The organism is Streptomyces sp. NPDC003379 (assembly GCF_053589195.1).
On sequence record NZ_JBSFRK010000004.1, the window covers coordinates 143,909 to 189,702 of the forward strand.

A 45,794-nucleotide genomic window follows, 5' to 3' on the forward strand; every position below is an offset into this window, starting at 1 on the left:
GGTACGAGCATCAGCGCGCCCGGGATGAACTGCGAGCAGAGCAGCGCCAGCATGAAGGCGCGCTTGATCCGGAAGTCGAAGCGGGCCAGCGCGTAGCCGCCCGCGAGGGCGACGAGCGTGGTCATCACCATGGAGACGACACCGACGAGCAGGCTGTTCTGGAAGAACGTGGCGAAGCTGCGCTCGGTCCACACCTTGTCGAAGTGCTCGAAGGTGACGGGCCACGGCACGAGCGAGGTGGAGCCGGTGGGGCGGACCGCGAAGAGCAGGATCCAGTAGAAGGGGATGAGGGTGAAGAGCAGGTACAGCCCGAGGGGTGTGTAGATCTGCCAGCGGGGCGTCCGCCCGATGGTGGTCTCCCGGGCCTTGGTGGTCTCCCGGGCCTTGCGCGGAGCGGTGAGCGTGGCGGTCATTTGTCCTGGCCCCCGAACTTGCTGAGCCGCAGATAGAGCAGCGAGCAGAAGAGAAGGATCACGAAGGCGATGGCGGTCAGCGCGGACGCGTAGCCGAAGTCGTGCGAGTCCACGGCGATGGACGCGATGCGCAGCGGCAGCGTCGTCGTCTCGCCGGCCGGACCGCCGCCGGTGAGGGTGTAGAGCAGGTCGACGTTGTTGAACTCCCAGACCGCGCGCAGCAGCGTGGAGAGGATGATCGCGTCCTTCAGGTGCGGCAGCGTGATGTGGAAGAACTGCCGCCAGCGGCTCGCGCCGTCCACCTCGGCCGCCTCGTAGAGGTCCTTGGAGACGGACTGGAGGTCGGCGAGGATGAGGATCGCGAAGAAGGGGACGCCGCGCCAGAGTTCGGCGACGACGACGGCGGGGAAGACCGTGCCGGTGTCGGAGAGCCAGGACGTTCCGTACGAGCCGATGCCGACGTCGGCGAGGTAACGCGTGATGCCCGTCTGGGAGTTGAAGATCAGCAGCCAGATGGTCGAGGTGAGGACGCCGGAGACGGCCCACGGCGAGAAGACCAGGGCGCGGGCCATCGCGCGCCCCACGAAGGTCTGGTTGACGAGCAGCGCGAGCGCGAGCCCGAGCAGCAGTTGCAGCACGATCTCGACGGCCACCCACTGGAGGCTGAAGCCGAGGGTGGTCCAGAACTGCGGGTCGTCGGTGAAGGCGGTGACGAAGTTGTCGAGGCCCGCGAAGCCGTTCCGCCACGGCTTGGTGGGGTTGTAGTGCCGCAGGCTGTAGTAGAAGACGCTGACCACCGGATACGCGATGAAGCCGAGCATCAGCAGGGCGGCGGGGGCGATCAGCAGATACGGGAGGCGGCGCGGGGTCGCCCCGACCCGCCGCCGCTTGTGCCGCCTCGCCTTGTCGGGCGGCGGCTGCGCGGTGCTTGGCGGTGGCTTCGCCACGGCTGCGGCCTGGGCCATGACACTTCTCCGATCGTGGATGTGCGGGTGAAGCGCTTTCCGCACGGTGTTCGAGATTTCAGACATAGGGGGGCGGGGCGGGACGGGGCGGGAAGGGTCAGCCCGCGTACGGGTCCGGCACCGTGCCCGGCCTCGCGAGGAACGCGAAGTCGCAGCCCGTGTCGGCCTGCGTGATCTGCTCGCTGTAGAGCGCCCCGTACCCGCGCTCGTACCGGGCGGGCGGCGGCGTCCACTCGCCCCTCCGCCGCTCCAACTCGGCGTCGTTCACTTCGAGTTGGAGCCTGCGCCCCGCGACATCCAGGGTGACGGGATCCCCGTCGCGGACGAGCGCGAGCGGCCCGCCGACATACGACTCGGGTGCGACGTGCAGCACACACGCGCCGTACGACGTACCGCTCATCCGCGCGTCGGAGATCCGCACCATGTCCCGCACGCCCTGCTTGAGCAGGTAGTCGGGGATGGGGAGCATCCCGTACTCGGGCATGCCGGGCCCGCCCTTGGGGCCCGCGCCGCGCAGGACGAGGACGTGGTCGGGCGTGATGCCGAGGGCCGGGTCGTGGATGGTGCGCTGCATCGTGCGGTAGTCGTCGAACACCACGGCGGGCCCGGTGTGCTGGAGCAGCCTCGGCTCGGCGGCGATGTGCTTGATGACGGCGCCGTCCGGGCAGAGGTTGCCGCGCAGGACGGCGACGCCGCCTTCCGCGGCGACCGGGTTGTCGCGGGCGCGGATCACGTCCGCGTCGTGCACCTGAGCCCCGGCGAGCTGCTCGCGCAGGGTGTCGTGGGCGACGGTGGGGCGGTCCAGGTGCAGCAGGTCGGTGATCCGCGACAGGAAACCGGGGAGCCCGCCGGCGAAGTGGAAGTCCTCCATCAGATACCGCTCGCCGCCCGGCCTGACGTTGGCGAGCACGGGAACGGTGCGGGCGATCCGGTCGAAGTCGTCGAGGGTGAGTTTGACCCCGGCGCGCCCGGCCATCGCGATGAGGTGGATGACGGCGTTGGTGGAGCCGCCGAGTCCGAGCACCGTGGTGACGGCGTCCTCGAAGGCGTCGGGGGTGAGGATCCGGGACAGCCTGCGGTCCTCGCGTACGAGGTCGACGATCCGCAGTCCCGACGCCGCCGCCATCCTGTCGTGCCCGGAGTCGACCGCCGGGACGGACGAGGCGCCGGGCACGGTGACGCCGAGCGCCTCCGCCGCCGCGGTGAGCGTCGACGCGGTGCCCATGGTCATGCAGTGGCCCGGCGAGCGCGCGAGGCCGCTCTCCAGTTCGGTCAGCTCGCAGTCGCCGATGAGCCCGGCGCGGTGGTCGTCCCAGTACTTCCACATGTCGGTGCCGGAGCCGAGCCTCTCGCCGCGCCAGTGTCCGGGCAGCATGGGCCCGGCCGGCACGAACACGGCGGGCAGGTCGACGCTGGCGGCGCCCATGAGCAGCGCGGGTGTCGTCTTGTCGCAGCCGCCGAGCAGCACGGCGCCGTCCACCGGGTAGGAGCGGAGCAGCTCCTCGGTCTCCATGGCGAGGAGGTTGCGGTAGAGCATCGGGGTCGGCTTCTGGAAGGTCTCGCTGAGCGTCGAGACCGGGAACTCCAGGGGGAAGCCGCCCGCCTGCCAGACGCCCCGCTTGACGGCCTGGGCGCGGTCGCGCAGGTGGGAGTGGCAGGGGTTGATGTCGGACCAGGTGTTGAGGACCGCGATGACGGGCTTGCCCAGGTGTTCCTCGGGGAGGTAGCCGAGCTGGCGGGTGCGGGCGCGGTGGCTGAAGGACCGCAGCCCCGAGGAGACGCCGTCACCGAACCACTGGCCGCTGCGCAGCTCCCGCCGCGCGCCCTCCGCCGGTCCGCGGCTCATATGGACCACCCCTCGACGATCGCCGCCACCTCGGCGCGCCCCGCGTCGGGCAGGAGACTGCTCGGGGCGCGTACGTCGCGGCGGCACAGGCCGAGCACGGCCAGGGCCTCCTTGACGACCGTGACGTTGTGCGCGGAGCCGTCGGCCGCGCGCAGCTCCTCGAAGCGGCGGATCTGCTCCCACACCTTCATCGCCTCGGGGTGGTCACCGACTCGAAGCGCTTCGATCATGCGCAGGGAGAGGCCCGGCGCGACGTTCACGAGCCCCGAGGTGAAGCCGGTGGCGCCCGCCGAGAAGTACGAGGGCGCGTACGGCTCGGCGAGCCCGGCGACCCACATGAAGCGGTCGAGGCCCGCGTCGCGCGCGAACCCGGCGAAGCGCGCCGCGTCCGGCACCGCGTACTTCACGCCGATGACGTTCGGACAGGCGTCGGCCAGCTCGGCGAGGCGCGCGCCGGGCAGGCCCGCGTCCCGCAGATAGGGGACGACGCCCAGCTCCGGCACCGCCTCGGCGATCGCCCGGTGGTAGGCGACCCATCCGGCGTCGGAGACGTACGGATGGACGGGCTGATGGACCATCACCATGCTCGCCCCGTGCTCCCCGGCGTGCCGGGCGGCGGCGACGGCGGTCGGCACGTCGTGGCCCACACCGGCCAGGACGGTGGCCCGCCCGGCCGCCTCCGCGACAGTCGACTCGACCACGTCACGCCGCTCTTGGGGCGACAGGGCGTAGAACTCGCCGGTGTTGCCGTTCGGCGTCAGGGTCCGCACGCCGCCGTCCAACAGCCGCCGCAGGATCACCCGGTGCGCCGCGCGGTCGATGCCGCCGTCCTCGGTGAAGGGCGTCACAGGGATCGCCACCACGTCGGCGAGTGCGGTGCGCTGCGTCTCGAACACCGCATGCGTCTCGAACGTCACTGAAGTTCCCCTTCCCCGGGAAAGGCACGCCGTACGAACGACTCGATGTGGTCATGCAGGGCCCGCGCCGCCCCGTCCTGGTCACCGGTGAGGGCGAGCCGCAGGATCCGCTCGTGCTCGGTGGCCTCGCGGGCCCACGACGGGTCGGCGGCCCACGCCACGGCGGAGACCAGCGCGGCCTGGTCCCGCACCCCGTCGAGCAGCCGCCCGAGCAGCGGGTTGCCGCAGTCGACGTACAGGGCGCGGTGGAACTCCCGGTTGGCCAGCGAGCGTTCGGCCGCGTCCTCGGCGGCGTCCGCCCGTACGAGGGCGTCGCGCGCGGCTTCGAGCGGGGCGCCTCGCAGCACGGTGCGGCGCAGCGCCTCGGGCTCAAGCAGCAGCCGCACGTCGTAGACCTCGCGCGCCATGGCGGCGTCCACGGTGCGTACGGTGGCGCCCTTGTACTGGCTCATCTCGACGAGTCCGGTGCCCGCGAGCGTCTTCAGGGCCTCCCGTACGGGCGTCTTGGACACGCCGTACTCGCGGGCGAGCTCCGTCTCGATCAGGGGCTGGCCCGGACTCAACGCGCCGGTCAGGATGCGGTGTTTGATCGATTCGAGCACGAACTGCGTGCGCGACGGGATCGGGACCGGGGGCGGCGCCGAGGCCGGGGTCGGGGTCGGGACGGACGTCATGGGCACCCTCAGATCTCACATATCGCGTCTCATATATGACGTACGAAGTACGACGCGTTGAAGCTAAGAGGGTGCCCGGAGTTCGTCAATGCTTCTGACAAAAGAAGCGCGACGGATTCCTCAGCGGTGCCCGAACATCCGGGCGGCGGTCAGCAGTTGCCGGTCGTACCCGAACAGCGCCTGGTTCTCCCACGCGTTGCCGGACGCCGGATCGGCGGGGTCCCAGCCGCTGCCGTCGACCGCGGTCCAGGCCGGCTCCCAGTACACGACGCCGAGCCCGCGGCCGCCGGGGACGGCCTCCACGACGTTCATGACGTCCCGCAGGTTCGCGGCCTGCCCGGCAGGCGTGGCGGGGTAGCCCGCGGCGAGCTGGTCGGTCCTCGCGACGTTGTTCTCCAGGTCGTCGCCGTTGGCCAGCGTGTGCGCGTAGGCGGTCTCGGCGACCAGGACGGGCTTGCGGTAACGGGCCGCCGTGTCATCGAGGTTGACCTGCAGTTCGTTGAGCGGGCCGTGCCAGTAGCCGTAGTAGGACAGGGCGATGATGTCGAAGGGCACGCCGTGGGAGACGGCCCGGTCGAACCACCAGCGCGTGCCCGCGTTGTCGCCGCCCTTGGCGAGGTGCAGGGCGACCTGGGTGCCCGACGAGACGGCCTTGGCGGCCTGGGCGCCGGACTTCAACAGGCCCGCGAGTTGCGGCCAATTGTCGGTGGAGCCCTCGGGCCAGAGCATGCCCGCGTTCAGTTCGTTGCCGATCTGCACCATGTCGGCGGTGGTGCCCTGTGCCTTCAGGGCGCTCAGGACGTCGTACGTATGGTCGTACACGTCCTTTGTCAACTGGCCGTAGCCGTGCGACGCCCAGGCGGCGGGCTTGTACTGCTTGCCGGGGTCGGCCCAGCTGTCGGAGTAGTGGAAGTCGATCAGCAGCTTCATGCCGCGCGCCTTGGCCCGCTCGGCGACGGCGAGGACCTTCGCCTTGCCGTTGTAGCCGTCGGCGGGGTCCACCCACACCTTCAGGCGGGCGTAGTTCATGCCCGCCGCACCCAGGATCGCCAGCGCGTCACCGCTCGCGCCGTCGGCGTAGCGGTACGTCGCCCCGTGCGCCTCGTTCTTGGCGAGCGTCGAGACGTCACCGCCCTTGACCGCGAGCCCCGTCGATCCGGGGGCGAGGGTGACGTCGTCGAAGTTGGCCCACTCCCCCGCGTGCGCGTCACAGACAAGGCGGACGGTGCAGGCTCCGCCGGTGACCCGCACGGACGTGACGAGGCGGATCCACGCGCCGTTCGGCGTCGGCGGCAGGTCGGTGCGCTGCTCGGAGGCGCCGCTCTTGAGGGCGAGGTAGGCGGCGTTCTGCCCGCCGCTGGAGCGGACCCAGGCCGTCAGCGTGTACGTGCCGTCCGCGAGACCCGTGAGGTACTGGTACGTCTCGACCTTGTACGCCGATGACGCCCAGTGGGAGAGGCGCAGACCGCCGCTGCGGCCACCCGCCTCGGTGAAGGCGGCGCCGGTGTCGCCGTACGCGGACCAGCCCGTGAGTCCACCCTCGAATCCCCCGTTGGCCAGGGCGCTCGCGGCTCGGGCGCCCTGAGCGGGCAGAGCCAGGGTGGCGGCGCCCCCGAGAGCGGCGGCCAGAACGGCTCTGCGGGTCGTGGCGGTAGTGGTGGCGGTGGCCGTGGTGCGTGTTCCGTTGTTGCCGTGCATCGTCGATGTCCCTTCGACTTCGCGGTACATGGAAAGGTGTTGTGGCGCGGTAGGTACAGCGGCGCCGTGCGAAGGCCGGGCACGGCGCAGCCGCGTTCCGGCAGGCGGTCCCCCACGGACCACGACCGGAGCCGATACCCGGCCGCCAGTCCCAACGGGTTGCGGCCGGAGCCAATCCCCGGCCGCCAGCCCCGACGGGTTGCAGCCGGAGCCGATGTCCGGCCGACAGCCCGCATGGACCACGACCGGAGCCAATACCCGGCCGCCGCCAGCCCCCACGGACCACGACCGGAGTCGATACCCGGCCGCCAGCCCCCATGGACCACGACCGGAGCCAACCCCCGGACGACAGCCCCAACGGGTGGCGGCCAGAGCCAATACCCGGCCACCAGCCCCCACGGACCACGACCGGAGCCAACCCCCGGACGACAGCCCCAACGGCCTGCGACCGGAAACGAGATGACGTAGCGTCAGTCGTCCAGACGCACGACCCGCACCGCGCCCGCCGGAACGGCCAGGCGGCCCGCGACTCGCTCCCCTCCGAGCAGCTCGCTGCCGGCCCCCGTCAGCGGCACCTTCGCCTCGTCACCGGTGTGGTTGATCGCGAAGAGGTACGTGCCGCTTTCGCCCGCGCGCGTCACCACCTCCACATCGCGCGGGAGTTCGGGCCGCGGTGCGAGCCCGGCGTCCGCGCAGGCGGCGGCGAGGATGGCGTCCAGGTCGTGCGCCGAGAGCCGCGTCGAGACGTACCAGGCGGCGCCTCCGCCGAGCCCGTGCCGGGTGACGGCGGGCTGCCCGGCGGTCAGTCCGTCGGCGTACGTCCACACCGGCTCGGCGCCGCGCGGCACCACGGACTCCGTCCACACATCACCGGTCAGCTCGGCGCCGCCTGGCCCGGTGATCCGCGTCCGCTGCCCCTGGAGCAGCGGCGAGAACTCCTCGACGGTCAGGCCGAGCACGTCCCGCAGGGCACCCGGGTAGGGGCCGGGGTGCACGGCGTCGTGCTCGTCGACGATCCCGGAGAAGTAGGAGACGACGAGCGTGCCGCCGCCCTCGACGTACGCCCGGAGGTTCCGCGCGGTCGCCTCCGTGGCGAGGTACAGCGCGGGCACGACGACAAGGGGATAGGCCGACAAGTCGGCCTCGGGGTGGGCGAAGTCGACGGTGAGGTGACGGTCGTACAGCGCCTCGTAGAAGCTGTCGGCGCGCTCGCGGGCGTCGTGGTCCTCGCTGGGCCGCCACTCCAGGGCCTGCGCCCACCAGGAGTGCCAGTCCCACAGCATGGCGGCGTCGGCGACGGTACGGGTGCCGCGCAGCTCGCCCAGCGCGTCGATGTCGGAGCCGAGCCGCACCACCTCGCGCCACAGCCGCGAGTCCGTGCCCGCGTGCGGCAGCATCGCCGAGTGGAACTTCTCCGCGCCGCGCCGTGACTGCCGCCACTGGAAGAACATGGCCCCGTCCGAGCCGCGCGCGACGTGCGCGAGGGAGTTGCGGGCCATCTCCCCCGGCGCCTTCGCGGGATTGCGGGGCTGCCAGTTGACGCCGCCGGCGGCGTGCTCCATGAGCAGCCAGGGCGCGCCGCCCGCCACGGAGCGCGTCAGGTCGGCGGCCATGGCGAGGTTGACGTGCGTACGGCGGCCGTCGGTGATCAGGTAGTGGTCGTTGGAGACGAGGTCGACCTCGCGGCCCCAGGCCCAGTAGTCGACGGAGTCGCACTGGCTGAGGGCCGTCATGAAGTTGGTGGTGACGGGGGCGCCGGGCGCGAGGCGGTGCAGGATGTCGCGTTCGCGTACGAAGTTCTCGCGCATCGTCGCGTCGGCGAAGCGCCGGTAGTCGAGGGCCTGTGCGGGGTTGCCGACGGTGGGTGTGGCGCGCGGCGGGTTGATCTGCCCGAAGTCGGCGTAGCGCTGGCCCCAGAAGGCGGTGCCCCAGGCTTCGTTGACGGCGTCGACCGTCTTGTACGTGCTCTCCAGCCAGCGGCGGAAATGGGCGGCGCAGTTGTCGCAGTAGCAGGCGGAGACGGGCACCCCGTACTCGTTGTGCACGTGCCACAGGGCGAGGGCGGGATGGTCCGCGTACCGGATGGCGAGGCGGGTGGTGATGTCGGCGGCGGCCTCGCGGTAGGCGGGGCTGCTGTGGCAGATGGCGCCGCGTGAGCCGAACTCGTACCGGACGCCTTCGGCGGTGACGGGCAGCGCGTCGGGGTGTTCGCGGTAGAACCAGGCGGGCGGCGCCACCGTCGGCGTACCGAGGTCGACGCGGATGCCGTGTTCGTGGAGGAGGTCGATCAGGCGGTCGAGCCACCCGAAGTCGTGGGCGCCGGGGGCGGGTTCGAGGAGCGCCCAGGAGAAGATCCCGACGCTCACCATCGTGACGCCCGCCTCGCGCATCAGCCGGACGTCCTCGCGCCAGACGGTTTCCGGCCACTGCTCCGGGTTGTAGTCCCCGCCGAAGGCGAGGCGGGCGAGGCCCTTGGGGGCGTGGTCCGGCATGGATCTCTCCCGGGAAATCGATCATTTGGGAACGTGCACACACACATTCGGCGGCGTCGGCCCAACATAACCGCACGGCAACAACCATTGACAAGTGTCCTGGATGTTTCTCTACTGTGAACGCTCACAGAAGCATGGCAGGCACCCGCAGCAGGCGGGGGCCCAGCTCAGGGGAGAAAGATCCATGCCGCAGAACACGCCACGCCGCTCCGCCGCAGCCCGGACCGCGGTCGCGGCCGCCCTCACCGTCGCGCTCGGCGCCACCACGCTCACCGCCTGCGGATCGTCCGACGACGCCGGGTCCGAGTCGAGCGGCCCGGTCTCACTGACGTACTGGTCGTGGGCGCCCGGCATGGACAAGGTCGCCGACCTCTGGAACAAGGGCCCGGGAAGGAAGGACCGGATCGAGGTCACCGTCAAGAAGCAGGCGTCCGGTGACACCCTGGTCACCAAGATCCTCACCGCCCACAAGGCCCACAAGGCGCCCGACCTCGTGCAGGCCGAGTACCAGGCCCTGCCCACCCTCGTCAGCAACGACGCCCTCGCGGACATATCCGGCGAGGTCGGCGACGCGGAGGCGGAGTTCGCGAAGGGCGTCTGGCAGCAGACCACGCTCGGCACGGACGCCGTGTACGCGGTGCCGCAGGACGCCGGGCCGATGATGTTCTACTACCGCGCCGACCTGTTCAAGAAGTACGACCTCAAGGTCCCGAAGACCTGGGACGAGTTCGCCGAGACCGCGCGGGCGCTGAAGAAGAAGGCCCCGGAGAAGGACCTCACCACGTTCTCCGCCAATGACTCCGGGCTCTTCGCGGGCCTCGCCCAGCAGGCCGGCGCCAAGTGGTGGACCACCGAGGGCCAGAAGTGGAAGGTCGGTATCGACGACCCGGCGACGCGCAAGGTCGCCGACTTCTGGGGCGGCCTCGTCAAGGAGGGCGCCATCGACAACCAGCCGATGTACACGCCGTCCTGGAACAAGGCGCTCAACACCGGCAAGCAGATCGCCTGGGTCAGCGCCGTGTGGGCACCCGGCACCCTCACCACCGCCGCGCCCGACACCAAGGGCAAGTGGGCGATGGCCCCGCTCCCCCAGTGGGACTCGGGCAAGGCCGTGACCGGCAGCTGGGGCGGCTCCTCCACCGCCGTCACCACGGACTCGAAGCACAAGGACGCCGCGGCGAAGTTCGCGACCTGGCTCAACACCGACCCGAAGGCGCTCGCCGCGCTCGTCAAGGAGGGCGGCGTCTACCCCGCCGCCACCGACGCCCAGACCGGCGGCGCGCTCGCCGAGGCCCCGGCCTACTTCGCCAACCAGCCCGACTTCTACACCCGGGCCGCCGACATCGCGAAGACCACCGCCCCCGGCGCCTGGGGCCCGAACGTGAACGTGGCCTACACCACCTTCAAGGACGCCTTCGGCTCGGCCGCCAAGAACAAGTCGGACTTCGGCGCCGCCCTGAGGACCATGCGGGACGAGACCGTCGCGGACCTGAAGAAGCAGGGCTTCGAGGTCGCCCGGTGACGACGCCGACGCGACGGAGGTCGTACGGAGTGAAGGCGTCTCGGCGAGGGTCGTACGGGACGAAGGCGCCTCGCCGGAAGTCGTACGGAGTGAAGGGCGCCCCGTACGGCTTCCTCCTCCCCGCGGGCCTCCTCTTCGCCCTCTTCTTCGCCCTGCCCATCGGCTACGCGCTCTGGCTCAGCCTCCACAAGGTCCAGGTCTCCGGCCTCGGCCTCGGCAAGAACGCCCGGAGCGAGGTGTGGGCGGGCGTGGAGAACTACACCGCCGCGCTCACCGACTCCGAACTCCTGGACGGCGCGCTGCGCGTCCTCGGCTACGGCGCGATCGTCATCCCCGTGATGCTCGGCCTGGCGCTGCTCTTCGCCCTGATGCTGGACAGCGAGCGGGTGCGGCTCACGTCCTTCACCCGGCTCGCGATCTTCCTGCCGTACGCCGTGCCCGGCGTCGTCGCCGCGCTGCTGTGGGGCTTCCTGTACCTGCCGGACGTCAGCCCCTTCTACTTCGTCCTCGACAAGCTGGGGCTGCCGCAGCCGGACCTGCTCGACGGCGGGCCGCTCTACCTCGCGCTCTCCAACATCGCGGTCTGGGGCGGCACCGGCTTCAACATGATCGTCATCTACACCTCGCTGCGGGCCATCCCGGCCGAGGTGTTCGAGGCGGCGAAGCTGGACGGCTGCTCGCCGCTGCAGACCGCGCTCCGCATCAAGATCCCGATGGTGGCGCCGTCGCTGGTGCTCACGTTCTTCTTCTCGATCATCGCGACGCTCCAGGTGTTCAGCGAGCCGACCACGCTCAAGCCGCTCACCAACTCCGTGCCGACGACCTGGAGTCCGCTGATGAAGGTGTACCAGGACGCCTTCGGCAAGGGCGACATCCACTCGGCCGCGGCCACCGCCGTACTCATCGCCGTGGTCACGCTCGTCCTGTCCTTCGGCTTCCTGCGCGTCGCCAACTCCCGCACCAAGCAAGGGGAAGCACGATGAGTTCTCTTGTGCTCGACAAGAGCCGCAGGTCCGCGCCGGCCGCGGGCACCACCCCGGGAACCGCCCAGGGCCCGCCCGCGCCCCGCCGCGTCGCCCTCGTGCCGACCGCCGCGCTGCTGCTCGGTGCCCTGTACTGCCTGCTGCCCGTCGCCTGGGTGGTGATCGCCTCGACCAAGTCGGGCAGCGAGCTCTTCTCCACCTTCACCTTCCTGCCCGGCACAGGCTTCACGCGGAACATCGCCGACCTCAGCGCCTACCGCGACGGCGTCTACTGGCGGTGGATGGCCAACTCCGCCCTCTACGCGGGCCTCGGCGCCCTGCTCTCCACGGCCGTCTCGGCCCTCGGCGGTTACGCCCTGGCGGTCTACCGCTTCCGCGGTCGCGAGAGCATCTTCAACGTGCTGCTCGCCGGGGTCCTGATGCCCCCGGTCATCCTCGCCGTCCCGCAGTACCTACTGCTCGCGAAGGCGGACCTCACCGACTCGTACGCGTCGGTCCTGCTGCCGCTGATCCTCTCCCCGTACGGCGTGTACCTCGCGCGGATCTACGCCGCCGCGGCCGTGCCCGGCGACGTGGTCGAGGCGGGGCGGATGGACGGCGCGGGCGAGTGGCGGATCTTCACGCGGATCGCGCTGCCGATGATGGTGCCGGGCCTGGTGACGGTCTTCCTGTTCCAGTTCGTCGCCGTCTGGAACAACTTCCTGCTCCCGTACATCATGCTCAGCGACGACGAGAAGTTCCCCATCACGCTCGGCCTGTTCACCCTCCTCGAACAGGGCTCCAACACCCCGGCGCTCTACACCCTCGTCATCACGGGCGCGCTGCTCGCCGTCGTCCCGCTGATCGGACTGTTCCTCGTGGTCCAGCGCTTCTGGAGCCTCGACCTGCTGTCGGGCGCCGTAAAGTCATGACCATGAGCAGCAAGCCGGAGCAGCGCCGCAAGGCGCCGACCATCCATGACGTGGCGCGTGAGGCGGGCGTCTCACGCGGCACCGTCTCGCGCGTGCTCAACGGCGGGCACTACGTCAGCCCCTCCGCGCAGGAGGCGGTCAACTCCGCCATCCGCAAGACGGGTTACGTCGTCAACCGCCACGCCCGCTCCCTCATCACGGGCCGCTCGGACTCCGTCGGCTTCCTGCTCACCGAGCCGCAGGAGCGCTTCTTCGAGGACCCGAACTTCAACGTCCTGCTGCGCGGCTGCACCCAGGCGCTCGCCGCGCACGACATCCCGCTGCTCCTGATGATCGCGGGCACCGAGGACGAGCGGCGCCGCATAACGCGCTACATCACCGCGGGCCACGTCGACGGTGTCCTGCTCGTCTCCAGCCACTCCGGCGACCCGGTCGCCGCCCGGCTGCGCGAGGCGGGCGTGCCCCTCGTGGCCTGCGGGAAGCCGCTCGGACAGGCGTCGAAGGTGGCGTACGTGGCCGCCGACGACCGGGACGGAGCGCGCGACATGGTCCGCCACCTCCTCTCCCTCGGACGCCGCAGGATCGGCATGATCACGGGCCCGCTCGACACCCCGGGCGGCACGGAACGCCTCGCCGGGTACCGGGAGGTGCTCGCCGATGCCGGTGTCGCGGCCGACGACAGTCTCGTGGTGTCCGGCGACTACAGCCGGGCCAGCGGCGAGTCGGGCGCCGCCGGACTCCTCGTACGCGCACCGGATCTGGACGCCCTGTTCGTCGCCTCCGACCTGATGGCGCAGGGCGCGGTCGCGGCTCTGCAGCGGGCCGGGCGCCGGGTGCCCGAGGACATCGCCGTCGGCGGCTTCGACGACTCGTCGGCGGCGCTCGGCGCGCACCCGGAGCTGACCACGATCCGCCAGCCCTGGGACCGGATCAGCGCGGAGATGGTCCGGGTCCTGCTCGCCCAGATCGGCGGCGAGGACCCGGCTGCGGTGATCCTGCCGACGGAGCTGGTGCGGCGCGGGTCGGCCTGACCCGCCCCCGGAGCCCGCGGCCGACGTCAGCCGCTCGTGAGGACGACGAGCTGCTGGGTCGCCCGCGTCATCGCGACATAGCGGTCGACCGCTCCTTCGACCCCCTCCCCGTACGCCTCCGGGTCCACGAGGACGACCAGGTCGAATTCGAGCCCCTTCGACAGCTCGGGGGTCAGCGACCGGACGCGGGGCGTCTCCCGGAACGTGGGGTCGCCGATGACGCAGGCGATCCCGTCGGTGTGCGCGGCGAGCCAGGCGTCGAGGATCGGCTCCAGGTCGGAGGCGGGTCCGTGGACGACGGGGATGCCGCTGTCGCGGACGGAGGTCGGCACGTTGGCGTCCGGGACCGCGGCCCGGATGGCCGGCTCGGCTTCCGCCATGACCTCCGCCGGGGTGCGGTAGTTGACGCTCAGGGAGGTCACGTCGATCCGGTCGAGCCCGACCCGCTCAAGACGCTCCTGCCACGACTCGGTGAACCCGTGCCTGGCCTGCGCGCGGTCACCGACGACGGTGAAGCTCCGGGACGGGCAGCGCAGCAGCAGCATCTGCCACTCGGCGTCGGTCAGTTCCTGGGCCTCGTCGACGATGATGTGCGCGAAGGGGCCGGCGAGCAGGTCCGGTTCGGCACTCGGCAGCGCGCTCTCGTCGATCAGGCTGTCCTGGAGGTCCCGCCCGTGCAGCATGCCCAGCGCGCCTTCGCTCTCGTCGATCTCGACGTTCTGCAGCAGGCTGTCCATGACGTCGGCGCGGCGCGCGCGTTCGGCGGCGACGGCGGCCTCCTGCCGCTGCTTGCGCGACGACGCCTCCGCGTCGCCGAGCCGCTGCCGCGCCGCGTCCAGGAGCGGCAGGTCGGAGACCGTCCAGGGCTGTGCTTCCGTGCGCTGGAGCCTGCGGACGTCGTCGACGCCGAGCCAGGGGGCGCACTTGCGCAGATAGGCGGGGACCGACCACAGGTCCGAGACGAGTTCGCCCGCGTCGAGCATGGGCCACGCGCGGTTGAGGGTGCCGATCAGCTCGCGGTCCTGGAGCAGCGACCTGCGTAGCAGGTGGGGCGGGGCGTCGCTGTCGTCCTTGTCCATCAGGATGGTGAGCAGCTCCTCCAGGATCTGGTCGCGGGCCTCGTTGTGCGGGGTGCCCGGTTCCACCGCTTCGAACGCCGCCGCCCAGTCGTCGGCGCTCAGCCGGATGTCGGACCAGTGGCTGGAGACGGTCATCCCCTTGGTGGGCGGCTCCTCGTAGATGCCGACGGCCGGATCGATCGCCTTCACCATCTCCGTGGACGCCTTCAGCGCGGCCACGCGCGGGTCGCTCTCGACCGCCGCCCCCGCGCCCTCGGTGACGAGGTCACGCAGGACGCAGGTCTGCACGCCCTCCTCGCCGAGGCTGGGCAGCACGTCGGCGACGTAGGCCAGGTAGGGCCGGCTCGGACCGACGAAGAGCACACCGCCCCGACGGTGGCCGAGACGGGGGTCGGAGTAGAGGAGGTGGGCGGCGCGGTGCAGGGCGACGACGGTCTTGCCGGTGCCGGGGCCGCCGTCGACGACGAGGGTGCCGCGGGAGCCCGCCCGGATGATGGCGTCCTGGTCGGCCTGGATGGTGGCGAGCACGTCCCGCATCCGGCTGGAGCGGCTGGAGCCCAGGCTGGCGACGAAGGCGGACTGGTCGTCGAGCGCGGCGTGCCCTTCGAGCCCGTCGGCGGTGAACACCTCGTCCCAGTAGTCGCTGATCCGGCCGCGGGTCCAGCGGTACCTGCGGCGGCTCACCAGGCCCATGGGCTTGGCGTGGGTGGCCGCGAAGAACGGCTCGGCCGCGGGGGAACGCCAGTCGACGAGCAGCCGACGGCCCTCACTGTCGGTGAGGCCGAGCCGTCCGATGTACACCGGCTCGGAGCCGTCCGCGCCGACGATGCGCCCGAGGCACAGATCGAGGCCGAAGCGGCGCAAGGCGCGCAGGCGGCCGGTCAGCCGGTGGATCTCCAGATCCCGGTCCATCGCCTCACGGCCGATGCCGCCGGGCGCCCTGCGCGCGGCCGCAAGCCGGTCGGACAGTTCCGTGATCGTCTCCTCAAGGCTCGCCTCGATGGCGGCGAAGTGCCGCTCGTCGCCGGCGATCAGCGCCGGGGCGGCCTTCGGGGCGAGGCGGTCGGGAAGATCGAACGCGCCGGCGCCGGGTGGAGCCGTCCGCGCCTCGGCGCCGGGTGGAGCCGTCCGCGGCACGGGCCCCACCTCCGGCTCCACGTCGCCGCACGTCCCGTCAATCGGCAAAAGCGAATGCATTGAGCAAATCCCCCGTTTCCTCAGGTTCTGGCCTTGGGCCGCGATTTTGCCCCACCGGAGGGGCCTTGCCGCAAGCCCCCCAGTGCGCTATAAGTTGAGAGTGGCAAGAGGTGGGGTTCCCTCCTGCCCTCATCGCCCCTGGAGCGTGCGCCGCTGGAGATCCGCGGCCTGCCGGGGTCCCCGGCGCGACAATGTCGGCCGCCCCGCGCATACAACGCCGCCGAATGGGTAACTGACCCTCCCCCAAGGGGTGTTGGGCGCGGAGACGGCGCTCGCCCACGACGGGGATCTTCGGAGGGGACGGGGGACCCGATGTCCGAACTGCTCAATGCGGCTGATCAGATCGTGCCGTATGTGGCCTCGACCGGAGTCGCCGTGATCGCGACCGCTCAGGCCGACTTCGCCCAGAACACGCTCGACCGGGGAAAGAAGCTGGTGCGCGCGCTGCTGCACCGGGGCGAGGATGACGTACCGCCCGACGAGCAGGAACAGGTCGCGGCGCTGCGGAACCTCTCCCGTCCGGCCGTGGAAGAACTCGTCGTGGCGATCGACGCCTGGCTGTCCACGGGGGACCTGACTCAGAACTCCCTGCGCCACCACGTCGAAGAGGCGGCAAGGGCGCGAGGCGGAGAGCGCGGAGAGCACAACTCCGGGACGGGCCACGGAACGTACGCCATCGGCGTCGGCAAGTTGGAGGGCGGCCTGACCATCAACCACCGCCCCACCGAGGGCCCATGAGCCCACGCCGCGAAGAGGCCGCACCGGAGCCGGAGGACGCCGCGGCGCCCAGGGCATCGAACACCGCTCGGGCAGAGGGCCGCAACTGGGCCGTGGCCGCGGGCCAGGTCGTGGGTGACCTCATCGTCAATCTCGTCATCGGCGGCGAGGGCCACTGGAAGAACTTCTGGAACTCTCTGCCCTTCTGTCTCTTCGTCGCGGCGGCGGCCACCGCATGGCTGCGCGCCCCCGAGGGCCCGCTCCACCAGTTCACGCCGGTCATCATCCTGTTGAGCCTGTCGTTCACCGCGTCCTTCATGCGTCTCCTGGGCCTGGACGTCCGCTGGCCCAAGCGCGACCGCGCGCAGAAGCCGCCGGCGTCCGCCCTGGCGTTGCGCGCCTGCGTCTTCGCGGTCTTCTTGATCTGCGCGGTGGCCGGAGCGGTGCGGGCGGACCTCCTGCGCCGGGACGGCGAAGTGGACGTCACCGGACAGGTCGAGATCCGGCCCACCGCCAAGAGTTCCCAGCACACACTGAGCCTGTCCGACGTTCCCCACCGCAGCAATCTGCGGCTGACCGTACGGGTGGAGGACGCCCGGCCCGGCTGGCAGAGCTGTACCCCGGAGACCTGGCTCACCCTGGTGCTGAGCGGCGGGGACACGCCCGGATTCGAGCACATCCGCCCGATGCGCCCCGTCGACATACCGCTGGGCGGATCACGCACCGACATCATGCTGACCATCACCGTCCACACCCCCCGGGGTTGCAGCATGAACGTTTCGGCGGCCGAAGCCGTACTTCATGAGTGAGGGGAAGGCATGCGCCCGAGAAAGCCGATGACTTGGAGGGTGACAGCGGTCGTCGCGGCGGCGATGGCGAGCCTGGTAACGGCGGCCCTGGTGGTGACCGCGAGCTGTTCCCCCGAGGGAGAGACCCACACCTTCATGGGGACGGACAGACTCACGGTCGCCATGCACAACGACCTTCCGGGGGTCTCCCTCCTCGACGGTTACACCAGGTCGGGTTTCGACTATCTCTTCGCGCAGAAGCTGAAGAACGAGTTCGATGTCAAAGTCACTCCCGCGGAAGTCGCCACGAAAGACCGCGTCACGTCACTGACCAGTGACGGCGCCCACTTGGCCATCGCGGCGTTCTCGATCACCGCGGAGAGAATGCGAAAGATAGACTTCGCCGGCCCCTACCTGACCAACTACCAGGGCTTCCTGGTGGGAAAGAAGGGGGCCGGTATCCGCTCGATGAACGACCTGCGGGACAAGCGAGTCTGCGCCTGGTCCGGTACCACCAATATCGGCCCGCTCCAGGGCCTGGGCTTCGAGGTCGTCGAGATGCCCAGTGCCGAGGCCTGCCTGAACGCCCTCGTCGACGGCGAAGTCGACGCCTTCTCGACCGACCAGCTGATCCTGTACGGATTCGCGCATCAATATGCCAAGAAGAACCTGAAGGTGATCCCTGACCTCACCGTCGGAGCACCGCAGTACTACGGCGTCGGCATGCCCAAGGGGCATCGCCCGGACTGCCACCGCTTGCGCGAGTTCATCAAGAAGTACGTCGAGAGCAACGACTGGATCGAGGACATCCAGGTCTCCCTGCCGGAGATCCCCAAGACCGATCCGAGCTGGGCCAGTCGGCTCAAGCCCAGCGCGGAGTCCATCGAGGCACGCTCGTGCAGGGACACGGCAAGCCCGTGACGCCCCCTCGCCTCGAGTGCGGTCAGAACGATGAGCGGTACGTCCAACCGCGCGGCCAGCGAGCGCATCTGGGCGGGGAGGTTCGCGCGGTAGACGTCGTCGGCGGGGGTCTGCTTGTCGTTGTGGGCCTATGGTGCGGCGTGTCTCGGCGGTGACGATGGTGCGGCCCCGCCGTGTCGCCGCCGAGGAGGACGGACACGTCGTACTTTCCCGGGGCGAGGTCGAAGTGGCAGACGACCGGGTCCGAACCCGGGCAGTGCTCCAGGGCCGTACCGTGACCGCGACCTTGGCCATGGGTCGGGCCGGCGTGGGCGGGCGCCACGGCGACCAGGCCGCCACCCAGGGTGGCGGCGAGCGCGACGAGGACGGATCCGTATCGCCTCAGGAGGGAAGTCCTTCCGGCTGGTGGGAGTGGCTAGCTGGGGAGCTTGTCGCCGATGAGAGCGAGGTTCTGGATGGCGGCGAGGCCGAACAGGGCCGTCTCGTTGGTGCTGATCCGTGGGTGCTCGTGGCCCGGCTCCAGCGCGTCGGGGCCCTCGATCTTCGTACGCTCCCACTTCATGGCCCGGGTGTAGCCGTCGCTGTCGAGGAACTTGCGCCAGGCGCGCGCGGCCAGCTGGTCGTCCTTCGACTGGGCGGCGGCGTAGGCGTCCTGGCGCGAGTGGCCCTGGAAGAGCAGCAGACTCCCGAAGTCCTTGCCGTAGCGCTGCTTCTGCTCGGCCTTGGTGGCATTGAAGTAGCGGCAGTAGTCCAGCCAGGCGCTCCTGAACTCCGGCAGGTCGATCAGGTCGATCAGCTCGGCGCACATCTCCACGAGGCCGAACATCGCCGAGAGGTGGGAGACGCTCACGGCGGCCTCGCCGGCGACCGCGAACTCGCCCGTGTCCAGGTCGTACAACCCGCTGCCCTGCACGAACCCGTTGGGCTGCGCGGCGATGGTCCGCATGGTGGAGCGCAGCCTGGCCTCCGCCTTCCCGGCCTTGGGGCCCTTGCGTTCCCATTCGGTGAGCCACGCGCCCGCGAGCCCGCTCCAGTCGGTGCCGAAGCCGATGGACAGGGCGTGGCGGTCGGGTTCGTAGGGCTCGGTGCGGATCTTGCGGAGCGGGTCGAGGGCCAGGAACGTCTCGTCGGAGTCGACGAGGGCGTGCATGAGGTCGCCGACCCGTTCGTCGGCGGTGAGGAAGTAGTACGGGCGTCGGTACACGGCGGTGGAGATGCGCTGCTGCTTGGCGCTGTCCGCGAAGTGCTGGACGCCGTGCCGGGTGCCGAGCCCGGCCCACTCGCCGAGGTGGTAGGCGTCGACCTCGCCGGTGTGGCGGGTCATGGCCTCGGCGAAGCGGAAGATGTCGGCGCGGCCCGAGCGCAGGTAGGCGTACCAGAGCCAGAGGTCGGGCGAGAGCTCGGAGTTGTCCCACGCGTACCCGCCGACGTCGTACCGCCACTGGTGCCGGTCCTCGTCGTAGGTGTGCATGATGTCGCCGTAGTCCCAGAAGCCGTACCAGCGGCGCTGCTCGACTTGGTCCTTGTAGTACGTGAAGAGGAAGTCGAGGTGGTCCTCGATCTCGGCCTTCGCGGGCGTGGAGCGGTCGACGGGCGCGAAGAGACCGCCGAAGACCTTGGACTTGCTCAAGTGCTCGGGAGCCGCGACGAGTTGGGGCGGGGTGCGGACGGCGTCGGCCTGGTCGACGAGCGTGGCGGCCGACGGTGTCGCGGCGTTGGCCCAGAACATCAGCTCGCTGGTGCGGGCAATCCCGTATGGAGTGCCGAAGCCGGGTTCGTGGTCCTCGTACGTGATGTTGAGACCTTCGAGCTGCTCCGGGTAGGTGTCCTGACCCATGCCGTCGTGGTAGAAGCGCAGATCCATGGCGGGTGCCTCGGGCGACCAGAGCCACAGCGTGACCTGGGCCTCGTCGCCCGCCGCGCCCCGGATGTCGAGCTGCGCGGGGTGCTTCTCCCAGAAGTCGCGCAGGCCGAAGGAGAGCCCGCCGCTCACCCCTCCCACGTACCCGAAGCCGTTGGCCCGCCCGCCGCCGCCCGCGGGGATCCAGCCGCGCCCCGCCTCGGTGCGCTTGCGCAGCGTGAAGCCGTCAGCGGACAGCTGGGCGAGGGTGTAGTCGCTCCACGTGGGGATGTACTGGAGTCGGCTGGTGACCCGCTGGTCCCAGGTGGCCGGGTCGGGCAGCTTCTCGCCCTTGACCTGCGCGGCGCGCACCGCGGCGCCCGGGTCGCGGCGCAGTCCGGTGATCCCCTTGACCGCCTCGGTGAGGAAGCCCTCGCCCTCGCCCGCGATGCGGATGTGCCGGTCGTACGCGGCGTCGCGCATCGGCACGGTGAAGCGGACGCCGAGCCCGCGGATGAAGTCCCTCTCCTGGTCACCGTCGTACGTGATGGTGTGCACCATGCGGAACGACTCGGCGCCCGCGTAGAAGTACAGCCGGACACTGAACGGCAGCCAACTCCGCCCGCCTCTGCGGTGCTTGCCGTCGACGCGGACGACCGCGCGCACGGGCCCGTCCTGTTCGACCTTCACCTCGCCGATCTCGCCGTCGAACCGCTCCCACTTGGCGTTGCCGGTGTCGCCGTCGTCGATGTCGCCCTGGCGCAGGAGGACGAGACGCCCGTCCGTGGCGATCTCCGTGCCGCCCCGCGTCACCGACCGGACGAGCCGCTCGCCGTCCTTGCCGATCACCGCGGTGATGACACCGGTGTCCACGGTGACCTTGCGGCCGGCCCGGGTGACCTTGATCTTCTCCTTGTACGGTGCCGGGGTCCCGGCCGCGAGCATGAACCGGTCGGCTTCACCTGCCCCGGGCCCGACCGCGTGTGCCGTCCACTTCAGGGAGCCGTCGGGCCAGTACGCGGTGGGCCAGCTCTGCAGGGGCACGTCCTTGCCGTCGCCGGTGGCGAGGGCGAACGTGGCGTCGGCGCCGTGGACGCCCTTGGGCCAGGGCACGCCGAAGGTGGACCCGGGGGCGGCGCCGAGCCCGCCGTCCTCCAGCCACCGGATGCCGACGGGCCCGTCGACCACGGGGGCGCCGGGGGCGGCGGCCCGCGCCTCACCGCGCCCGAGCACCCAACTGAACTGAGCGGCGGCACCGGCCGCCGCGGCGGCCTTGAGCAGGGTTCTACGGGGTACGGAAGACATGTATACGAGCCCTCATTTCTCGGATAGCGATAGCCATGCACATGACAGACAGCTGAGCGCGGCCCCACACTGGGGCGCCCCCCTCAGGGGCGCGGGGAACCCCGCGCGCCCAGCCACAACGCGCCCGCGGTGGAAGAACCGTCACCCGCCACGCAGACGCTCAGCCGAGACGCCGCTCCACCGCCACCCCCGCGGCCACCAGGACCCCCACCGCGGGAGCGGCAAGCGGCGCCGCGAACCACCCCGACACCGCCACGACCGCAAGGCCACAGACCAGCGCCAGCGACCCCGCCGGGTCCCGCACCGTACGGCGCACCGCCACGGCGAGCAGCGCCCGCCACGACGCGCCCGGCCGCCAGCCGACCGCGGCCCGCACCCCGGCCACGACCAGCACGAACAGCACCAGAACGCCCACCACCCCGACGAACGCACCGCCGGGCAGCACTCCGGAACGTACGACCGCGAGGTCCGCCCACAGCAGGGCGAGCGCGGCCCACCCGGCGACCCCCACGAGCCACCCGCGCCGCGCGGCGCCCCGCACGTCCGCCGCGAACTCCCGCCAGCCTCCGGCCTCATGGGCCAGATGGCGCCGCAGATGCGCGCCCCCCGCGGCGATCGCGGCCGGCACCGTCACCAGTGGCAGCGCGGCGACCGCGATCCACACCCCGGTGAGCAGGCACTCCGCGAAGATTCCGAAACGGCGCCCGGACGCCCCCTTCACTTCAGCCCCGACGTGGCCATGCCGTCGATCAGATAGCGCTGGAAGGCCAGGAAGAAGGCGACCACCGGCAGCAGCGCCACCAGGGACATCGCGATCATGCCGCCGTAGTTGGCGAGGCCCTCCTGGTCGACGAACATCTTCAGGCCGAGGGAAACGGTGTATTTGGAAGGGTCGTTGAGGTAGATCAGCGGGCCCATGAAGTCGTTCCACGCGTTGATGAAGGTGAAGATGGCGCTGGTGATCAGCGCGGGGCGGCACAGCGGCAGCACGATCGACCAGTAGATCCGCAGGTGCCCGCAGCCGTCGAGCCGCGCCGCCTCGTCCAGTTCCCGGGGCAGGTTCCGCATGAACTGCACCATCAGGAAGACGAAGAAGGCGTCGACCGCCAGATACTTGCCGAGCAGCAGCGGCGTATAGGTGTTGATCAGGCCGAGCTTCTGGAACAGCACGTACTGCGGGATGAGCAGCACGTGGTACGGCAGCAGCAGGGTGCCGATCATCAGCGCGAAGAGCAGATTGCGGCCCGCGAACTTGATACGGGCGAAGGCGTAGCCCGCGAGCGAGCACGAGACCAGCACGCCCACCACCGAACCGCCCGCCAGAAAGAGGGAGTTGGTGAAGAAGGTGGAGATGGGGATGTCGGCGATGCCCTCGGCGAGGCCGCTGTAGTGGGAGGCGACCGGGTCCGTCGGGAACAGCTCCAGGCTGCCGACGATCTCGTCGTTGTGCTTGAACGAGCCGCCGATCAGCCACACCACGGGGTAGAGGACCACCGCGAGCACGGCCAGGGCACCGACGTGCCAGGCCCAGGAACCGGCGCCGCCGCGCCTGCGGTCACGGGCCGCCGCATGCACCGTACCCGTACTCGTCCCCGTAGTCGTCCCCGTACTCGTGCTCGTGCTCATCGGGCGCCCTCCTCGTAGTGCACCCAGCGCTTCTGGGACCAGAACAGCACCGCCGTGACCAGGCCGACGGCGAGCAGCAGCATCCAGGCCATGGCCGAGGCGAAGCCCATCCGGCTGTTCTCGAAGCCCTGGACGTAGAGGTAACAGGTGTAGACGAGCGAGCCGTCCGCCGGACCGCAGGCGTTGCCGCCCGCGCCGCCGCCGACGATGTACGCGGAGGCGAAGATCTGGAAGGAGTGGATGGTCTCCAGGAGGACGTTGAAGAAGAGCACCGGGGAGATGATCGGCAGGGTGATGTGCCAGAACCGCCGCCAGGTGCCCACGCCGTCCATCGCCGCCGCCTCGTACAGCTCGCGCGGCACCTGCTTGAGGCCGGCCAGGAAGATGACCATCGGCGCGCCGAACTGCCAGACGGTGAGCGCCACCAGGCTGTAGATGATCCAGTCCGGGTCGCCGGTCCAGCCGCCCACGTCCATCCCGAACAGGGTGCTCTGGGCGCGGTCCACGATCGCGTCCTCCGAGAAGATCGCCTTCCAGACGACGGCGACGGACACGCTCGCGCCGATCAGGGACGGAGCGTAGAACGCGGCCCGGTAGAAGGCCTGGCCGCGCCGCTTCTGGTTGAGCAGCAGCGCCACACCGAGCGCGGCGGCCAGCTTCAGCGGGGTGCCGATGACCACATACCAGAGCGTCACCTCGACCGACGTGCGCCATCTGGGGTCGCCGAACATCTCGGTGAAGTTGTCGAGGCCGATCCACTTCGGGGCGTCGAAGAGGTCGTAGTCGGTGAACGCGAAGTAGAGAGAGACGACCATCGGGCCCGCGGTGAGGAGCAGGAACCCGGCGATCCAGGGGGACATGAACAGATAGCCGGCGAGGTTCTCGCCGCGCCGCCGGCGCCGGGGGGCGGCGCCCGGGGGACGGGAGTCCGCGGAGCCGCGCGACCGCGACCGGGCCGCCTGTGCGGTCGCGGTCTTCGAGGTGGTCATCGTGCCGCTCATCGGGAGCCGAGTGCCGTCTTGCACTCGTTGAAGTACTGCTCGACGGCGTCGCCCACCGACCGTTTCCCGAGGGCGAGTTCCTCGGCGACGCGCAGGAACGCCGCCTCGCAGACGTCCGCGCCCGCCGGATGCGGCGTGATGGCCTCCAGGACACCGGCGTCGACGAGGCTCTCCTCGTACGCGGCGATCTCCTTGTTGACGGACGCGATGACCTTGTCGCTCTCCTGGGACGGCTGGTACGCCTCGTACTGCGCCGTGGTGGGCGGCACCCCGCGGTCGTACCCCATGATCCTGGCGACCTCGGGGTCGTGCACCATGAAGTCGATGAACTGCGCGACCTGCTGGGGATGCTTGGTGCGCCGCGCGCCGCTGAGCATGAGGGAGCCGAGGTACTGGCCGGTCTTCTTGCCGTCGGTCGTCGGAATCGGCGCGAGGCCGTAGCTGCTCTTGCCCTCGGCGGTGTAGCGGACGGTGAAGTTGTCCCAGGTGAACTCGGCGGCCGCGAGCTCGGCGGCGACCGCCGACTTGGGCTTGACCTGCGCGACCTTCTTCGGGTCTGCGTAGATGCCGGACTCGACGCCCTTGCGGCCCTTGCTCCACCAGTCCTTCAGGTCGGCCTCGGTGAAGCCCAGGCCGTCCTTGGTGAAGAAGGCCTTGCCGTGCTGGCGCAGATAGAGGTCGTAGAGGTACATGACGCCGTAGAGCCCGCTGTCACCGGGCCTTCCCTCATCGCGGATCCTCTCCATCGCCGTGTGGAAGTCGTCCCAGGTCCAGCCCATCTCGGGGGTGACGCCGGCCTTCGCGAAGAGCGGCTTGTCGATCACGAGGGCCATGGAGTTGCTGCCGACGGGCACGCCGAGCAGCTCTCCGTCGACCTCACCGAACTTCTCCAGGCCCGCGCGGAAGCCGTCGAGCCGCAGGTTTCCGGCCTTCGCCTGCGCGCGCAGGTCGAGCAGCACATTGCGCTCGTCGTACTTGCGCAGGAAGCCGATGGCGTTCTGGAACACGTCCGGCGGATTGCCGCCCGCCGCCTGGGTGTTGAACTTCTTCCAGAAGTCCAGGTACGGCTGGAAGTCCGTCTTGATCTTGATCTTCGGGTACTTCTTCTCGAAGAGTGCGATCGTCTTGTTGATCCGCTCGGCCCGGTCGTCGGACCCCCACCACGCGTACCGGAGCGTGACAGTGCCGTCCCCGGAACCGCTTCCGGCACCGCAGCCCGCCGCCGTCATGCCCAGGGCGGCGAGCGAGCCTCCCGCGAGTTTCAGCAGGCTCCGCCGGTCGAGTTCCTCATGCATAGGCACAGTTGTGCTCCTTCACCCGCGACTTGAATCGTTATAGGCAAGCGCTTGCCGGGCAAACGTAGGGAGAGTCGTCGGGCACGTCAACGGTTCGAACACGAATTGGTCGAAGCGCTTCTGTGTTGTGCGAGTGGCCGAACGGCGGGCTGGGCTCCCGCAGGGGCGCAGGGATGCTCGACCTGATGAATCGATTCATAGCGGTTCGCTATAGCGATGAATGACGTCGTCCCGGTTCCGGTTACTTCGGGTCCCGGTTGAACTGCGCCATCGACCAGCGGTGGCCGAGCACGGTCAGACCGACGCACCAGACGACCGCGATCCACCCGTTCCGGCCGATCTCGCTGCCGAGCAGCAGGCCGCGCAGGGTTTCGATGACCGGGGTGAACGGCTGGTACTCGGCGATCGGCCGGAACCAGCCCGGCATCGTCCCGGCCGGGATGAAGGCGCTGGAGATGAGCGGCAGGAGGATCAGCGGCATGGCCATGTTGCTGGCCGCCTCCGGGTTCGGGCTCGCCATGCCCATCCCGACGGCGATCCAGGTGAGCGCCAGGGCGAAGAGTACGAGGAGTCCGAACGCCGCCAGCCACTCCAGGGCGGTGGCGCCGGTGGAGCGGAAGCCGATGGCCACGCCGACGGCGCCGACGAGGAGCACGCTCATCATGCACTGCAACACGCTGCCGACGACGTGTCCGATGATCACGGAGCCGCGGTGGACGGCCATGGTGCGGAAGCGGGCGATGAGGCCCTCGGCCATGTCCATGGAGACGTACACCGCGGCCCCGATCACGGTGGAGCCGATGGTCATCACCAGGATGCCGGGGACGATGTAGGCGATGTAGTCGGAGCGGTCGGCGCCGCCGCCGCCGATGCCCGCGCTCATCACGTCGCCGAAGATGTAGACGAAGAGCAGCAGCATCATGATCGGCGTGAGCAGCAGGTTCAGGGTCCCGGACGGGTAGCGCCTGGCGTGCAACAGATTGCGGCGCAGCATCGTGTTCGAGTCGCGGACGGCGAGAGAGAGGGCGCTCATCGGACGTTCTTCTCCTTGGGCTGGTTGACGGCGTCGGCCGGCCCGGTGAGGGCGAAGAAGACGTCGTCGAGGTCGGGGGTGTGCACGGTCAGCTCGTCCGCCTCGATATCGGCGGAGTCGAGCCGGTCGAGGATGGAGCGCAGCTCGCGCTGGCTGCCGTCGCTGGGGATCTGAAGGGTGAGGGCCTCGTCGTCCCGGGTGACCTCACCCAAGGCGGTGGCGGCGGACTGGTAGGCGGCCGGGTCGGTGAAGCGGAGCCGGATGTGTCCGCCGGGGATGAGCCGCTTCAGCTCCTCCGCGCTCCCCTCGGCGGCGATCTTCCCGTCGTTGAGGACGGCGATGCGGTCGGCGAGTTCGTCGGCCTCCTCCAGGTGCTGAGTGGTGAGGAAGACGGTCGCCCCGTCGGAGACGAGCTCGCGGATGATGCCCCACATGTTGTGGCGGGAGCGGGGGTCCAGGCCGGTGGTGGGCTCGTCGAGGAAGATGATGCGGGGGTTGCCGACGAGGGTCATGGCGAGGTCGAGGCGGCGTTTCATGCCGCCGGAGTAGGTGGAGGCGGGTTTCTTCGCGGCCTCGACCAGGTCGAAGCGCTCCAGGAGTTCGGTGGTGACCCGGCGTCCCCCGCGCTTGGACAGGTGGTGCAGGTCGGCCATGAGGAGCATGTTCTCCTCGCCGGTGATCAGGCCGTCGACGGCGGAGAACTGTCCGGTGACACCGATCGCGGCCCGCACCCCGTCCGGTGACGTGGCGATGTCGTGACCCGCGACCCGGGCCTGCCCGCCGTCCGCGCCGATGAGCGTGGAGAGAATCTTGACGACGGTGGTCTTGCCCGCGCCGTTCGGTCCGAGCAGCGCGAAGACGGACCCGGCCGGGATGGTCAGATCGATGCGGTCGAGGACGGTCTTGTCGCCGTACGACTTGCGCAGGCCGGTGGCGGATACGGCGGTGGGCGACTGTCGATCGTCGACCTGTTTGGATGTGGGCATGACAAAGGAGGGCATGAACTTCTCCGTTCGAAGGTTGAGGTCAAGGACGTTGCGGGTCCGTGCGGGTCCGCGCGGTTTCGTGCGGTTTCGTGCGGTTTCGTGCAGGTCCGTCGCGTGAGGGGGTGAACGGCAGCAGCCGCGGCGGCAGCGGAGGGCACCACCGGCCGACCGGCCCGTGGGCCGGGCCGGGGTCCGGGCCGACATTCGGGCCCTGGACCAAGCCAAGATCCGGGCCGTGGGCCCAGTCTCGGGCCAGGCCGTGGGCCGCGCGCGCCGTAGGCCAAGCCACGTCCGGACCGTGAGCCAGGCCGTACGCCGCGCCGCAGGCCAAGCCACATCCGGACCGAGGACCAAGCCGTACGCCGCGCCGTAGGCCGCGCCATGGGCCGCGCCATGGGCCAGGTCGACATCCGGGCCGTGCAGCCGACGTCCGGGCCGTGGGCCGAGCCGTGGGCCAGACAGACCGTGGGCCGGGGCGTAGGCCCGCGCCGTAGGCCAGCCCGTGGGCCGCGCCGTGGACCAGGCCGGTGTCCGAGCCGTAGGTCAGGCCGGTGTCCGAGCCGTAGGCCAGGCCGGTGTCCGAGCCGTAGGCCAGCCCCGTTTCCGAGCCGTAGGCCAGGCCGGTGTCCGAGCCGATGTCCGAGCCGTAGGCCCCCGCCGTAGGCCGGGGGCGATATCCGGACCGTGAGCCGGGGCGACATCCGCGTCCAGGCCGACGCCCGGGCCGGCGTCCAGCGCCACGGCAGGTGTCACTCGCAGAACACCTGCACCTTCCCGTCGGGGTCGTCGACGTCGACGGTGACCTCGTCGAGCTGATCGATGAGGTCCTCAAGGTGCTGCGGCTTCAGCTCGGTGAGGTCGATCGGCACCCCCGACTTGCCCAGTTGCGCGTTGACCTTGGTGAGCGCCTGCGGAGGGATGAGGCTCGTGAGCCGGACCCCGGCGCGCAGCAGCTGCAACGGGACCTGGATATCGACGCGGCTCGCCCCGTCGCCCCCGGAGTCGTCCGTCGAGTTCACCACCACACGCAGGTACTTGGGCCGGGCTTTCGGGCGGGCTGCGGTGGCCTGCGGCGACTGCGCCGACTGGGGCTGTTCACGTTCGAGGGCGTCAATCAGCCGCTCGGCCTCGTCTGCCGTGATCTTTCCCTCGGCCAGCATGTGCAGAATCTGGCGGCGCTGCTCGTCCATCGTTACTCTTCCCCTCCGGCTCATCCGACTCATGTGACTCATCCGAACTCATCTGACTCATGCGCCATGCGACTCATCTGACGCTTATCAAGAACGCCGTTCGGCCCTGCTCAAGCTCGAACCGGGTCCCAGGCAACGCCCACAGCAGCTGCCCCGCGCCGCGCAACGCGCCCACCGGACTCACCCGGGTGGCCAGGCACGCGATCACTCCGCCCAGCACGGCGAGCAGCAGCAGCGGCGACAGCACCAGCGCCACCGGTAGAACCGGGACGTACAGCCGCCGACGACGGCCATCGGCACGGCGATAGCGCACCGTCACCAGCTGGGGAATCAACGGTTCCGCTCCAGCTCGGCCAGGGCCTCCTGGGCACTGATCTCCCCCCGCTGCAGGCGGTCGATGACGTCGGCGCCGCTGGGCGCCGGGTCGGTGTCGATGAAGTCGAGGGCCTCGGCGATCCGTTTCAGCCGGGACTTGACCGTCGGGTAGCTCACCCCGAAGATCCGCTCCATCTCCTTGATCGAACCGTGCGACCGCACGAACGCGGCGACGAACACCTGGTCGTCCGCGCCGAGTTGCGCCAGCTGCGGCGGCTCGAACTGACCCTCGACCGCGACGCCGCTGTCGACGAGGCGGACCCGTTCGACCACGAACGGCTGCCCCTGCGTCAGGTCCGTCAGTTCCTGCCAGTCCACCCTCGGCTCCCTTCCCTTGACGGCGCGCGGCGCGCGGCGCGCGGCGCGCGATCCGCGATCCGCGATCCGCGATCCGCGATCCGCGATCCGCTCGTCATTCATTTGTACCTTGAGTTTTTTAAGTTGTCGACGCATCACGCTTAATTTCTTTGAGGTGATCTTCAATGGCGCATGGTCACCGCCACCCACTTTCGCGATCACCCGCCCACACCCCGCAACCTTTCGCATCCCGGCGGCAACCCCTGACCGACCGTTCAACGACCCGACCCCCAGGAGTGGTTCATGGGCCGCCCAGCGACTGCCCCACCGATTCCCCCACCGGTCACGCGCACCGGCCGACGCCGATTCCTCGCGGGCGGCGCCGCGGTGCTCGGCCTCACCGGGCTCGGCGGCCTCGGCGTGCTCCGCGCCCCCGCCGCACAGGCCGCCGGGGACCCGACGGCGGCCGCTGCCGCCACCCTCTACATCGCCAGCGACTCGACGGCACAGACGTACAACGCCTCCTACCACCCCGAAGCGGGCTGGGGTCAGCTGCTCCCCCGCTGCTTCACCCCGGCCGTCACGGTCGCCAACCACGCCATAGGCGGGCGCAGTTCACGCTCCTTCATCGAGCAGGGCCGCCTCGCCGCCATCCACCGGGTGATCAAGCCGGGCGACTACCTCTTCGTCCAGTTCGGTCACAACGACGCCACCGCGAGCAGGCCCGAACGCTATACCCCGCCCGCGGACTACAAGGAGTACCTGCGCCACGACTACATCCGCGCCTCCCGAGCCCGTGGGGCCACGCCGGTCGTCGTCACGCCCGTCTCGCGCCGTGACTACAACCCGTCCACCGGCCGGTTCAACGTCTCCTTCCTCGCATACGTGTCGGCCGCCAAGGCCGTCGCCGCGGAGGAGGGCGTCCCGCTGATCGATCTGTCCGCGCTTTCCCGCGCCTACCTTGACGGGATCGGCGTGGAGGCCTCGAAGAAGGTGTTCCTGTGGCTCGCCCCGGGGCAGTACCCGAACTTCCCGGAAGGAGTGCAGGACAACACCCACTTCCAGGAGTACGGGGCGACGCGGATGGCCCGGCTGGTCGCGCGGGCGGTCGCCGGGCTCGGTCTTCCGCTCTCCGGTGAGGTCCTGCCGTCACTCCGGGCCGGGGCGGGCCGCCCGCCTGTCAGGCCGGCGCCACCCGAAGGATCCGGAAATGATCGAGTTCCGCCGGATCACGGTCGACGACCTGGACCGGCGCCCCAGCCCACTGCCAGACGCTGATGCCCGGCGTGCGGGAGAACCGGATCTGTCCACGGGTGCCTTCGACCGCGACACGCGGCCAGGATGCGGCGGTGCGCGCCCGGTCCGTACCGTGAGAACGCAGCGTCTCGGCGAGGACGGTGACCGCGTCGTAGCCCTCGAAGGCGACGAAGGAGGGCGCTGCGGCCAACCGCTCGCGCAGGGCCGTCCCGACTCGTACGCCAAGTGGGGTGAGTTGCTCGGGCAGGTAGCGCAGGAACGGGACCCCGGCGCCGTCGTCACCCAGCAGCGTCGCCCACTCGGCGAACTCCGGTTGCCCGGCCGGAGCACCGATCAGGATGTCGGTGAGGCGCTGGTCGCGGCGGACGGACTTGACGATCGGCACTGCCGGCTCGGGGTGGCCGACCAGGAGAAGGAGTGCTGCCGCACGATGCTCGACGAGTGCGTCGCACACGGCGTCGGCGTCGAGCGCGCGCATGTCGAGTTCGATGACGGTACCGCCGCGTGGAGCGAGGTACTCCCGCAGGATGCGGGTCCCCGATGACCAGTAGAGACTCGGCTGGGCCGCTACGGCGATACGGCTGTGGCCCGCGCCGAGCAGGAAGTCCGCGTACACCTGCCAGCCGTGGGAGTGCGGCGGGGCGAGGCGCGCCACCCATTCCGTCGGCTGTTCGGTGAGCGCGTCGAGCACCGCCGACGAGCAGAGGTACGGCAGGCCGAGGGCGTCGGCCCTGGTGGCAGCGGTGCGAGCGACGACGCTGTGGTACTCCCCCACCAGGGCGGCCACGCCCAGGCGGGCCAGTTCGTCCACGGCCGCCGCGGCCTTCTGCGGATCGGCCGCGGTGTCCCGGACCACCAGCTCAAGTGGTCTTCCGACGATCCCGCCGGCGTCATTGACCTCGCGAACGGCCAGTTCGAGTCCGGCGAGCAAGTGCCGGCCCGCCTCGACCCAGCCGGGCCGAGTCAGCGGGACGAGAGCGCCGATCCGGACAGGTGATCCGTCAGTACGCGCCGCGCCGGGCGGCGTCGAGTGCGTCGAGAGCGTTGGCGGCATTGGTGGCGTCGGTGGCGCTGGTGGCGCTGGTGGCGTCGAGAGCGTTGGTGGCGTATTCATGCGTTGGCGTCTTCCGTGTGATGACGATGCGGTCGCGGTCTGCCCGGAGCGCGGAGCGGCAAGGCCCTGCGGTCCCGGCAGTACGCGTTCATCTCATCCCATCCCGCCGTGGCGGGAGCACCCGGGTGATCACGCCGGGCATCGCGGGCTCCCGCCTCCCGGGCGGTATCAGCCGGCCCGCCCCACCACCAACCACTTCGACGGCAGTTCGATGCGGGTGCCGTCCGGGGCGAACTCCGTGGTCTTCAGCGGGAGTTCGCCACCGGCCAGGATGCCGAGGCCCGCCGCGGCGAGATATCGGGGCACGGCCTCGTCGATCACCTCGGCGGGCGCGATGCCGTGTGCGAAGACCGGGGCGAGCTTCGGCGGTGGGCCGGCGGGGCTCTGCGCGAGGCCCAGCAGGACGGGCTTGGCCGTCTCGGACAGTTCGACGAGGAAGGCCCTGCCGCGCTCACCGGTCAGCGTCGCGACGCTGTCGATGAGCGGCTGGCGGTCGTCGGGCTCGCACTGGTGGAGTACGCCGCGCATATAGACGTTCATGTCGCCGAACTCCGCGTGGAGCTGGTCCGCCTGGCTCTTCTCGGCGGCGTCGAGCTGCCGGAAATCCACCTGGTCGGCGGGGTCCGCGTGCCGGGCGTGCGCGAGGGCGGCGGCGGACAGGTCGACGCCGAGGACGCGCCGGAAGCGGTCGGCGAGGAAGCGGGTCTGGGTGCCGTTGCCGCAGCCGAGGTCGACGACCGGCAGGCCCGCCGCGACCATGTGCGGTTCGAACAGGGCGAGGTGGGGGCCGACGGTGACGGCGGGCTCGGCGTCCCAGAACACGGCGCCCGGCTCGTCGGACGCCTCCCGCCAGAACGCCTCCCATGCCTCCCTGTACCGACTCGTGACGCTCATGCCCAGCTCCCCAGGGTGCGACGACAGCCGCCGAACCCGGCGGCAAGATCGGTCTACCGCGCCCGGGGTACATGGACAAGGCGCCCGCGCGTTCCTTCACGGCTCATCCGGCACGTGTCCGCCGGGTCCGCGCACCGCGCGCCCGGCCGCGGGAACTAGCGTCGAGGCAGGGCCAGTTCGCACCAGACCGTCTTGCCGGAGTTCGTACGGCTCGTGCCCCACTCCTTGGCGAGCGCGCTGACGACCCGCAGACCCCGCCCGAACTCGTCGGCCGGGCCCGCGCTGAGCAGTGTGGGCAGCGTGTGGTCGTCGTCCTCGACCTCGCACAGCAGCACCCCGGAGCGGACGAGCCGCAGGTCGAGACGGCTGCTGCGGGAGTGGCGCACGACATTGGTGACCAGCTCGCTGACGAGCAGCTCTGCGGTGTCGGCGAGGGCGTCGAGCGACCACGCCCGCAGCTGCTCGCGGACCAGTTCGCGGGCCCTGCTCACCTCGCTCGGGTCGAGGGCGAGCCGCCACTGCGCGACGTCCTCGGCCGCGATGCCGTTGAGCCGGGCCATCAGGAGCGCCACGTCGTCCTTGCGGCCGCCGCGGCCCGTGTCGGCGAATGTCACGGCGAGCGCCCGGATGATGGTGTCGCAGGCGTCGTCCATGGAGGCGGCGGGGTGCGCGGCGGACTCGGTGAGCGTGGCGAGGCCGACGCCTATGTCCTCGCCGCGGACCTCGACGAGGCCGTCGGTGCACATCAGCAGCCGGTCACCGGGCGCCACCCGCACCCGGACCGACTCGAAGGGGACGCCGCCGACACCGATCGGCGCTCCGGTGGGCAGGTCGAGGAGCTCGCTGCGGCCGTCCACCGCGCGGACCAGGACGGGCGGGATGTGCCCGGCGTTGGCGAGGCTCAGTTCGCCCGCGATCGGGTCGTAGACCGCGTACAGGCACGTCGCCAGATAGTGCTCGCCGAGGCGCTGTGCGAGATCGTCGAGGTTGCGCAGGAGCTGCTCGGGCGGCAGGTCGAGGGCGGCCATGGTCTGTACGGCCGTACGCATCTGGCCCATCATCGCCGCGGAGTTGAGGCCGTGGCCCATGACGTCGCCGACGACGAGCGCGGTGCGGGAGCCGGGCAGCTTGACGGAGTCGAACCAGTCGCCGCCGACCCGGCCGAGCAGCGTGCCCGGCAGATAGCGGGTGGCGATGTCGCAGCCGGCCATGCGGGGCTGGATGTGCGGCAGCATGCTGTCCTGGAGGGTGTCGGCGACGCTCTCCTGGTAGGTGTACATGCGGGCGTTGTCGAGCACGAGGCCCGCGCGGGCGGCCAGTTCGGCGCCGGTGACGCGGTCCATGTCGTTGAAGACGGGCCGCTCCCGGTGACGGAGCAGGATCATGAAGCCCAGCACCACATTGCGGGCCTTGAGCGGTACGACGAGCATCGAGCGGTGGTTGATCAGCGGGCGGATGTCGCGCTTCTCGAACTGGGAGGCGATGGCGTTGCCCATCTCCTCGGTGATGCGCGGCACGAGCACCGGGTCGCCCGAGGTCATGCACTGGAAGAACGGCGTGTGCGCCGGGAAGGGCATCGATTCGCCGACCGGCACGACGTCGTCCCAGCGGCCCGGCTCGTCGGTGTGCTCCACGGCGACCCGGTGCCAGAGTGTGGTCTCGTCCGGCGGCCCCTCGGGGAATCCCTCGCCCGCGACGACCTGCTCACGCAGATAGGTGCCCGCGACATCCGTGAAGCGCGGCACGACCGCCCTGCTGACCTCCAGGATCGTGTGGGACAGGTCGAGCGAGGAACCGATGCGCCCGCTGACCTCGTTGAGGAATTCGAGGCGCTCGCGCACCGCCACGTACTCGAGGTCCTCGCCCTCGTCGTCGGCGCCGCCCGCGCCGCCCGCGCCGTTTTGGTCCTGCGCGGGCGCCGGGAGTCCGCGTGCGGCGGCCTGCTCGGCGCGCTGCCTGCGGGCCTTGCGCTCGGCGCGGCGGGCCACGCCCCAGTCCGGGGTGACGGGCACCCGGTCGTGCTGGCTGAACTCCAGGACGGGATAGCCCAGTTCGAGGATCTGGGCGACGATGCGGGAGCTCTCGTCCACGCTCATGCTCGGCAGGATCTCGGGCAGCCGGCCCGCGAGCTCGTCGGCGCCGGGGAAGTCCGTGTGCAGGGCGAAGCCGGGCACGATCCGCTCGACCTGCTCGCCGCGCTCGTCCCGGCCGCCCTCGGATCCCTCCGGCCCGTCCGGCCCCTCGGGCGCGGCGAGCCGGGCGGCGTCGGCGGCGAGCACGAGCAGCCGCTCCGGGCCGGGTCCGATCAGCGGATACGCCCACCAGAGCACGTCGACGCGGCTGCCACCGCGCCCCGGTTCGGTCAGCCGCGCCCGGCCCGAGGCCGGGTAGGAGATGCGTCCGTCGAGGGAGGTCTCCAGGTCGGGTCCGAGGCCGTCGTACGCCCCATAGGGCTCGCGGTCCTCGGGGATCGCGCCGTGTACGGGGAGCAGATCACCGGCGGGACGGCCGACGGCCTCCTCCTTGGCGCACCCGAAGAGGCGGCGCGCCCCGACGCTCCAGTGCGAGACGAGTCCCGCGCCGTCGACGACGACTACGGCCAGGGGGATGCGTCCGGCCGCGGCACCCTCTGCCACCGGCCCGTCCGGAGTGCCTCGTTCCATGACGCGTGCTCCTTCCCGCGGCAGCACAAGATCTGGGCCGCCACCAACCACCGTACGGCGGGCGCGGGTTGCCGTGCGGGGCAATGCGGGAATTGACCGAGGCCCGGAAAACCCCCGGCGCACGCCCCCCTGGCGCCCCGGCCTCCCGTACGCCGGTCCTCGCGATGTCGGTCCTGAAGCGACGTGAGTCCTGAAGCGACGTCAGTCCTCGTGGCCCAGCTGAAGGTCACGCTCTGTGCGGCCGCCGCCCGCGACCTGGAGGACGGTGGCGACCGGCGGATAGCCCGCCGCGATGACGGTGTACTCGCCGGACGACAAATCAACGAAGCGGAAGGTGCCGTCCGCTCCGGTGGTCAGGGTGTCGACGACATTGCCCGCGGCGTCGAGCAGCGTCACGCGCGCGTCCTCGACGACGCGTCCCGCGCTCGCCCGCACGGCGCCGCGCAGGACCGCGCCGCCCGCCAGCTCCACGTCCTGGCGGGTCTCGCGGGCGGCCTGCACGGTGACGGGCAGCGCGGCGGGCCGGAACGCGGGGGCGCTCGCGGCCAGGGTGTACTCGCCCGCGACCAGCTCCGTGATGACGTAGCCGCCCTCGCGGCCGCTGCGGGTGGTGGCGACGACCTCTCCGCGGACGTCGGTGAGGGTGACGGCGGCGTCCCTGACGGGCGTTCCGTCGGCGGTCACCACGGTCCCTGCGAGGCGGCCCGCGCCACCGAGGACCACGTCGAGCTCGACGGGCCGCTCGCCGACGGTGACGGTGACCGCCTGCGGCTGGTGGCCGCCAGCGGCCGCGATCAGCACGAACGACCCCGACCCCGGCGTCGACAGGGCGTACCGCCCGTCCTCGCCGCTCGCGCCGCGTCCGATCTGCCGCCCGGCCACGTCGATGAGGGTGAGGGCCGCGCGGGGCACCACGGTGCCGTCGGGGTGCTGCACGGTGCCGCAGACGGGGACCCCGGCCGCGTACGCCGTCGTACGGGCGTGCGGGATGGGGGTGGGCTCGGCGGCGGGCGCGTTGGGGGAAGTGGCGCTGGACAACAGGGGGGTCTCCTTGAGGAAGAAGGCGAGCAGCATGCCGAGGACGAGCACCGGCACCAGGTAGAGGAAGATCCGCGGCATCGCTTCGGCGTAGGCCTGGATGTAGCCCTCGCGCAGCGGCGCGGGCAGCGCGTGGACGAGCTGCGGGGTGAGGGACTCGGGGTCGGGCAGGACCTTGTCCGATCCGGCGGGGAGCCGGTCCGCGAGGGCGACGGCGAGCCGGTCGGCGAAGAGCGTCCCGAAGATGGCGGCTCCGACGCTGCCGCCGATCTGCCGGAAGTAGTTGTGCGCGCTGGTGGCGGTGCCGAGGTCGGCGGGGCGGACGGCGTTCTGCACGGCGAGGATCAGGACGGGCATGACCAGGCCGAGGCCCGCGCCGAGCACGGCCATCCAGATGCTGTACTCCAGCCGCGACGTGTCCTCTTCGAGCCGCGAGAGCAGCCACATGCCGATGACGGACAGGGCGCCGCCGAGCACCGGATAGATCTTGTAGCGCCCGGTGTGGCTGATGAGCTGTCCGGAGATGATCGACGCGCCGACGACGCCGCCCATCATCGGCAGCATCAGGAGGCCGGACTCGGTGGCACTCGCGCCGTCGGCCATCTGGAGGAAGGTCGGCAGATAGCTGGCCGCTCCGAAGAGGCCGATTCCGACGACCATGCCCACAAGAGAGGTGATGTTGAAGACGGGATCACGGAAGAGGCGCAGCGGGATGATCGGTTCTGCGGCGTACTTCTCGGCGACGAGGAAGAGCAGGCTCGTCACGACGGCGCCGGCGCCGAGTCCGACGATGACGCGGTCGCCCCACGCGTACTGGGTCCCTCCCCAGCTGGTGAGCAGCACCAGGCAGGTGGAGGCGGCGGCGAGCAGCAGCGCGCCGAGCACGTCGAGCCTGGCCCTGCCGGTGCGCTTGGGCAGCTTCAGGACGAGGGTGACGACGAGGAGCGTGACCAGGCCGAACGGCACGTTGAAGTAGAAGCACCAGCGCCAGGAGGCGTGGTCGGTGAAGAAGCCGCCGAGCAGGGGGCCCGCGACCGAGGCGAGGCCGAACCCGGCGCCGATCAGACCCATGTAGCGGCCGCGCTGCCGGGGCGGCACGATGTCCGCGATGATCGCCTGTACGCCGATCATGAGGCCGCCCGCGCCGACGCCCTGGAGGGCGCGGAAGGCGATGAGCTGGTCCATCGTCCGGGACCATCCGGCGAGCGCGGAGCCGATGACGAAGACGAGAATCGCGAACTGGAAGACGCCCTTGCGCCCGAAGAGGTCACCGAGCTTGCCGTAGATGGGCAGTCCGATGGTGGAGGTGAGCAGATAGGCGGTGATCGTCCAGGACATCTTGTCCAGGCCGTGCAGCTCCCCGACGATCTTGGGGAGCGCGGTGGCGACGATCATCTGCTCCAGCGCGGCGAGCAGCAGCGCGAGCAGCAGCCCGAAGAAAACCATCCGTACGCGGCGGGGGCTGAGCCCCTGCGCCGTCGGATCGGGGGCCGGGGGCGGCGGCTGTCCCGCGCCCTGTCCGGCGGCCTTCACCAGTGTCGTCCCACCCACGTACTGCTCCCCTCGTCGCGCCTGCGCCGCCAGCTTTCTCGCATTACGCGACAACTGTGAGCAAGCGCGACGAGTCGCCCTTTTGTCGGGCCTCACGGACGTAAGTGCCGGTCGGAGCCCTACGGCGTACAACGGGGCCGAGCGGAAAACCACTCGAAACGGTGAGCGTGAAGTCAACCCTGATGGGCTACGCGGGAGTTGGGGCGGCGAGCGAACCCGCCGCCCCCTCCTTGCCGGTGACGGCCGGTGCTACTTCTCCACCTCGGCGGCGAGGTTGGTGAGGACGGCGTCGTAGATCCGCCCGAGGCCCTTGGGCGCGAAGGTCTTCTCGAAGAAGCCGCCGATGCCGCCCGCGCCGTTCCACACGCTGGAGACGACCACGCGGGCCTTGCCCTCACCGGCCGGGGTGACGGTCCAGGTGGTGACCATGGAGGAGTTGCGGTCCTTCTCGACGAGCTCGCCGTCGGTGGGCTCGCTGACCTCCAGGAGGCAGTCGCGGATCCGCTTGCTGGTGGCCTGGAGCTTCCAGTGGACCAGGGTGCCCTCGCCGTCGCCGCCCTCGCGCACCTCGTACTCGCTGAAGTGCTCCGAAAGGATCTTTCCGCGCGTGCCGCTGTAGTCGGCCAGTGCGTCGAAGACGTCGTCCGGCTGTGCCGCGATGATCCGCTCCGTGGTCGCCTCGACCTGCGCCATTGCACTTCCTCCAGCACTTGGTTTCTCGGGGAGTTCAGGGAGAGCCAACCACCCGGCACACCGGCCCCCCAAATCGGGGCCGCCTCGGCGGGCCTCCTCAGCCCGGCAGCAGCCGGAGCGAGACCCGGAGCGCGGCGCCGGAGCAGGGTGGCGAGCGAGCCGGCGTGGGTGAGGTCGGGGTGGCGTCCGGGCTCAGCGCCGCGGTGACCACCGGGGCGAGCCCGAAGACGGCGGCGGGCAGCCGGCGGGCCTCCCGGCGGCGCGGCCAGGGCGGCGACGGACAGGAACTCGACGAGCAGCTTTCCGATCATGCACCGTGCGTTCGACCTGCCCGTCACCGGACCCGGCGGATCCGGTTTGGCTGGCGGTGGGACGCCACCGCCCCCGTCGCCCGGAACCGGGCCGTCCTCCCGTCATCGCTCCAGCGGTGCAGCCCGGCCTTCTCCAGAACGCGGACGGAGGCGGGGTTGGAGAGCTCGACATCGGCGTGGACGGTGGTGATGTCCGGCGAGGTCAGGGCGTACGCCACGAGGGCGCGGGCGGCCTCAGAGGCGTAGCCGCGACCGCGCCGGGAGGCGACGACGCCGTAGCCGAACTCCACCGAGCCCTCGCTCGGCGGCAGCAGCAGGCTGATGGACCCGACGACGAGACCGCTCTCGCGTTCGATGATCAGCCGGTGGCCGTGCGCGCCGGGGTCACCGGGGTCACCGGGGTCACCAGGACCCTCGGCGATCTGTTCGGCGATGACGCCCGCGATGACACGGTCGCCGTCGGCGGGGAAGTCCTGCGCCCAGTGGGCCGGTCGGCGCCCGGCGAGGACGTCGGCGACCTCGCCTCGGGTCCAGGCCCGCAGCACGAGACGTTCGGTGGTCAGCTCGGCGGTGGTGAGGGAGAAAGAAGACACGCGACACTCCAGGTCGTTTTCTCTGACGACCGGGCCGCTCGCGGTGAGCCCCGCCTCTTCAGGCTGGTTCCTTCAGGCTCGCGCGACCCGGACAAGGGCATGGCGATGAAGCGTCCGGCGGGCCATATTCATCAACCTCCCTCGCCGTGGTGCGGGTCGCGCGTGTCGCGCTTGACGGGACGCTATCAAACAGCGCCGCCCCCAGCCGCCCCCACGCCGCCGTCGCACGCCGCCGTCGCACGCCGCCGTCGCACGATCAAGGGAACATGTGTTCTATTCTGGGGTCACTGCTACCGAGGAGGCGTCATGCGCTGGGAGAACCTCTCCGACGGGCCGCGTCAGACCACCGCTGATGCCGCGCTGTTCGGCGCGGACGCGGTGACGACACGGACCTTCGACACCCCCGAATTCGCGGGGATCACCTTCCACGAGATCCGGGCCAGGTCGATCGTGAACCGCGTGCCGGGCGCGTCCCGTATGCCGTTCGAATGGACGGTCAACCCGTACCGGGGCTGCACGCACGCGTGCGTCTACTGTTTCGCCCGCAAGACCCACAGCTATCTGGACCTGGACACCGGCCTCGGGTTCGACAGCCAGATCGTCGTCAAGGTCAACGCCGCCGAACTGCTGCGGCGCCGACTCGCCTCGCCCCGCTGGGAGGGCGAGCACATCGCCATGGGCACGAACGTGGACTGCTACCAGAGGGCGGAAGGCCGCTATCGGCTGATGCCGGGGATCATCGAGGCGCTGCGCGACCGCGGCAACCCCTTCTCGATCCTGACGAAGGGCACGCTGATCCTGCGCGACCTCGATCTTCTGCGGCAGGCCGCCGCGGTGACGGACGTCGGCATCTCCGTCTCCGTCGGCTTCACCGACCACGAGCTGTGGCGCACCGTCGAGCCGGGTACGCCCGCCCCCGAGCGGCGCCTGGACGTCATTCGCACCCTGACCGAGCACGGCATCGGCTGCGGGGTCCTCATGGCGCCCGTCATCCCCTTCCTGGGCGACCACCCCGATCAGCTGCGCGCCACGGTGCGGGCCATCGCCGCGTCGGGCGCGACCTCCGTGACACCTCTGGTGCTGCATCTGCGGCCCGGGGCGCGCGAGTGGTTCATGGAGTGGGTGGGTCGGCACCATCCGCACCTGGTGCGGCGGTACGAGCGGCTGTACGCGGAGGGGGCCTACGCTCCGAAGTGGTATCAGCGGCGCGTCACGCGGCACGTGCACGAGCTGGCCGAGGAGTTCGGCATCGGCCCCACGCGGTCGGGCCCCACCCGCTCGGGCCCCACGCGGTCGGGCCCCACACACTCAGGACTCACCCGCCCGGGCGCCGCGCGCCGCATCCACGTGCCCGAGGAGCCGGAGCCGGAGCCGACGGCCGGACCGACCCAGCTGACGCTGCTGTAGGAGGCGGCTCCTCCGGCACCGGGCGCGGGGCGTTGTCAGTGCCGTGGTCCACCATGAGGTCATGAGCCGACTGACCCACATCAGCGCCCCCGACGGCGTCGCCCCCGCCACCGCGTACACCCACGTCGTCATGGGTTCGGGCCGACTCATAGCGGTCTCGGGCCAGTTGGCCCTGGACGAGGACGGCGAGCTGGTCGGCGAGGGCGATGCGGCGGCGCAGGCCCGCCAGGTCTTCGAGAACCTGCGGCGCTGCCTCGCCGCGGCGGGCGCCACCTTCGACGACGTGGTGAAGCTGACGTACTTTGTGACGGACATGGCGTACATGCCGGCGGTCCGCGCCGCCAGGGACGCCTTCCTGGACACCGGGCGGCTGCCCGCCGCCTCGGCGGTGCAGGTCGCCGCGCTGGTCGACCCCGGGTTCCTGATGGAGATCGAGGCGTTCGCGGTGGTGGCCGAGTAGATGCCGGACGTGCGGACGCGGGAGATGACCGAGGCGGACTGCGCGACCGTGGCCGAGATCCGCGTGCTCGGCTGGCGCAGCGCCTACGCCGGTCTGATGCCCCAGCCGTTCCTGGACGCGCTCAGCGTCGAGGAGGGCGCCGCCCAGCAGCGGCAGCGGCTCGCGCGCGGCCACGGGGCGAGCGTGGACCTGGTCGCCGAGCGCGCCGGGCGGATCGTCGGCTGGGCCTGCTTCGGACCGGCGCGCGACGCCGATCTGCCGCCGGGCGAGGCGGAGTTGTACGCGCTGTACATCCACCCCGCGCAGTACTCCACGGGCGTGGGCCGCACGCTGACCCAGGAGTGCCTGGCCCGCTGCGCGGCCGCGGGATACACCCGGCTGCGCCTGTGGGTCGTCGAAGGCAACGTCCGCGCCCGCCGCTTCTACGAACGGGCGGGGATCGCACCGGACGGCGCCCGCGAACCCGACGAGATCGACGGCACGCCGGTCCCGGAGATCCGCTACGCCCTCGGCCTCGGCTGAGCCCACGGCGCCCGGCGCGCGCCGGCACCCCTCCCCCGGCGGCCGAGCCATCCCCGCCTCACTCCGGCGGCCGCGCCATCCCCGCCTCACCCCGACGGCCGCGCCAACCCCCGCCTCACCCCGGCAGCCGCGCCATCCCCGCCTCACCCCGACGGCCGCGCCAACCCCCGCCTCACCCCGACGGCCGCGCCAACCCCCGCCTCACCCCGGCAGCCGCGCCAGCGCCGCCGAGGCCGCCGCCGCGAGTCGGGGGTGGCCGCGCGCCTCGGTCAGTACCGGGCGGGCCCGTCCGTCGCCCAGCGCCCCGAGGCCCTCCACACAGGCCAGCGCGATCTTGCCGTAGGGGTCGTGCGGCGCGAGTCTGCGGCGCAGGGTGGTGATCAGCGCGGGCGCCGACTCGGGAGCGCGCAGCTCCGTCAGGAGCCGCACCGGGTAGAGGGCGTAGGCGACGCGGAGTTCGTTCGTCGCGAGGGCCGCCGCCGCGCGCGCCGTGCGCGGGTCGCCGAGCCGCGCCAGGGCGTGGGCCGCCGCGGCGCACCGCGGGGCGTCCCGGTGGTTGAGGAGGAGGACGAGCGACTCGAAGGCCCTGCGGTCACCGGCGACGCCGAGCCGGACCGCCGCCAGCTCCCGCGCCCAGAGTGGCTGCCCGGGAGAGACGAGCACCTCGGCCAGCTCATCGAGGTCGCCGGTCGCGACCAGCCTCTCGTACTCCCGCGAGGCCCCCGCCTCACCGCGTAAACGTTCCGTCACCGTCCGCAACTCCTGATCCATGGCCGCGAGCCTAAGCCTTACCCGGCGGTCGCCTCACCAGGCGGTCGCGATGTAGATCACAGAGACCGGGAATCGCCATGGACTGGCGCGCTCGTTACTCGGCGGTTAATCTCATGTGAGCGGGGCACACTCCCCGCTAGCACCTCCTCACGACGGCCTGGTGACGCAGCCGTCGTGGGTGCAAGTCGGTTCGGTACCTCAGGTATCCAGTACGGCGTGGCCCGGGACAGGGCCGGCCGACCTCACCGGGCGTGGACTCTGCGCCGCCCGGACACGACACCTTCAAGTTCCGCACGCCCTGCGACAGTTAACGTGTCCGCGTGCGCCCCACAGTCGTCACTCTCTTAATGGAGTCCACGCATGGACACTCCCTTGAACACTGTCGCCGTCATCGGCCTGGGCACGATGGGCACCGGAATCGCCGAGGTCCTGGCCCGTGCGGGCCGTGAGGTCATCGGCATCGACATCAGCCAGGCGGCGGCCACCCGGGCCGTCACGTCCCTGGAGTCCTCGACGGCCCGCGCCGTGCGCCGCGAACGGCTCACCGATGAGGAGCGGCGCGACGTCCTCGCCCGCTTCCGCACCTTCACCGACCTGCGGGCCGCCGCCGACGCCGACCTGGTGATCGAGGTCGCCCCGGAGTCGTACGAGATCAAGCAGCAGATAGTCCGCGAGCTCGACGGCGTCGTGCGCCCCGACACGATCATCGCGACCGGCACCAACGCGCTCTCCGTGACCCGCCTCGCCGCCGAATCGGCCCGCCCCGAGCGCGTGCTGGGCCTTCACTTCTTCAACCCGGCGCCCGCGATGAAGCTCGTCGAGGTCGTCTCGTCCGTGCTGACCTCACCCGCCGCCGTCGCCGCGGTCACCGATCTGGCGCACGCCCTCGGCAAGGAGCCCATCGCGGTCGGCGACCGGCCCGGTTTCGTCGCCGACGGGCTGCTCTTCGGCTACCTCAACCAGGCCGCCGCCATGTACGAGGCGAAGTACGCCTCCCGCGAGGACATCGACGCCGCGATGCGGCTGGGCTGCGGTCTGCCGATGGGCCCGCTCGCGCTGCTCGACCTGATCGGCGTGGACACCGCGCGCACCGTCCTCGAGGCCATGTACGCCGAGTCTCGCGACCGGCTGCACGCGCCCGCGCCCATCCTCAAGCAGCTCAGCGAGGCGGGCCTGACCGGCCGCAAGACGGGCCGCGGCTTCTACACGTACGACGAGCCGGGCAGCGCGGAGGTGGTGCCCGACGCGCTGACCCCGCTGGAGGGCGCGCGGCACGGCGAGGCACGTACGGTCCGCTCCGTCGGCGTCGCCGGGTCCGGGACGATGGCGTCCGGCATCGCGGAGGTCTTCGCCAAGGCCGGCTACGACGTGGTCCTCGCCGCGCGCACCGACGAGAAGGCCGAGGCGGCCAAGGCCCGTGTCGGCAAGTCCCTTTCGCGCTCTGTCGACAAGGGCCGGATGACGGCGGAGGCCGCCGCCGAGACCCTGAAGCGGATCACTCCGGCCGGCTCGTACGAGGCGTTCGCCGATGTCGATCTGGCTCTGGAGGCGATCGCCGAGGACCTGGAGATCAAGCAGCAGCTGTTCGCGGCGCTCGACAAGGTCTGCAAGCCGGGCGCGATCCTCGCGACGACGACGTCCTCGCTGCCGGTGGTGGCCTGCGCCCGCGCCACCACGCGCCCGCGCGACGTGATCGGCATGCACTTCTTCAACCCGGCCCCGGCCATGAAGCTCGTCGAGGTGGTCCGCACCGTGCTGACCGCCGACGACGTGCACGCCACGGTCCGCGAGGTCTGCGCACGCGTCCGCAAGCACCCGGTGGACTGCGGCGACCGGGCGGGGTTCATCGTGAACGCGCTGCTGTTCCCCTACCTCAACAACGCGATCAAGATGGTCCAGGAGCACTACGCCACGCTCGACGACATCGACGCCGCGATGAAGCTCGGCGGCGGCTACCCCATGGGCCCCTTCGAGCTCCTGGACGTCGTCGGCCTGGACGTCTCGCTGGCCATCGAGAAGGTCCTGCACCGCGAGTTCCGCGACCCCGGGCTCGCCCCGGCGCCCCTGCTCGAACACCTGGTGGCCGCGGGCTGCCTCGGCCGCAAGACGGGCCGGGGCTTCCGCGAATATGCCCGGCGCTGAGCCGGCCGAGGAGCGCCCGGGGGCACGGGCGGACTGGGGCGGGCTGCTCGAACCGTCGGGCGGCCCCGTCCCTCGGGAGCACCGCGCCGCGCATATGCAGTACGTTCGTGACATGTCCAAGGCCGCCAAGTCCTCACGTACGCCTGCTACGCCCGACGCCCCGGAGAGCGCCGCGGGCAGCCGTGCCGCCGCCCAACGGCTCAAGATGCGCAGGGAGCTGGCGGCGGCGGCCATGGAGCTCTTCGCGACCAAGGGGTACGAGGCGACGACGGTCGACGAGATCGCCGCCGCCGCGGGCGTCGCCCGCCGGACGTTCTTCCGGCACTTCCGCTCCAAGGAAGAGGCGATCTTCCCGGACCACGACGACACCCTGATCCGCGCGGAGGCGGTGCTGAACGCGGCGCCGCCGCACGAGCACCCGCTGGACACGGTGTGCCGCGGCATCAAGGAAGTCATGAAGATGTACGCGGCCTCCCCCGCGGTCTCCGTGGAGCGCTACCGCCTCACCCGCGAGGTGCCCACGCTCCGTGAGCGCGAGATCGCCTCGGTGGCCCGCTACGAACGGCTCTTCACCCGCTATCTCCTCGGCCACTTCGACGAGCACGCGCACCACGACGGCAACGACGACCCGCTGCTCGCCGAGGTCGCCGCCTCCGCCGTGGTCACCGCCCACAACCACGTCCTGCGGCGCTGGCTGCGGGCCGGCGGCCAGGGCGACGTGGAGAACCACCTGGACCACGCCTTCGCGATCGTGCGGCGCACCTTCGGCACGGGGATCGGCGCGGGCCGCGACACGCTGCCCCCGGCGGCTCCGGCGGCGGTCTCCGCGCAGGGTGAGGTTCTGGTCACGGTGGCTCGAACTGACGCTCCCCTCGACGAGGTCATGCGAACCATCGAGAAGGCGCTCAGAGAGCACGCCTCTTAGCCCGTTCTGCCCATTTCGTCCTTGGCTTTTGAGGGGCTACTACCGGTTGGTAGCAGCCCCTCAGTCTTGCTCCCACCCCCTCTGACCTGCACTGATCGATCATCGGTCAAAAAATATTGGCACCGAGTGTCTTGCTCACTGGCACGCGGTGCCATACGTTGATGTTGTCCGGGCGGCCGGCGTACAGAGATCCTCCGTACGTCGGCTGTCCCCTCAAGCCACGGCTTGCGCGTCCGGACGCCTGCGTCACAGGCACCTCCCACGCCCCACCAAGGCGTTGCCGAGCTTCATCTTTGGCCGAACCGACGGCACACCTCCAGAGCTCCACCAGAACCCCCCGTAACGTCAAGC

38 protein-coding genes (1 of these 38 cut by a window edge) are annotated in these 45,794 nt (G+C 71.0%); 13 read left to right on the plus strand and 25 right to left on the minus strand.

From position 1 onward, the window contains the following. From ACWDVB_RS05645 to ACWDVB_RS05675, 7 genes are all read right to left on the minus strand, one after another. On the minus strand, positions 1-413 hold the 5' end (the start) of the coding sequence (locus ACWDVB_RS05645; RefSeq protein WP_451514154.1) for a carbohydrate ABC transporter permease. The gene continues 460 nt to the left of window position 1, outside the view; 413 of the gene's 873 nt are visible here — the first part of the coding sequence; its start codon is at positions 411-413; its stop codon lies beyond the left edge, outside the window. Then, on the minus strand, positions 410-1,378 hold the full coding sequence (locus ACWDVB_RS05650; RefSeq protein ID WP_451514153.1) for a carbohydrate ABC transporter permease: 969 nt from the start codon (positions 1,376-1,378) through the stop codon (positions 410-412). The genes ACWDVB_RS05645 and ACWDVB_RS05650 overlap by 4 nt, the downstream gene beginning before the upstream one ends. A gap of 97 nt (positions 1,379-1,475) precedes the next feature. Continuing rightward, positions 1,476-3,224, minus strand: a complete 1,749-nt coding sequence (araD, locus tag ACWDVB_RS05655) for an L-arabinonate dehydratase (protein WP_451514152.1) — start codon at positions 3,222-3,224, stop codon at positions 1,476-1,478. Then, entirely contained in the window at positions 3,221-4,141 is a 921-nt protein-coding gene (locus ACWDVB_RS05660) for a dihydrodipicolinate synthase family protein (protein WP_451514151.1), read from the minus strand. Before ACWDVB_RS05660 ends, araD begins: the two co-directional genes overlap by 4 nt. Continuing rightward, on the minus strand, positions 4,138-4,815 hold the full coding sequence (locus tag ACWDVB_RS05665; protein ID WP_451514150.1) for a GntR family transcriptional regulator: 678 nt from the start codon (positions 4,813-4,815) through the stop codon (positions 4,138-4,140). Before ACWDVB_RS05665 ends, ACWDVB_RS05660 begins: the two co-directional genes overlap by 4 nt. 120 nt (positions 4,816-4,935) lie before the next feature. Next, complete coding sequence (locus ACWDVB_RS05670; RefSeq protein ID WP_451514275.1) at positions 4,936-6,513, minus strand: glycosyl hydrolase 53 family protein; 1,578 nt, start codon at positions 6,511-6,513, stop codon at positions 4,936-4,938. Positions 6,514-6,983: 470 nt separating this feature from the next. After that, the gene (locus ACWDVB_RS05675) at positions 6,984-9,005 is read right to left on the minus strand and encodes a beta-galactosidase (RefSeq protein ID WP_451514149.1); all 2,022 of its coding nucleotides are present in this window, start codon (positions 9,003-9,005) and stop codon (positions 6,984-6,986) included. 184 nt (positions 9,006-9,189) lie between these two features. Here ACWDVB_RS05675 and ACWDVB_RS05680 point away from each other — a divergent pair, with 184 nt between their 5' ends. The 4 genes from ACWDVB_RS05680 to ACWDVB_RS05695 are packed head-to-tail and all read left to right on the plus strand — an operon-like array spanning position 9,190 to position 13,452. Next, positions 9,190-10,527: an ABC transporter substrate-binding protein gene (locus ACWDVB_RS05680; protein WP_451514148.1), complete on the plus strand. Its 1,338-nt coding sequence runs from the start codon at positions 9,190-9,192 to the stop codon at positions 10,525-10,527. 29 nt (positions 10,528-10,556) lie between these two features. Next, positions 10,557-11,510, plus strand: a complete 954-nt coding sequence (locus ACWDVB_RS05685; RefSeq protein WP_451514147.1) for a carbohydrate ABC transporter permease — start codon at positions 10,557-10,559, stop codon at positions 11,508-11,510. Next, complete coding sequence (locus ACWDVB_RS05690) at positions 11,507-12,421, plus strand: carbohydrate ABC transporter permease (protein ID WP_451514146.1); 915 nt, start codon at positions 11,507-11,509, stop codon at positions 12,419-12,421. Before ACWDVB_RS05685 ends, ACWDVB_RS05690 begins: the two co-directional genes overlap by 4 nt. Continuing rightward, positions 12,418-13,452, plus strand: a complete 1,035-nt coding sequence (locus ACWDVB_RS05695; RefSeq protein ID WP_451514145.1) for a LacI family DNA-binding transcriptional regulator — start codon at positions 12,418-12,420, stop codon at positions 13,450-13,452. The genes ACWDVB_RS05690 and ACWDVB_RS05695 overlap by 4 nt, the downstream gene beginning before the upstream one ends. 26 nt (positions 13,453-13,478) lie before the next feature. Here the strand turns inward: ACWDVB_RS05695 and helR are convergent, their stop codons facing one another. After that, positions 13,479-15,668 carry an RNA polymerase recycling motor ATPase HelR gene (gene helR, locus ACWDVB_RS05700; RefSeq protein ID WP_451514144.1) on the minus strand — a complete coding sequence of 730 codons (2,190 nt, stop codon included), beginning with the start codon at positions 15,666-15,668 and terminating at the stop codon, positions 13,479-13,481. Between the two features lie 372 nt (positions 15,669-16,040). Between helR and ACWDVB_RS05705 the strand changes: the two genes are divergently transcribed. From ACWDVB_RS05705 to ACWDVB_RS05715, 3 genes are read left to right on the plus strand one after another with little or no spacing between them, the layout of a single operon-like run. Continuing rightward, complete coding sequence (locus ACWDVB_RS05705; RefSeq protein WP_451514143.1) at positions 16,041-16,466, plus strand: hypothetical protein; 426 nt, start codon at positions 16,041-16,043, stop codon at positions 16,464-16,466. Beyond that, positions 16,463-17,254, plus strand: coding sequence for a hypothetical protein (locus ACWDVB_RS05710; RefSeq protein WP_451514142.1), 792 nt, complete (start codon positions 16,463-16,465; stop codon positions 17,252-17,254). Before ACWDVB_RS05705 ends, ACWDVB_RS05710 begins: the two co-directional genes overlap by 4 nt. A gap of 39 nt (positions 17,255-17,293) precedes the next feature. Beyond that, the gene (locus ACWDVB_RS05715) at positions 17,294-18,154 is read left to right on the plus strand and encodes a transporter substrate-binding domain-containing protein (protein WP_451514141.1); all 861 of its coding nucleotides are present in this window, start codon (positions 17,294-17,296) and stop codon (positions 18,152-18,154) included. Positions 18,155-18,569: 415 nt separating this feature from the next. On the opposite strand, the gene ACWDVB_RS05720 is transcribed toward ACWDVB_RS05715, so the two are convergent. From ACWDVB_RS05720 to ACWDVB_RS05765, 10 genes are all read right to left on the minus strand, one after another. Further along, positions 18,570-21,299: an exo-rhamnogalacturonan lyase family protein gene (locus ACWDVB_RS05720; protein WP_451514140.1), complete on the minus strand. Its 2,730-nt coding sequence runs from the start codon at positions 21,297-21,299 to the stop codon at positions 18,570-18,572. 160 nt (positions 21,300-21,459) lie between these two features. After that, the gene (locus ACWDVB_RS05725; RefSeq protein WP_451514139.1) at positions 21,460-22,020 is read right to left on the minus strand and encodes a hypothetical protein; all 561 of its coding nucleotides are present in this window, start codon (positions 22,018-22,020) and stop codon (positions 21,460-21,462) included. Next, entirely contained in the window at positions 22,017-22,925 is a 909-nt protein-coding gene (locus tag ACWDVB_RS05730) for a carbohydrate ABC transporter permease (RefSeq protein WP_451514138.1), read from the minus strand. The genes ACWDVB_RS05725 and ACWDVB_RS05730 overlap by 4 nt, the downstream gene beginning before the upstream one ends. Continuing rightward, positions 22,922-23,914: a carbohydrate ABC transporter permease gene (locus ACWDVB_RS05735; RefSeq protein ID WP_451514137.1), complete on the minus strand. Its 993-nt coding sequence runs from the start codon at positions 23,912-23,914 to the stop codon at positions 22,922-22,924. The genes ACWDVB_RS05730 and ACWDVB_RS05735 overlap by 4 nt, the downstream gene beginning before the upstream one ends. A gap of 8 nt (positions 23,915-23,922) precedes the next feature. After that, a complete protein-coding gene (locus ACWDVB_RS05740; protein WP_451514274.1) occupies positions 23,923-25,221 on the minus strand; it encodes an ABC transporter substrate-binding protein in 1,299 nt (432 codons plus the stop codon). A gap of 241 nt (positions 25,222-25,462) precedes the next feature. Continuing rightward, positions 25,463-26,254, minus strand: a complete 792-nt coding sequence (locus ACWDVB_RS05745) for an ABC transporter permease (RefSeq protein ID WP_451514136.1) — start codon at positions 26,252-26,254, stop codon at positions 25,463-25,465. Continuing rightward, positions 26,251-27,240, minus strand: a complete 990-nt coding sequence (locus ACWDVB_RS05750) for an ATP-binding cassette domain-containing protein (protein ID WP_451514135.1) — start codon at positions 27,238-27,240, stop codon at positions 26,251-26,253. The genes ACWDVB_RS05745 and ACWDVB_RS05750 overlap by 4 nt, the downstream gene beginning before the upstream one ends. Positions 27,241-27,989: 749 nt before the next feature. Further along, a complete protein-coding gene (locus tag ACWDVB_RS05755; RefSeq protein WP_451514134.1) occupies positions 27,990-28,430 on the minus strand; it encodes an SHOCT-like domain-containing protein in 441 nt (146 codons plus the stop codon). A 73-nt stretch (positions 28,431-28,503) separates the two neighbouring features. Then, a complete protein-coding gene (locus ACWDVB_RS05760) occupies positions 28,504-28,764 on the minus strand; it encodes a hypothetical protein (RefSeq protein WP_451514133.1) in 261 nt (86 codons plus the stop codon). Continuing rightward, positions 28,761-29,324 carry a DUF2089 domain-containing protein gene (locus ACWDVB_RS05765; RefSeq protein WP_451514132.1) on the minus strand — a complete coding sequence of 188 codons (564 nt, stop codon included), beginning with the start codon at positions 29,322-29,324 and terminating at the stop codon, positions 28,761-28,763. The genes ACWDVB_RS05760 and ACWDVB_RS05765 overlap by 4 nt, the downstream gene beginning before the upstream one ends. 81 nt (positions 29,325-29,405) lie before the next feature. Here ACWDVB_RS05765 and ACWDVB_RS05770 point away from each other — a divergent pair, with 81 nt between their 5' ends. Continuing rightward, positions 29,406-30,380, plus strand: coding sequence for a rhamnogalacturonan acetylesterase (locus ACWDVB_RS05770; RefSeq protein ID WP_451514131.1), 975 nt, complete (start codon positions 29,406-29,408; stop codon positions 30,378-30,380). Here ACWDVB_RS05770 and ACWDVB_RS05775 read toward each other — a convergent pair. From ACWDVB_RS05775 to ACWDVB_RS05800, 6 genes are all read right to left on the minus strand, one after another. Further along, positions 30,283-31,413, minus strand: coding sequence for an ABC transporter substrate-binding protein (locus ACWDVB_RS05775; RefSeq protein ID WP_451514130.1), 1,131 nt, complete (start codon positions 31,411-31,413; stop codon positions 30,283-30,285). The two genes, ACWDVB_RS05770 and ACWDVB_RS05775, sit on opposite strands and share 98 nt — an antisense overlap. Before the next feature lie 228 nt (positions 31,414-31,641). After that, positions 31,642-32,367 carry a class I SAM-dependent methyltransferase gene (locus ACWDVB_RS05780; RefSeq protein ID WP_451514129.1) on the minus strand — a complete coding sequence of 242 codons (726 nt, stop codon included), beginning with the start codon at positions 32,365-32,367 and terminating at the stop codon, positions 31,642-31,644. A 155-nt stretch (positions 32,368-32,522) separates the two neighbouring features. Beyond that, on the minus strand, positions 32,523-35,030 hold the full coding sequence (locus ACWDVB_RS05785; RefSeq protein WP_451514128.1) for a SpoIIE family protein phosphatase: 2,508 nt from the start codon (positions 35,028-35,030) through the stop codon (positions 32,523-32,525). A 201-nt stretch (positions 35,031-35,231) separates the two neighbouring features. Further along, positions 35,232-37,619 (minus strand): MFS transporter, encoded by a 2,388-nt coding sequence (locus tag ACWDVB_RS05790; RefSeq protein WP_451514127.1) that lies wholly within the window; start codon positions 37,617-37,619, stop codon positions 35,232-35,234. Between the two features lie 249 nt (positions 37,620-37,868). After that, positions 37,869-38,312, minus strand: coding sequence for an SRPBCC family protein (locus ACWDVB_RS05795; protein WP_451514126.1), 444 nt, complete (start codon positions 38,310-38,312; stop codon positions 37,869-37,871). Between the two features lie 334 nt (positions 38,313-38,646). Continuing rightward, entirely contained in the window at positions 38,647-39,216 is a 570-nt protein-coding gene (locus ACWDVB_RS05800) for a GNAT family N-acetyltransferase (protein WP_451514125.1), read from the minus strand. 306 nt (positions 39,217-39,522) lie between these two features. Here ACWDVB_RS05800 and ACWDVB_RS05805 point away from each other — a divergent pair, with 306 nt between their 5' ends. The 3 genes from ACWDVB_RS05805 to ACWDVB_RS05815 all read left to right on the plus strand — a co-directional run bounded on the left by ACWDVB_RS05805 (position 39,523) and on the right by ACWDVB_RS05815 (position 41,605). Next, complete coding sequence (locus ACWDVB_RS05805; protein ID WP_451514124.1) at positions 39,523-40,623, plus strand: Rv2578c family radical SAM protein; 1,101 nt, start codon at positions 39,523-39,525, stop codon at positions 40,621-40,623. Between the two features lie 61 nt (positions 40,624-40,684). Further along, complete coding sequence (locus tag ACWDVB_RS05810; protein ID WP_451514123.1) at positions 40,685-41,083, plus strand: RidA family protein; 399 nt, start codon at positions 40,685-40,687, stop codon at positions 41,081-41,083. Continuing rightward, positions 41,084-41,605: an N-acetyltransferase family protein gene (locus tag ACWDVB_RS05815; protein WP_451514122.1), complete on the plus strand. Its 522-nt coding sequence runs from the start codon at positions 41,084-41,086 to the stop codon at positions 41,603-41,605. A gap of 201 nt (positions 41,606-41,806) precedes the next feature. Here the strand turns inward: ACWDVB_RS05815 and ACWDVB_RS05820 are convergent, their stop codons facing one another. After that, positions 41,807-42,376 (minus strand): adenylosuccinate lyase, encoded by a 570-nt coding sequence (locus ACWDVB_RS05820; protein WP_451514121.1) that lies wholly within the window; start codon positions 42,374-42,376, stop codon positions 41,807-41,809. A gap of 360 nt (positions 42,377-42,736) precedes the next feature. On the opposite strand from ACWDVB_RS05820, the gene ACWDVB_RS05825 reads away from it, so the two are divergent. Beyond that, the gene (locus ACWDVB_RS05825; protein ID WP_451514120.1) at positions 42,737-44,518 is read left to right on the plus strand and encodes a 3-hydroxyacyl-CoA dehydrogenase family protein; all 1,782 of its coding nucleotides are present in this window, start codon (positions 42,737-42,739) and stop codon (positions 44,516-44,518) included. A 94-nt stretch (positions 44,519-44,612) separates the two neighbouring features. Then, positions 44,613-45,443, plus strand: coding sequence for a TetR family transcriptional regulator (locus ACWDVB_RS05830; RefSeq protein WP_451514273.1), 831 nt, complete (start codon positions 44,613-44,615; stop codon positions 45,441-45,443). Positions 45,444-45,794 lie beyond the last annotated feature (351 nt).

Coding starts and splice junctions, on each gene's coding strand:
- ACWDVB_RS05785 (WP_451514128.1), bottom strand. CDS start 35,030: ATGGAACGAGGCACTCCGGACGGGCCGGTGGCAGAGGGTGCCGCGGCC.
- ACWDVB_RS05745 (WP_451514136.1), bottom strand. CDS start 26,254: ATGAGCGCCCTCTCTCTCGCCGTCCGCGACTCGAACACGATGCTGCGC.
- ACWDVB_RS05675 (WP_451514149.1), bottom strand. CDS start 9,005: ATGCCGGACCACGCCCCCAAGGGCCTCGCCCGCCTCGCCTTCGGCGGG.
- ACWDVB_RS05810 (WP_451514123.1), top strand. CDS start 40,685: ATGAGCCGACTGACCCACATCAGCGCCCCCGACGGCGTCGCCCCCGCC.
- ACWDVB_RS05755 (WP_451514134.1), bottom strand. CDS start 28,430: ATGGACGAGCAGCGCCGCCAGATTCTGCACATGCTGGCCGAGGGAAAG.
- ACWDVB_RS05805 (WP_451514124.1), top strand. CDS start 39,523: ATGCGCTGGGAGAACCTCTCCGACGGGCCGCGTCAGACCACCGCTGAT.
- ACWDVB_RS05775 (WP_451514130.1), bottom strand. CDS start 31,413: ATGCCGCCAACGCTCTCGACGCACTCGACGCCGCCCGGCGCGGCGCGT.
- ACWDVB_RS05670 (WP_451514275.1), bottom strand. CDS start 6,513: ATGCACGGCAACAACGGAACACGCACCACGGCCACCGCCACCACTACC.
- ACWDVB_RS05770 (WP_451514131.1), top strand. CDS start 29,406: ATGGGCCGCCCAGCGACTGCCCCACCGATTCCCCCACCGGTCACGCGC.
- ACWDVB_RS05650 (WP_451514153.1), bottom strand. CDS start 1,378: ATGGCCCAGGCCGCAGCCGTGGCGAAGCCACCGCCAAGCACCGCGCAG.
- ACWDVB_RS05780 (WP_451514129.1), bottom strand. CDS start 32,367: ATGAGCGTCACGAGTCGGTACAGGGAGGCATGGGAGGCGTTCTGGCGG.
- ACWDVB_RS05695 (WP_451514145.1), top strand. CDS start 12,418: ATGACCATGAGCAGCAAGCCGGAGCAGCGCCGCAAGGCGCCGACCATC.
- ACWDVB_RS05690 (WP_451514146.1), top strand. CDS start 11,507: ATGAGTTCTCTTGTGCTCGACAAGAGCCGCAGGTCCGCGCCGGCCGCG.
- ACWDVB_RS05740 (WP_451514274.1), bottom strand. CDS start 25,221: ATGCATGAGGAACTCGACCGGCGGAGCCTGCTGAAACTCGCGGGAGGC.
- ACWDVB_RS05720 (WP_451514140.1), bottom strand. CDS start 21,299: ATGTCTTCCGTACCCCGTAGAACCCTGCTCAAGGCCGCCGCGGCGGCC.
- ACWDVB_RS05665 (WP_451514150.1), bottom strand. CDS start 4,815: ATGACGTCCGTCCCGACCCCGACCCCGGCCTCGGCGCCGCCCCCGGTC.
- ACWDVB_RS05750 (WP_451514135.1), bottom strand. CDS start 27,240: ATGCCCACATCCAAACAGGTCGACGATCGACAGTCGCCCACCGCCGTA.
- ACWDVB_RS05820 (WP_451514121.1), bottom strand. CDS start 42,376: ATGGATCAGGAGTTGCGGACGGTGACGGAACGTTTACGCGGTGAGGCG.
- ACWDVB_RS05815 (WP_451514122.1), top strand. CDS start 41,084: ATGCCGGACGTGCGGACGCGGGAGATGACCGAGGCGGACTGCGCGACC.
- araD (WP_451514152.1), bottom strand. CDS start 3,224: ATGAGCCGCGGACCGGCGGAGGGCGCGCGGCGGGAGCTGCGCAGCGGC.
- ACWDVB_RS05680 (WP_451514148.1), top strand. CDS start 9,190: ATGCCGCAGAACACGCCACGCCGCTCCGCCGCAGCCCGGACCGCGGTC.
- ACWDVB_RS05735 (WP_451514137.1), bottom strand. CDS start 23,914: ATGACCACCTCGAAGACCGCGACCGCACAGGCGGCCCGGTCGCGGTCG.
- ACWDVB_RS05830 (WP_451514273.1), top strand. CDS start 44,613: ATGCAGTACGTTCGTGACATGTCCAAGGCCGCCAAGTCCTCACGTACG.
- ACWDVB_RS05795 (WP_451514126.1), bottom strand. CDS start 38,312: ATGGCGCAGGTCGAGGCGACCACGGAGCGGATCATCGCGGCACAGCCG.
- ACWDVB_RS05825 (WP_451514120.1), top strand. CDS start 42,737: ATGGACACTCCCTTGAACACTGTCGCCGTCATCGGCCTGGGCACGATG.
- ACWDVB_RS05730 (WP_451514138.1), bottom strand. CDS start 22,925: ATGAGCACGAGCACGAGTACGGGGACGACTACGGGGACGAGTACGGGT.
- ACWDVB_RS05705 (WP_451514143.1), top strand. CDS start 16,041: ATGTCCGAACTGCTCAATGCGGCTGATCAGATCGTGCCGTATGTGGCC.
- ACWDVB_RS05710 (WP_451514142.1), top strand. CDS start 16,463: ATGAGCCCACGCCGCGAAGAGGCCGCACCGGAGCCGGAGGACGCCGCG.